45 protein-coding genes, 3 tRNA genes and 2 riboswitches are annotated in these 53,938 nt (G+C 29.1%); of the genes, 9 read left to right on the plus strand and 39 right to left on the minus strand.

Translation table 11 applies throughout. The annotated features are described in order from the left end of the window. The 18 genes from rplU to Q5O44_RS11255 all read right to left on the minus strand — a co-directional run. The coding region (rplU, locus tag Q5O44_RS11170; RefSeq protein WP_302637900.1) for a 50S ribosomal protein L21 at positions 1-145 on the minus strand (145 nt) is incomplete at its 3' end. A gap of 131 nt (positions 146-276) precedes the next feature. Continuing rightward, the gene (locus tag Q5O44_RS11175) at positions 277-1,719 is read right to left on the minus strand and encodes an Rne/Rng family ribonuclease (protein WP_022168509.1); all 1,443 of its coding nucleotides are present in this window, start codon (positions 1,717-1,719) and stop codon (positions 277-279) included. Between the two features lie 11 nt (positions 1,720-1,730). Beyond that, complete coding sequence (locus Q5O44_RS11180) at positions 1,731-2,432, minus strand: TIGR03936 family radical SAM-associated protein (protein WP_022168510.1); 702 nt, start codon at positions 2,430-2,432, stop codon at positions 1,731-1,733. Next, positions 2,416-4,269, minus strand: a complete 1,854-nt coding sequence (locus Q5O44_RS11185; RefSeq protein WP_022168511.1) for a TIGR03960 family B12-binding radical SAM protein — start codon at positions 4,267-4,269, stop codon at positions 2,416-2,418. The genes Q5O44_RS11180 and Q5O44_RS11185 overlap by 17 nt, the downstream gene beginning before the upstream one ends. Positions 4,270-4,622: 353 nt before the next feature. Further along, complete coding sequence (locus Q5O44_RS11190) at positions 4,623-5,546, minus strand: site-2 protease family protein (RefSeq protein WP_022168512.1); 924 nt, start codon at positions 5,544-5,546, stop codon at positions 4,623-4,625. A 1-nt stretch (position 5,547) separates the two neighbouring features. Next, positions 5,548-5,931, minus strand: a complete 384-nt coding sequence (locus Q5O44_RS11195; RefSeq protein ID WP_022168513.1) for a hypothetical protein — start codon at positions 5,929-5,931, stop codon at positions 5,548-5,550. A gap of 144 nt (positions 5,932-6,075) precedes the next feature. Then, positions 6,076-7,209 carry a rod shape-determining protein RodA gene (rodA, locus tag Q5O44_RS11200; protein WP_022168514.1) on the minus strand — a complete coding sequence of 378 codons (1,134 nt, stop codon included), beginning with the start codon at positions 7,207-7,209 and terminating at the stop codon, positions 6,076-6,078. 154 nt (positions 7,210-7,363) lie between these two features. Continuing rightward, positions 7,364-7,636 (minus strand): cell division topological specificity factor MinE, encoded by a 273-nt coding sequence (gene minE, locus Q5O44_RS11205; RefSeq protein WP_022168515.1) that lies wholly within the window; start codon positions 7,634-7,636, stop codon positions 7,364-7,366. A 12-nt stretch (positions 7,637-7,648) separates the two neighbouring features. Next, a complete protein-coding gene (gene minD / locus Q5O44_RS11210; protein ID WP_022168516.1) occupies positions 7,649-8,446 on the minus strand; it encodes a septum site-determining protein MinD in 798 nt (265 codons plus the stop codon). 16 nt (positions 8,447-8,462) lie between these two features. Next, complete coding sequence (minC, locus tag Q5O44_RS11215; protein ID WP_022168517.1) at positions 8,463-9,107, minus strand: septum site-determining protein MinC; 645 nt, start codon at positions 9,105-9,107, stop codon at positions 8,463-8,465. 200 nt (positions 9,108-9,307) lie between these two features. Continuing rightward, entirely contained in the window at positions 9,308-12,283 is a 2,976-nt protein-coding gene (locus Q5O44_RS11220) for a penicillin-binding transpeptidase domain-containing protein (protein ID WP_022168518.1), read from the minus strand. After that, positions 12,280-12,771, minus strand: a complete 492-nt coding sequence (gene mreD, locus Q5O44_RS11225) for a rod shape-determining protein MreD (RefSeq protein ID WP_022168519.1) — start codon at positions 12,769-12,771, stop codon at positions 12,280-12,282. The genes Q5O44_RS11220 and mreD overlap by 4 nt, the downstream gene beginning before the upstream one ends. A gap of 11 nt (positions 12,772-12,782) precedes the next feature. Next, positions 12,783-13,631, minus strand: coding sequence for a rod shape-determining protein MreC (gene mreC, locus Q5O44_RS11230; protein ID WP_022168520.1), 849 nt, complete (start codon positions 13,629-13,631; stop codon positions 12,783-12,785). Beyond that, positions 13,631-14,650: a rod shape-determining protein gene (locus Q5O44_RS11235; protein ID WP_291661488.1), complete on the minus strand. Its 1,020-nt coding sequence runs from the start codon at positions 14,648-14,650 to the stop codon at positions 13,631-13,633. Before Q5O44_RS11235 ends, mreC begins: the two co-directional genes overlap by 1 nt. A 27-nt stretch (positions 14,651-14,677) precedes the next feature. Next, positions 14,678-15,364 (minus strand): DNA repair protein RadC, encoded by a 687-nt coding sequence (radC, locus tag Q5O44_RS11240; protein WP_022168522.1) that lies wholly within the window; start codon positions 15,362-15,364, stop codon positions 14,678-14,680. Positions 15,365-15,432: 68 nt separating this feature from the next. Beyond that, positions 15,433-15,999 (minus strand): Maf-like protein, encoded by a 567-nt coding sequence (locus Q5O44_RS11245; RefSeq protein ID WP_022168523.1) that lies wholly within the window; start codon positions 15,997-15,999, stop codon positions 15,433-15,435. Between the two features lie 231 nt (positions 16,000-16,230). After that, a complete protein-coding gene (locus Q5O44_RS11250; protein WP_022168524.1) occupies positions 16,231-16,974 on the minus strand; it encodes an SPOR domain-containing protein in 744 nt (247 codons plus the stop codon). Between the two features lie 256 nt (positions 16,975-17,230). Further along, positions 17,231-18,679, minus strand: a complete 1,449-nt coding sequence (locus Q5O44_RS11255) for an aminoacyl-histidine dipeptidase (protein WP_022168525.1) — start codon at positions 18,677-18,679, stop codon at positions 17,231-17,233. A gap of 125 nt (positions 18,680-18,804) precedes the next feature. Between Q5O44_RS11255 and pyk the strand changes: the two genes are divergently transcribed. Continuing rightward, on the plus strand, positions 18,805-20,223 hold the full coding sequence (pyk, locus tag Q5O44_RS11260; protein WP_022168526.1) for a pyruvate kinase: 1,419 nt from the start codon (positions 18,805-18,807) through the stop codon (positions 20,221-20,223). 197 nt (positions 20,224-20,420) lie between these two features. Here pyk and rpsA read toward each other — a convergent pair whose 3' ends face one another. From rpsA to Q5O44_RS11280, 4 genes are all read right to left on the minus strand, one after another. Beyond that, positions 20,421-21,572 (minus strand): 30S ribosomal protein S1, encoded by a 1,152-nt coding sequence (gene rpsA, locus Q5O44_RS11265; RefSeq protein ID WP_022168527.1) that lies wholly within the window; start codon positions 21,570-21,572, stop codon positions 20,421-20,423. Positions 21,573-21,606: 34 nt separating this feature from the next. After that, positions 21,607-22,026, minus strand: a complete 420-nt coding sequence (locus Q5O44_RS11270; RefSeq protein WP_022168528.1) for a CBS domain-containing protein — start codon at positions 22,024-22,026, stop codon at positions 21,607-21,609. A 101-nt stretch (positions 22,027-22,127) separates the two neighbouring features. Beyond that, positions 22,128-23,036: a 3'-5' exonuclease gene (locus tag Q5O44_RS11275; RefSeq protein WP_022168529.1), complete on the minus strand. Its 909-nt coding sequence runs from the start codon at positions 23,034-23,036 to the stop codon at positions 22,128-22,130. A 68-nt stretch (positions 23,037-23,104) separates the two neighbouring features. Then, complete coding sequence (locus Q5O44_RS11280; RefSeq protein WP_022168530.1) at positions 23,105-24,904, minus strand: DNA mismatch repair protein MutS; 1,800 nt, start codon at positions 24,902-24,904, stop codon at positions 23,105-23,107. Between the two features lie 197 nt (positions 24,905-25,101). On the opposite strand from Q5O44_RS11280, the gene Q5O44_RS11285 reads away from it, so the two are divergent. Then, positions 25,102-26,235 carry a DNA repair exonuclease gene (locus tag Q5O44_RS11285; protein ID WP_022168531.1) on the plus strand — a complete coding sequence of 378 codons (1,134 nt, stop codon included), beginning with the start codon at positions 25,102-25,104 and terminating at the stop codon, positions 26,233-26,235. Beyond that, on the plus strand, positions 26,225-28,375 hold the full coding sequence (locus Q5O44_RS11290) for an ATP-binding protein (protein ID WP_022168532.1): 2,151 nt from the start codon (positions 26,225-26,227) through the stop codon (positions 28,373-28,375). Before Q5O44_RS11285 ends, Q5O44_RS11290 begins: the two co-directional genes overlap by 11 nt. Before the next feature lie 138 nt (positions 28,376-28,513). Here the strand turns inward: Q5O44_RS11290 and Q5O44_RS11295 are convergent, their stop codons facing one another. Further along, positions 28,514-28,699: an alpha/beta-type small acid-soluble spore protein gene (locus Q5O44_RS11295; RefSeq protein ID WP_022168533.1), complete on the minus strand. Its 186-nt coding sequence runs from the start codon at positions 28,697-28,699 to the stop codon at positions 28,514-28,516. Between the two features lie 203 nt (positions 28,700-28,902). Between Q5O44_RS11295 and Q5O44_RS11300 the strand changes: the two genes are divergently transcribed. After that, the gene (locus Q5O44_RS11300) at positions 28,903-29,739 is read left to right on the plus strand and encodes a dual specificity protein phosphatase (protein WP_022168534.1); all 837 of its coding nucleotides are present in this window, start codon (positions 28,903-28,905) and stop codon (positions 29,737-29,739) included. Positions 29,740-29,775: 36 nt separating this feature from the next. Here Q5O44_RS11300 and licT read toward each other — a convergent pair whose 3' ends face one another. From licT to Q5O44_RS11330, 6 genes are all read right to left on the minus strand, one after another. Beyond that, a complete protein-coding gene (gene licT / locus Q5O44_RS11305) occupies positions 29,776-30,624 on the minus strand; it encodes a BglG family transcription antiterminator LicT (RefSeq protein ID WP_022168535.1) in 849 nt (282 codons plus the stop codon). A gap of 125 nt (positions 30,625-30,749) precedes the next feature. Continuing rightward, complete coding sequence (locus Q5O44_RS11310) at positions 30,750-31,664, minus strand: sensor histidine kinase KdpD (protein ID WP_243166632.1); 915 nt, start codon at positions 31,662-31,664, stop codon at positions 30,750-30,752. A 138-nt stretch (positions 31,665-31,802) separates the two neighbouring features. After that, positions 31,803-31,877: transfer RNA gene (locus Q5O44_RS11315), tRNA-Trp, on the minus strand. Between the two features lie 232 nt (positions 31,878-32,109). Then, entirely contained in the window at positions 32,110-34,278 is a 2,169-nt protein-coding gene (gene recQ, locus Q5O44_RS11320; RefSeq protein WP_302637901.1) for a DNA helicase RecQ, read from the minus strand. Between the two features lie 191 nt (positions 34,279-34,469). Beyond that, the gene (locus Q5O44_RS11325) at positions 34,470-35,594 is read right to left on the minus strand and encodes a LysM peptidoglycan-binding domain-containing protein (protein ID WP_022168538.1); all 1,125 of its coding nucleotides are present in this window, start codon (positions 35,592-35,594) and stop codon (positions 34,470-34,472) included. 204 nt (positions 35,595-35,798) lie between these two features. Next, positions 35,799-35,873 (minus strand) — tRNA-Trp (locus tag Q5O44_RS11330). A gap of 162 nt (positions 35,874-36,035) precedes the next feature. Between Q5O44_RS11330 and tsaE the strand changes: the two genes are divergently transcribed. The 4 genes from tsaE (at position 36,036) to Q5O44_RS11350 (ending at position 38,197) form a co-directional block, all read left to right on the plus strand. Then, positions 36,036-36,497, plus strand: a complete 462-nt coding sequence (tsaE, locus tag Q5O44_RS11335) for a tRNA (adenosine(37)-N6)-threonylcarbamoyltransferase complex ATPase subunit type 1 TsaE (RefSeq protein ID WP_022168539.1) — start codon at positions 36,036-36,038, stop codon at positions 36,495-36,497. Further along, positions 36,494-37,210 carry a tRNA (adenosine(37)-N6)-threonylcarbamoyltransferase complex dimerization subunit type 1 TsaB gene (tsaB, locus tag Q5O44_RS11340; RefSeq protein ID WP_022168540.1) on the plus strand — a complete coding sequence of 239 codons (717 nt, stop codon included), beginning with the start codon at positions 36,494-36,496 and terminating at the stop codon, positions 37,208-37,210. The genes tsaE and tsaB overlap by 4 nt, the downstream gene beginning before the upstream one ends. Beyond that, positions 37,194-37,646 (plus strand): ribosomal protein S18-alanine N-acetyltransferase, encoded by a 453-nt coding sequence (gene rimI / locus Q5O44_RS11345; protein WP_022168541.1) that lies wholly within the window; start codon positions 37,194-37,196, stop codon positions 37,644-37,646. The genes tsaB and rimI overlap by 17 nt, the downstream gene beginning before the upstream one ends. Before the next feature lie 86 nt (positions 37,647-37,732). Further along, on the plus strand, positions 37,733-38,197 hold the full coding sequence (locus tag Q5O44_RS11350) for an LPXTG cell wall anchor domain-containing protein (RefSeq protein ID WP_022168542.1): 465 nt from the start codon (positions 37,733-37,735) through the stop codon (positions 38,195-38,197). A 98-nt stretch (positions 38,198-38,295) separates the two neighbouring features. Here Q5O44_RS11350 and Q5O44_RS11355 read toward each other — a convergent pair whose 3' ends face one another. Then, positions 38,296-38,868, minus strand: a complete 573-nt coding sequence (locus tag Q5O44_RS11355) for an ECF transporter S component (protein ID WP_022168543.1) — start codon at positions 38,866-38,868, stop codon at positions 38,296-38,298. A 185-nt stretch (positions 38,869-39,053) separates the two neighbouring features. Then, positions 39,054-39,171: riboswitch (FMN riboswitch) on the minus strand. 58 nt (positions 39,172-39,229) lie between these two features. Further along, positions 39,230-41,395, minus strand: a complete 2,166-nt coding sequence (locus Q5O44_RS11360; RefSeq protein ID WP_022168544.1) for a Tex family protein — start codon at positions 41,393-41,395, stop codon at positions 39,230-39,232. 539 nt (positions 41,396-41,934) lie between these two features. On the opposite strand from Q5O44_RS11360, the gene Q5O44_RS11365 reads away from it, so the two are divergent. After that, the gene (locus Q5O44_RS11365; protein WP_022168546.1) at positions 41,935-43,287 is read left to right on the plus strand and encodes a M28 family metallopeptidase; all 1,353 of its coding nucleotides are present in this window, start codon (positions 41,935-41,937) and stop codon (positions 43,285-43,287) included. 135 nt (positions 43,288-43,422) lie between these two features. Here Q5O44_RS11365 and prfB read toward each other — a convergent pair. The 8 genes from prfB to Q5O44_RS11405 form a co-directional block, all read right to left on the minus strand. Beyond that, a protein-coding gene (gene prfB, locus Q5O44_RS11370) for a peptide chain release factor 2 (protein ID WP_291661461.1) occupies positions 43,423-44,527 on the minus strand; the annotation gives its coding sequence in 2 pieces (ribosomal slippage) (positions 43,423-44,448 and positions 44,450-44,527; 1,104 coding nt in all). Positions 44,528-44,613: 86 nt separating this feature from the next. After that, complete coding sequence (gene secA / locus Q5O44_RS11375) at positions 44,614-47,124, minus strand: preprotein translocase subunit SecA (RefSeq protein WP_022168548.1); 2,511 nt, start codon at positions 47,122-47,124, stop codon at positions 44,614-44,616. Between the two features lie 176 nt (positions 47,125-47,300). Next, positions 47,301-47,834 carry a ribosome hibernation-promoting factor, HPF/YfiA family gene (hpf, locus tag Q5O44_RS11380; RefSeq protein ID WP_022168549.1) on the minus strand — a complete coding sequence of 178 codons (534 nt, stop codon included), beginning with the start codon at positions 47,832-47,834 and terminating at the stop codon, positions 47,301-47,303. Between the two features lie 447 nt (positions 47,835-48,281). Beyond that, positions 48,282-48,929: a ComF family protein gene (locus tag Q5O44_RS11385; RefSeq protein WP_022168550.1), complete on the minus strand. Its 648-nt coding sequence runs from the start codon at positions 48,927-48,929 to the stop codon at positions 48,282-48,284. Beyond that, positions 48,905-49,888 carry a hypothetical protein gene (locus Q5O44_RS11390; RefSeq protein WP_022168551.1) on the minus strand — a complete coding sequence of 328 codons (984 nt, stop codon included), beginning with the start codon at positions 49,886-49,888 and terminating at the stop codon, positions 48,905-48,907. The genes Q5O44_RS11385 and Q5O44_RS11390 overlap by 25 nt, the downstream gene beginning before the upstream one ends. A gap of 24 nt (positions 49,889-49,912) precedes the next feature. Beyond that, positions 49,913-52,147, minus strand: a complete 2,235-nt coding sequence (locus Q5O44_RS11395; protein WP_022168552.1) for an ATP-dependent RecD-like DNA helicase — start codon at positions 52,145-52,147, stop codon at positions 49,913-49,915. Between the two features lie 103 nt (positions 52,148-52,250). Beyond that, complete coding sequence (metK, locus tag Q5O44_RS11400) at positions 52,251-53,426, minus strand: methionine adenosyltransferase (protein ID WP_022168553.1); 1,176 nt, start codon at positions 53,424-53,426, stop codon at positions 52,251-52,253. 100 nt (positions 53,427-53,526) lie between these two features. Further along, positions 53,527-53,723: riboswitch (SAM riboswitch) on the minus strand. A gap of 122 nt (positions 53,724-53,845) precedes the next feature. Beyond that, positions 53,846-53,930: transfer RNA gene (locus tag Q5O44_RS11405), tRNA-Tyr, on the minus strand. Between the last annotated feature and the right edge of the window lie 8 nt (positions 53,931-53,938).

A 53,938-nucleotide genomic window follows, 5' to 3' on the forward strand; every position in this document is an offset into this window, starting at 1 on the left:
CTTTTAAAGTTTCTCCGTTAGAAACAGCTAAAACTTCTGTTAATTCAACTGTAGAATCTACTTCAGCGTTTAATTTTTCAACGAATATTACGTCTCCTTCTTGAACTCTGAATTGTTTTCCACCTGTTACTACTACTGCGTACATTAAAACACCTCCTCTAAATACGGTCTCGCCCTGCAGGTACAAAGATTAAACTTTGTTTCTTTTAAAACCTGTTGCGTGCGGTCTACAAGTGACATTCTATCACAAATTTATACATCTTGTAAAGAAATTTATCACACTTTTTCGATAGTTTTTATCTTGTAATGTTGGTAATTCTCTTTTTGATTGGAAAAGATAAGTGGCTCTATTTTATATCCTTCAATATCGTAAGCAAAATTTAAATAAATTTCCTTATCTAATCCTTCAATATTTTTTATGAAATTAAATAAATCCCCAGTAATATCTTGTTCATAATTTTTATCTATCTCAATATAAAAATCTTTTATTGAATTTTCTCTAGAACATTTAATAATTTCATTCCTAATAAGATTTTCAATATATGATCTTTTTAGTAAAAATCCATTACTTTTGCACACTTTGCATGGTTCTTCTAAATACTCATAAATTGATTTTCCTTTTCTTTTCCTTGAAACCTGTATAAGCCCAAGTTCCGTAAAAGGATATATCTTCACATTTCCTTTATCTTCTTTTAAAGACTTACGTAATTCTTCTATTATTTTAGGCTTTTGATACTCTTCTCTTAAATCTATAAAGTCAATTAAAATAATACCACTTAAATTTCTAAGTTTTATTTGCCTTCCACATTCCCTAGCTGCTTCTAAATTGGTTTGGAATATAGTCTTTGAAAAATCACGGCCCTTTATATTTTTTCCACTATTTACATCAATAACATACATAGCTTCCGTCTTATCAATGATTATATACCCACCACAAGGTAAATTAACTTTTTTATGTCGTAATTTTAATATTTCCTTTTCAATGCCATAAAAATCAAATAAGCTTCTTTTCTCATAATACAAAGACAACTGTATATTATCCTTATCTTTTAGTATTTCACTGATACTATTTAAATATTCTTCATTATCAAAGAACACCTTAGTTTTTTCATTTTCCATTTCCTCAAAAAACTTCTTTAAAGTTGTATTACTTTGAAGTTTTCCTAAGTTAGTTGAATATCTAAGTTTTCTTTCCATAGTATCTTTCTTTTCTAATAAGCTTGCAAGCTCTTTTAAAAGTTCTTCTTCTGTAGCCTTTACAGATTCTGTTCTTAATACTATGCCAACATCTTTAATAGGTTTAATAATTGTAGTAAGCCTTTGCCTCTCCATTACATCTTCAATTCTTTTAGATACGCTTACTCCTTCATCACCCATGATTAAAACTAGATTCTTTCCTGCTATAGATATCTTGTGGCTTACTTTAGCACCTTTATCTCCTAAAGGCTCCTTCAACACTTCTATTAAGATATCCTGACCTTTTTTTATATTCATTCTTTTAAGCTCATCACTATAATACATGTAAGCTTCCTTTTCCAGACCAATATCTATAAAAATAGAATTTATAGCAGGCACTATGTTTTTAATTCTTCCTTTATAAATCTCACCTATCTGTGGCTTTGATGTTTCCTCTTCAACTATGCATTGAACAAGTTCACCATTTTGTTTTACAGCAACCCTAATCTGCTTTTCTCTACTTTCAACAAAAACTTCTCTCATACACACACATCCTAAAGAGCTTTAAATAATGGTACATACTTATTATTTTTTAATACGTACATTTCTTCTCTTTTTATATTAACAAATGATTCTGTATTTACATTTTCTATTTTACTTGTTATAAATTTTGCTAAAAGGTCAGCTGATAGGTTTTCTCTACTTCCTGTAGCAATTAATGCATTGATAACTAATTCGCCATCTTTAACCCAATACTTTAATTCTTTAACTAATGGCTTAATATCTGCCATTTTCTCACCTTTTTTGCTTTTCTTTAAAGTTTCCCAAGCATTTTCATTTAAAAGTGAAGCCATTTTTTCTTCAACATTTTCTTCATTAACTAACTTTAATTTAATTATGTATCTACCTGCATCTAAAAGTGCCATAGCTTGTGGCACTCTTTTAACATTTTCTACAATTTCAATTGGTGTAGCTTCAAAGAATCTTATTGTTGGTGGAGCAGCTTCATTTAATCTTGCTAAAAGATCAGCTACCTTCATTTCTTCAGTTAATACTATATCCATATATTCTCCATCAGAATAAACACCTACTGAAAGAGGTTGTGCTAAAGATAGTGCCATATGAGGATTAAACCCTTTAGAATATTCTATTGGAACTCCTGATCTTCTTATTATTCTTTGAATAGTTCTCATTAAGTCCAAGTGAGAAATAAACTTTATTCCTTCACCTTTAGAAAATTTAATTAAGTATCGCACCTTCGAAACACTTCCCTTCCTTAAAGTTTACATTGATTCCACATCCTGTACAGCCTTCTCTACAGTTTCTTGTAGTTGCAGCAACCTTTGCCTTTTCATTTTCTCTTTCAAGATACTTTCTATTTACTCCGATATCTATGAAGTCCCATGGTAATATTTCATCATAACTTCTTTCTCTATATACATAGAACTCTGGGTCTATATTACATTCTGCCATTGCTTCGTTCCAAATATCCATGTTGAAGTATTCTGACCATCCATCAAACTTAGCTCCCTTTTCAAAAGCTTTAATTAAAGCAGCACAAGTTCTTCTATCACCTCTAGCAAATACAGCTTCCATAAGAGATGTATCTTGGTGATGATATTTATAGCTTACAGCCTTGCTCTTAATAGCATATTTTATAGCTTTTATTCTTTCAGTTACAACTTCTGGTCTTTCCATAGGTGCCCATTGGAATGGTGTAAATGGCTTTGGTACTAATATTGATGAACTTGCTGTTATCTTTAATCCCTTAGCTCTTTGATCTTTTGGTATGCTATAATACACTTCTGCCATCTTATCTGAAAGCTCAGCAATACCTACCGCATCTTCTAATGTTTCATATGGAAGTCCTATTATAAAGTATAACTTAATTGTGCTCCAACCTGATTCAAAAGCACTCTTAGCAGCTTCTAGGATTCTTTCCTCTGTTAACCCCTTGTTAATTACATCTCTCATTCTTTGAGAACCAGCTTCTGGAGCAAATGTAAGGCCACTCTTTCTAACCTTTTGAATTTCTTTTATTAAGTCAACTGAGAAAGCATCAACTCTTATTGATGGAAGAGCTATACCAACTTTATTTCCTTCATGTTCAGCCACTAATTCTGTGATAAGCTTTTGTATATCAGAATAATCACATGTACTTAATGAAGATAATGAAATTTCTTGATATCCAGTAGCCTTTATAGCATCTCTTGCTTGTTTTATAAGCGTATCTCTTTTCTTTTCTCTTACTGGTCTATAAATCATACCAGCTTGACAGAATCTACATCCATTTGTACATCCTCTAAATGTTTCAAGAACTACTCTATCATGAACTATTTCAGTGTAAGGTACAATCATATCAACTGGAAAATCTACCTTATCATAGTCATTTACTATTCTCTTTTGTACCTTAGCTGGTACATCTTCATACTTAGGTTTGAATTCTTTTATAGTTCCATCTTCATTATAAGAAACGTCATATAATGAAGGTACATATATACCTCTTATCTTAGATATTTCTCTTAAGAATTCTTTCTTCTTACCTTTACCTTTGTACTTTTTATAAACATCAAGTACATCATTCATCATTTCTTCACCTTCACCAATTTCGAAGAAATCTACTATGTCACATAATGGTTCTGGATTATATGCACAAGGTCCTCCGGCCATGATTATTGGATCATCTTCTCCTCTTTCAGAAGCTCTAAATGGTATTCCAGACATATCAAGCATATTTAATATGTTTGTATAACTCATTTCATATTGAAGAGTAAATCCTAATATATCGAATTTATCTAATGAGTCTTTAGTTTCTAAAGTATATAATGGAATATTATTTTTTCTCATTAATTCTTCCATGTCTGGCCATGGTGCAAAAGTTCTTTCACAATATGTATCTTCTCTTAAATTAATTGTATGATAAAGTATTCTAGTTCCTAAGTGAGACATTCCAACTTCATATACATCTGGGAAACAAAATGCAAATCTTATATCAACATCTTTTGGATCTTTAATTACTTGATTTAACTCCCCACCAACATATCTTGATGGCTTCTCAACTTTACATAAAATATCGTCACTAATTTTATTCATAAGTTCCTCCTTATTTTTTAGCAATAATGTTTATATATAATATTCATTATTTACTATCCCATTCACTAAAATTACAAAAGCAATTTAATTATGAATTATGAATGATGAATTTTGGAATAAACTCAAAGAGTTTAGAAATTATAATATTTTAGAAACTCTTCGAGTTTCATCATTAATTCATCATTCATCACTCATCATTCATCATTAAGTTTTTATATGTATCAGTGGAAATAAAATTATTTCTCTTTCCTGTGTCTGCTATTGATAATTTTAAATTTAAACAAAAGTAAAAAGAAGTATCAACGCTACTTCTTTTTATTTTTCATTTTAGCACATTATTAAATTAAATGAAACTAATTACTAAACTTCTCTTTCTTGCCATAGTATTCCTCTAAGGTAATATTTCCATAAATCTTTAATGCTTCTATAAGTTCATCTTCTGCAATAATAAATTTTACTTTTAAATCATCATCTAGAACATAAAAAATATTGAACCTATTTTTATCCACTATTTTCATTAAATCCACAAGTCCCAATTTATAATACACAGAAATAACTCTATTTTCTAAATAGTTGTTTCTAATGAGCTTTCGTACTTTTTTATAAATATTTCCCATTAAAATATACATAACCGCCTTTTTTTCAGTTCTAGTTATATAAATGATAATAATAGCAACTAGCAACATAGTTATATTAATAGATCTATATTTATATACTCCATAAAGATAAATTACAATGAATGCTCCTCCAATAAAATAGCTTATCCATGCTATTCTAAGCTGCGCTTCTTTATATAACATCTTTCTAGATAAGATAATCTCTAAAATTCTTGCACCATCTAAAGGATATGCTGGAAGCAAATTAAATATTGCTAATCCTATATTAATAGTAACAATACTTTCATATAGCTCAAAGCTTACATAATAATTTATTAGCATAAATATAAACACAATACATATATTGGCTAATGGCCCAGCTATGTATATAAGTAGCTTTTCTTTATAATTAAGCTCATCAACATCAAGCAAATCAACTCTTGCACCGTATATATGCATTTGAAAATTATTAAATTTACTGCCTTTCATCATTGCCAATATTATATGGCTAAATTCATGTATAAGTATTGAGATAAAAGATATTACTAATCTTTGCCTTTGTTCTAGATGAAGTATGATGAACATCAATATTATTTCTGCAAAAACCAGTACATTCCACCTATATAACAAATTACATTTTGCCTTTATGAAGCCTTTTAAAAATATTTTATTTATTTTCATATCATTTCTCTATTTGTGCTTCACTAACATTCTCTCTTATCCATTTTAAACATTTTGCTGCTCCACTTTTTATGTCACTAATCTTTACATGTTTTATATCATCTATAATTTCAGAATAACTACTTCTTTCACTTATATTTTCTTTAAATCCATTAAAAGCTTCTACACTTTTAGTATCCTTTGAATACTTCATTGCAAGTACAGTTACCAATACTATAAATGTTACTATGCATTGGAATATGCAATATTCACTACACTGCCTAAAAATATTCCTCTTCTTTTTTTTCTTATAACCATTATTAATATTTCCATATGGCCCTTGGACTTTTGATTTATTACTTATAGAATTATAGTATTTACTATATTCTGAATCATACCTTCCCATATACAACCTCACAATAACACTTCAATACTAATTATATTTTTCTTATCAATAAATTATTCTCTTAATGCTTATAAGAATATCTGCTACTTAAAATATTTGCATAAAAAATAGCCATGAATATTTTCCATAGCTATTTTTCTTTATTTAGAAATATATTTTCTTTTTACTCATTCCTATATTTAAAACAATCCCTAAGGAAAGAATTGTTGTTAACAGCGAACTTCCTCCATAACTTACAAGCGGAAGAGTTATTCCTGTTATTGGCATAAGACCTATGGTCATTCCAATATTTTGTGTTATGGCAAATAAGAAATATGCCACCATTCCAACGGAGACACACCTACCAAATATATCCTTAGAATTCTTTGCGATATTTATCATTCTGGATATAAGAAGACCATAAAGACTTAATAGTATTATGGCACCGACAGTTCCCCATTGCTCTCCTATTTGAGCAAAGATGAAGTCAGTTTCAACTTCAGGAACATACTCTGAAGCAAATCCACCAGTTCCATCATTACTATAGCTATTGTGAGCTCCAAAAAAGCCTCCTGAACCTATCCCAATAAGAGATTGTCTTAAGTGATATCCTGAATCTGAAGTATCTGTATCAGGATTCATAAATGATGTTATTCTAGTTTTTTGATAATCTTGAATAAGGCCTGAATTCCATAGTAAAACTACAGCTAAAAGCATTCCTCCAAGGCCATAAAGTATTACCCTTTTATCAAGTCCTCCTATAAAATAAACACCTAACACCATGAAAAACAGTACCATGGTCATCCCCATATCTGGTTGAATAACAATAAGTGCTGCTGGAATTATGGCATATATGGCTAAGATGAAGAAATTCTTCACAGTATTTATGTTACCTTCCATTTCCTCAAGTTTTCGTCCCATCATCATAATTGTTGCAACCTTAGCAAGTTCTGCTGGCTGTAATGATATTACCCCCAAATCTATCCATCCTTGAGCACCATTTACCGTTTTTCCTATAACTAAAACTAATACTAATAATACTATTGATCCTCCATAAAATAAATTTGTAAATCCTTTAATAGTATTATAGTCTGATGCTAAGACAAAATATAAAGCAACTAAGGCAACTATAAAAAATATCAATTGTCTTTTAGGATAAAATATACCATAGTTTCCCTTAGTCGCTAAATATATATTAAGAATACCAAATGAAACTATACATATAATAGAAAAAAGCATCCATTTATCTAATTCTTTAAACTTTTTAAAATCAATTTTGAAACTTGGTATTAACTTCATTTTTTCACCTCCATAATGTATCACCTTATTATATAATAATTGCCCATTTTTCTCTATGAAATTTATGTAAACATAAAAGTTCTTTAAGTTTTCTTCAAAGAATCAAACTTAAAGAACTTTATTTTTGTCTTAAATAATTACTATACTATGAAAATTATCGTCCACGCTTACTTTTTATAGGAATATTAGCTACAAGTGCTGGACCATTTCCTTCTTCATTACTGCCTGCTCTATTTAATGCTATTTCAACATCATCAGCTTCAATTTCAATATACTTTGATAGTACTTGTAATATTTCCATTCTTATTTTATCAATAGTTTCTGGGTCTATATCTCCTCTATCGTGAATAAGTATTAATTTAAGCCTATCTTTTGCCACATCCTTAGGAGTCGTTGTCTTGTTAGAAAAAACTTTTAACAAATCCATAAATTCTACCTCCTAATTCTTTTTAAATATTTTCATTAATTTTGCAAATATACCATTAGATTCTCCATTTATTTCTAATAAAGGTACATTTTCATCCACAATTCTCTCTGCAATATTTCTAAATGCTTTTCCTGAAATAGATTTTTCATCTAAAACTATTGGTTCTCCCTTATTTGTTGAAACAGTGATATTTTTATCATCTGGTACAACACCTAAAAGTTTCACTGATAAAGTTTCTATAATATCAGATACGTCAAGCATATCTCCTCTTTTAGTCATTTCATAATTTAATCTATTAACAATTACTTCATGTTGTTCTAATCCCTTAGCATCTAGCTTTCCGATTACTCTATCAGCATCTCTCACTGATGTAATTTCAGGATTAACCACTACTATAGCTCTATCAGCTCCAATAACAGCATTTTCAAAACCTTGCTCTATTCCTGCTGGTGAATCAATAATAACATAATCAAATTCTTCCTTTAATTCATTTACTATAGATAACATATCTTCTGATTTTATATCATCCTTATCTTTAGTTTGAGCAGTTGGAAGTAAGAATAAACTTGGATATCTTTTATCCTTAATAAGTGCCTGCTTCAATCTACATCTATTCTCAATAACATCCATTATTGTATAAACTATTCTGTTTTCTAATCCCATTAAAACATCAAGATTTCTTAAACCAGTATCTCCATCAACAACAACTACTTTTTTACCTATAGCAGCAAGTGCTGTTCCTATGTTAGCTGTTGTTGTAGTTTTTCCTACGCCACCTTTTCCAGATGTGATTACTATAGAAACTCCCATTTATATCCCTCCGAAATTAATAAATATACTTATTTGGTAAATATGGCTCAACAATTATCATTTCATCCTTCACCCTAGCCACTTCAGGATAAGAAGGCTTAATTCCATCATCAGGAGCTATTGTAATTAAATCAGCAATTTGTAATAACTCTGGCTGCAATATAAAAGCAGCTATTATTGCATTTCTATTGCCTCCAACACCTGCCCTGACATGTCCTCTTATACTTCCAAGTACTATAATATTTCCACCAGCGGATACTTCTGCACCACTATTAATATCGCCAATAATAACTATATTACCTTTACTATTAATACACTGGCCTCCTCTTATGGTTCTTTTTATAAATTTGGTTCTCCCCTCATATATTCCTGTGAAAAGTGTATTTTCTTCAATTTTTCTTTTGTTTGTATCATCAAATATACAATCCCTTATATGTATTTCTTCAAATAGCTTATCTTTTAACTTAGCTATTTCACTATCTGATACATTCTTTAGGTTTGCTATAATCTTTATTATGGAATTTTTATAAAACCCTTTCCCTATAGATAATACGTTTATAATTTCTGATATAACTTCATCAAAATTTATAAACTTATCTATATCAACTATAACACTTATTCCTTCTTTATCACCTTTTATTTCAATTCTATTTTCCTTCATTGGTTACCCTCCACCAATTTCATACACTTTTTATTATAATTATACCATATATCAACACTTAATAACATAATAACCTATATATTTATAATTAGCCCTAACTTTAACATAGTTTTTTACTTTATCTTTACTCTATTTCTTATTATCGACTATTTTTTCAAAAAAATAATAGAGTTATCAAAAATTTGATAACTCTATATAAATTATTGTTCATTTTCAGTTGCATTGCTTTCCTCAGGATTGTTGTTTTCTCCTGCTGATTGAGTATTGCTACTTTCTTCTGCATTTTCCTTATTATCATCTAGCCCATTGGCTACATATTTTTGATAGCTTCCTGAACTTTTAGTATAAGCTGAATAATTAGTTTCTAATAATTCCTTAAAGAATGCTTCATATATGGCTAAATGAATACTTGCCCCTTCACTACCTTTATTACCATCATATAAAGTTGAGAAAATGGCAATTTGCGGATTATCCATTGGTGCAAAACTAATATAGTTACCATATGGTCTTCTTCCTATGACTGTATAGTTTTCTTCACTACCAAAATCCGCTGTACCTGTCTTACCACATACGGCAATTGGGAATGAATTAAAACTATTATATGCTGTACCATTACCGCTATAAGTATTAACCATCCTCATACCTTCTTTTACAGCTTGTAAATATCCACTAGGTATATCTAATGTATCAACTACTTCTGGTTCAAATTCTTCAATTACTTCTCCATTTGGTGAAGTAATTTTATCCACAAGCATTACCTTATATCTTGTTCCACCACTTGCTAAAGTAGCAACATAATTTGCTAATTGTAATGGCGTAAAGGCATTCATACTTTGACCTATAGCATCTTTAACTATTTCTGCATAAGTATCTATTTGAGTACTCATATCACTTATAGTGTATTGTGCTATAGCATTTGCTATTATATCTGCTTGTTCATCAATACTAGTTTTGCTACTTCTACTACTATTATAACTTTCTAAAGATGCTTTATATTCATCTGAAAGTTCCATTATAGATTTTATATAACTTATTAATTGGCTAGCAAATTCATCAGCACTTGTAAGTTGTGCATCTGTCCCCACTAGTTCTAAAGCCTTATTGATTTGTTCTTTTAAATTTGATTTTGCAGTAGCTAAAGCTTCACTATCAGTATCATTTTTTGAAATATTTAATGGTGCATAATAGAACATTCCATTATAGTTTCCAGCTTTAAGGCTATCTACTAATGTATACATAGGTGTATCAAGTATTCTATTTTTCCATGATTTAAAATTATATGTCTGACCGAAGTTTTCTTCTATTTCTATTCCTGTAGATGCATTTCCACCCTCAGTAACTCCAAGTCCAAATTTATACGCATAATGAGCAATACTATCTAATGCTGCTACTCTAGTTTCTTCATCAGAAGAATTTCCTCCATTTTTAAGATATAATTCATACCCCACATTATGGAAGAAGAAGTTTGATGAATGCATTAAGGCTTCTCTTACTGAAATAATACCATTACCTGTCTTCTGGAAGTTGTATTGAGTAAGGTTTCCAACTTGCCATACTCCTGTATCATTTACCGTTGAACTAGTAGTTATTACTCCCTCCATTAACCCAGCAATAGCTGTTAAAGGCTTGAATACAGATCCTGGAGGAAGAAGGGCTTGTGTTGAGTAATTAAACATTGCCTTTGGATATAAGTCATATGTGTCTTCCCTTGTTCCATCTTCATTTAAAGGGAATAGTTCATCAATTGTTGATGTTGCTCCAGTTTTCGCTATATGCTGTGCAGCAAATGCTTCGTAATCTGGTGAAAAATATTGTGCATATAATTCATCACTTAATTGTCCTGTTGCAAAATCATTGGGATCGTATGTTGGATAGCTTGCCATAGCAAGTACTCTTCCTGTGCCAACTTCAATGGCCACCACTGAACCTCTAGTAGCATTAGACCTACCATTACCATAATCTTTATTAGTTACAGTGGCATCAACACGAGCTAAGGTATCTTTCAGTGCCTGTTCAGCAGCATATTGTACATCCTTATCAATGGTAAGCTGAATATTGTTTCCTGCATAAGATTCAAGCTTAAATAGTTCTTCTGTAGTTCTACCTTCTGAATTAACTTTTACAGTAGTTCCTCCATCTTTTCCTTTAAGCTGTTCTTCAAAAGCAGCTTCAATTCCAGCTGCTCCCACTAAATCTGTGGATACATCATATCCCTTAAGTTCATATATTTCTTCTTCAGTACTTGTTATTGAAGAAACATATCCAAGTATTGATGAAGCTAATGATCCATATGGATAATATCTAACTGGTTCTAAGTCAACATCTATTCCTGGAAGCTCATTTAACATTTGATAGAATATAAAAGCAGTATCCTTGGTAATATCATTTGCTATTGTAACTGATTTATATCCTTGATAACTTTGAATATTTATGGCATCTTTAACTACCATATATTTTCTTATATCTTCTAATGAATATTTCTCTAATAAATCTTTTGTGATGGTCTTTCCATCAACATCTTTATATTTAGCCACAATGGCATCATATTCTTCTTTGGTGTAATCTTCTGGCAGAAGCATCTTATACATTCCGTATAACTCTACTAAATAATAAAAAGTATCTTCTGGTGTTATTTCTAATAATTTTGCATTTATATTGGCAAGTTGTTCATCAGTAAAGTCACCATCATGGTCCTTATACAATTCCTCTATTACTTCATCTTTTAAACCTCTATCACTTTTAAACAGAAGTTCTGTAGCTTCTTTTACATCACTATCATCACTTTTGAAGGCAAAATAAAATTGCCCATCTGAATTAACCTTTAAAAGAAGGTTATCTTCAAAATTTTCTCCATTTTCACTAAGCACTTTAAAAACTTTATTTAAGGTACTAAATATTGCATTAGCAGATTCAGTAGTTTGCATATAAGTAAGTACATAAGTCTGCTCACTAGTGGCTAAAACATTTCCTTCACTATCGTATATTAGCCCTCTTGGAGCACTTTCTGATATAAACTTTGTGGAACTTGTATCTGCCTTCTCTTTGTATTCATCGTATTTATATACTTGAAGATATAAAAGCTTACAGAATATTGTTCCAAATATCACTGCCATAATTATATATAACACTGCATATCTTGATATGGTCTTTTTCTTTTTTGGTTTATTAACTATCATTTAAACCTCCATCTATCATTATCCATATATTTATCACAAGTAGCTAAAACTATATTATAAACAATTATCATAATAATAGAGTTATAAAATGCTGCTAAAATAGCGGCACTATAATTTACACTTTGATCAAATAACCTTAACATTATAGCTACAAAAACACCCTTTATTATGGATAATATGAATGTAGATAAAACTGGAACTATCTTGTTTTCTTTTAAAATGTTCTCTCCTATTTTTGCCGCTAAAAAGCATAATAATAGATTACTTAAAGAATTAATGCCAAATCCTTTGACAAAATATATATCCTGAAGTATTCCACTAATTACCCCCATAAAAATCGCTTCATTTTTTCCATATATTATTGAATAAGCTATTGCAAAAATAAACAAAAGGCTTGGATAGCTACCCATTATTGGATAGTTAGGTAATAATGAATTATCTAAGACTAAAAGGAAAATTGAAATAAGTATTACAACTATCTTCTTCATATATTTTCCTCCTAATCATATTCAATTTCATCAATATTGCTATTAGGAATTACTACAAATAATTCTTCTAATTTATTAAAATTAACAAAAGGTTCAACTACTGCACTTTTCATAACTTTAACATTATCTTCTTGCACTGATACTACAGTACCTACTGGTATCTCCTTTGGATAAATCTTACCAAGCCCTGATGTTATAATAATATCGCCCTCTTTAACATCTGAGTCTATTGGAAGGTTATACACTACAGTCATATTAGTGTCTTTCTTATCACTTAATCCTTGAAGCACTCCAGTAGCGTCTCTTGTCTGCTGATCCATTACAGCAACAGCAATATTTTCATTTAGGATACTTTGAACTACAGCAAAGTTACTAGATACTTTTGTTACTTTTCCTACTAAGCCTTTATAACTTACCACTACCATATTTTTAGCTATTCCATCATTACTGCCTTTATCTATTATGTATCCATCTGATAAAGAACTTCCGCTATATCCAATTATATTTACCCCTACATAATTATAATTGCTCCTAGATTCAGTAAAATTTAAAGCTTCTCTTAAACGTTCCACTTCATCTTTTAATGATTCATATTCAATTAATTCATTTGCAAGCTCTGCATTCTTTTGTTTTAACTGTTCATTTTCTAATTTAACCTCAGAGAAATTTAAAAAGAAATCTACTGTTTCTTTTACTCTGCTATTTATATTATAAACTATTTTCTGTAAGGGACTAACTACTGTACTAACACTACTAGATATACCATTTGCATCACTTTGCAGGCTATATATAATCATGCCACAAAAGGCAACTGACAGTAAAACTATAGTTACTGCCAGTTTATTTTTAAAAGGTTTCATTATTGACCTCTTTGAGTTTTGCTTAATTGATCAAAATTTTCTAGTGCCTTACCAGCTCCTAAAACAACACAATCAAGTGGTGATTCAGCTATGTGTACTGGCATGTTAGTTTCAGCGTTAATTAATTGATCTAATCCCTTTAATAAAGCTCCACCGCCTGCTAGCATTATTCCTTTTTCAATTATATCTGCTGCAAGTTCTGGTGGTGTCTTTTCTAATGTAGTTTTAATTGATTCTATGATTGCATATACTGGCTCTTTTAAAGCTTCTCTTACTTGTTCTTCAGTAATAGTAACTACCTTTGGAAGTCCAGTAATCATATCACGACCTTTAATTTCTAATGATTCATTTTCATCATCTATCTTATATGCTGAACCTAATTGCATTTTAATATCTTCAGCAGTTCTTTCACCTATCATTAAGTTAAATTCCTTCTTAACATAAGCAATGATTGATTGATCTAATTCATCACCAGCAACTCTTAATGATTTGCTTGTTACTATTCCACCTAAAGAAATAATTGCAACTTCTGTAGTACCTCCACCGATGTCTACTATCATGCTTCCTGTTGGTTCACCTACTGGTAATCCTGCACCTATAGCTGCAGCCATTGGTTCCTCCATTAATACAACTTCTCTTGCTCCAGCATTTCTAGTTGCTTCTTCGATAGCTCTTCTTTCAACTTCAGTTACACCTGATGGGTAACAAACTATTATTCTTGGGCTAGTGAATGCACTTTTGCTTGCAACTTTATCAATAAGCTTCTTTATCATTGTTTGAGCAACATCAAAATCAGCTATAACTCCATCTTTTAAAGGTCTTATTGCTACGATATTTCCTGGTGTTCTACCTATCATAAGCTTAGCTTCTGTACCAACTGCTAATGGTCTTTTAGTGTTACTGTTAATAGCTACAACTGAAGGTTCGCTTAATACTATCCCCTTACCTTTTACAAATACTAAAGTATTTGCTGTTCCTAAATCTATTCCCATATCTCTATTACTACTGAAAAATCCCATTTGAATTCCCCTTTCAATCTTCAATATTTAAATAATTCCTTTTTCTTTTAAACTAGTATAATTATTTCTACCAATAATAATATGATCTAAAAGATTAATTCCCATAATTTCGCCGCACTCTTTTATCCTAACACTAACATTAATATCTTCTTTGCTAGGCTCTGGATTACCAGATGGATGATTATGAGAAATAATTATGTTTGCACTACCAAATTTAACAGCTTCTCTAAAAATTTCTCTTGGATGAATCAAAGATGAATTTAAAGTTCCTGTAAAAACATCCTTAGTTCTTATAATATTATTTTTTGTATCCAATAATATTAACTTTAGTGTTTCCTGCTTTAAAACATTCATTTCATTCATAAGTAATTCTGCTATTTCACTTGGTCTTGTGACTTTAAATAAATCATTTTGAGCTCTTAAAGTCTTAAACCTTCTAAATAGTTCACTCAATGCCATCACTTGACATGCTTTAACATTCTTAATACCTTTGATTTTTTTTATTTCTTCATAGCTTGCATCCAATATTTTATCCAGTCCGCCTAAATTTGATATCAATCTAGTACTTAACTCAATAACATTTTCGCCTTTAGTTCCAGTTCGCAATAATATAGCTAAAAGCTCCTCGTTACCTAAGCTATCAGCGCCATATTTAAGTAACTTTTCCATAGGTCGCTGGCTTAATGGCAAGTCACTTATTTTTATATTACCCATAAAACCTCTCCTTAATTAGTTAAGTATTTATTTTATAGATAATTTCCCCCATCGCCATTATACAAACACTATTTAATTTCTTCTAAAATATTATTTAATAAATTTAATGGAAGTCCCACAACATTGTAATAACAACCATTAATTCTTTCAACAAAAACTCCACCAAATCCTTGGATTCCATATGCTCCCGCCTTATCAAGCGGTTCTTTTGTAGATATGTACTTCAATATTTCTTCATTAGTCAAATCCTTAAACTTGACTTCAGTAAAAATAGATTCCTTTTTTACTTTATTTGTTTTACTATTAATAACAACAAGTGCTGAATAAACTCTATGCACCTTTCCACTTAATTCATTAAGCATATTATATGCATCTTCTTCATCTTTTGGTTTTCCTAATATTTTATCGCCATTTACAACTATGGTATCAGCTGCAATGATGATACACTCTTCACTTACTCTTGATAATACGTCTAAAGCTTTTCCTTCAGCTATTTTAATTACGTATTCTTCTACATTGCCATTAAATTTAATTGCGTCTTCATCAAAGTTGCTTATTATAATGTCAAAATCGTCTACTATTCTCTTTAATAGTTCCTGTCTTCTTTCAGAAGCGGATGCCAAAATATATTTCATAACTTCACATCCTATATTTATTGATTATTTTTCCATATTTAAACTTATTTTAATCACTAAAGTAAAAATAAGTTTTTTTGCAAAATAAAAAAGAGTCCAACGCTTGTTATTACCCCTTAAATTTTCTTTTATATTTTATCACTTTATATGTGTTCAAACAAGCATTTTCCTCTTTATATAGAAATTTTTATAATATTGTAAGATTTATTTTTTTATAGCTTAAATTTAATTTTATATATCCTTAAAATTCAATAATATTGTATAAATATATTCCATTTCTGCAGGTACATTTTCCTTACTTATTTCTGCTGCTAAATTTGAAATATGTTCTTTCAAATTATTTAATATATCTACTTTTTCTCCTGCAGATATCTTTTCTAATTCATTAGTCCAACCTTTAAAATCATCTGTATTAATTGATTTTACATCATCACTAAAAGCTGTATCTAAAAGTCGTATATATCCATCACATATACTTGAAATTTGATATTCTACTTTATCATCATTATTAAAGGAAAATTTAATCTTAGCACATTCAATATTACTGTTCTTTAATTCACTTACTATTTGATCCACCTTATCGCTTTCATATACTCCTGATAATACTCTGAACTTATCTTGATCCTTATATATAAATGCACTATACTTTCCATTTATTGAACTTAATATTTGATTAGCATTATTCTCGTTGGAAAAATATCCACATTGAACAGTATAAAAAACAGAAGTATTACTAACAGCCCCATTACTCCCTTCTTCTGAATTAACAACTTCATTATTATTCGCTTCTATGGATGTTTTATTACCTATATTTGCTGCTGGCAAAGCATTATTTTTAGTTAATACGCTAATTGCCACATAAGCTAACGCAATACCACAAAGCCCTGCCCCTACAACAGTTCCTACTAATTTTAATATAAACATAATCAAGTTATTATTCTTATTTTTCTTATAGTTATATCTTGTATATCTCATTTTCTCATCCACCACCCTTTATATTTTCATACTTATATATATTCCTTTTTCCAGGTGGATATACTAACATCTTTTAAATTATGTCACACTTAGATAATTATGAGTGATAAATTATGAATGATGAATTGAGGATGAAACTCCTTAGGGAATTTCTTAAACATATATTTAAAAAAATTTCGTAGAAATTCTATCCTTAATTCATCATTCATCATTCATAATTCATCATTAAAAAAATAGACCTTTCGGCCTATTTTTTTTACTTTACTGCTTTTAATATATTTAATAAGTATTCATAGCAGTTTTTAACTGATGAAATACTCATATGTTCTTCTGGTGTATGAACATCATATAGGTTTGGTCCAAAGCTTATCATATCAAGGTTACCTAATTTTTCATTAAATAATCCACATTCAACACCAGCATGGATAGCTACAATTTCAGCTTCCTTTCCATACATTTCTTTGTGTACAGATTGGCATATTTCTCTTATCTTTGAATCAGGATTATATTCCCATGCTGGATATCCTGAAGTACATTCTAATTCTCCACCTAAAAGATTAACTATAGTTTTACTTCTTAAAACTATTTCTTCTTTTAATGAAGGTACTGAACTTCTTACTGCTGAATCATACTCTACAAAACCTTCAGTAGTTGTTAAAACACCTAAATTAGTTGAACTTTCCACCAATCCTTCTATTTCTGTACTCTTACTATTTATTCCTGATGGATAAAGATATAATAAATTAACAGCTTTTTCTGTGCTTTCCTTTGTAAATACTTTAGATACTGCTGCAACTTCTTGTACTTCTATATTTAATCCTGCATCTTGAGCTTTTAATTCATTTTTAACTAACTTAGCAAATTCTAAAACTAATTCCTTAGCTTTTACTAAATCACCATCAGCTACCATAATAACTGCTTCTGCTTCTCTTGGAATAGCATTATTCTTTGATCCACCATTCATTTCACATAAAGAGTATTCAACATTATTTAAAAGATGCTTTAGGATTCTTCCTAAAATTTTATTTGAATTTCCTCTTTCTTTAATGATATCCATTCCTGAGTGTCCACCCTTAAGTCCAGATATCTTTATCTGCATTGCTTTACCATTTGTTCTTTCTTCTCTTGTCACCGGAAGCTTTCCTTTAGTTCTTATTCCACCTGCACAGCTCACTAAAAGATATCCTTCTTCTTCATTGTCTAAATTTATTAATATCTTTCCATCGATATGTTCTGGTGAAACAGCCATAGCTCCTGACATTCCCGTTTCTTCATCAGTAGTTATTAAAACTTCTAATGCTGGATGCATAACATCATCTGAAGCAAGTATTGCCATTGCATAAGCAACTGCTATACCATTATCTGCTCCTAGTGTTGTATCAGTAGCATATATGTAATCATCTACTATTCTTAATTTTAAAGGATCTTTCTCAAAATCATGATCTGTTCCTTTATTTTTTTCACATACCATGTCCATATGTCCTTGTAATATTACTGTTGGAGCATTTTCATATCCCTTAGTAGCTGGTTTCTTTATTATTATATTTAAAGCTTCATCTTGAATACTTTCTAACCCTAAACTCTTCCCAAAATTTAAAAGATAATCACTTACACCTTTTTCATTTCCTGACCCTCTTGGAATTTGTGATATTTCTTCAAAATATTTAAAAACTAATTTAGGTTGTAAATTGTCTAACACTGCCATAATTTTTCTTCCCTTCTGCTAAATTATACTAGAATTAAAATATATATCTAAGTATATCATATTATTAATGATACTTAAATTTATTATACCTAATTTAGTGTTCTATTATTTTTGGAGGTGTTGTAATGCAAAAAACAAAAATGATTTTTACCATTGGTCCATCTAGCGAAAAAGAATCTACCTTGCGAGAGTTAATAAAAATAGGAATGAATGTTGCACGACTTAACTTTTCACATGGAAATCAAGAAACACACTTGAAAAAAATTCAGCTTATCAAAAAACTTAGAGCTGAAATGTATACACCTACTGCCATTATGATTGATATAAAAGGCCCTAAAATTAGAACTCATAGATTTATTAATGATGAAACTCCATTAAAAGAAGGACAAACCTTTTCCTTTAACTGTGGAAAAGAAATTTTCGGCAATAACTCTGAATGTTCCATCTCTTATGCTACCCTCTATGAAGATGTTCGCCCTGGTGGATTAATACTTGTAGATGATGGTCTCATAAGATTTAGAATTAATAAAATTGTAGGCAAAAAAATTGTTTGTACTGTTCTAAATGACGGTGTCATTAAAAACTATAAAGGCGTGAATGTTCCAAATATAAAGATTAACCTTCCCTCTATCACTGAAAAAGATAAAAGTGATTTAGCTTTTGCTTGCAAAATGGATGTAGATTTTGTAGCTGCATCATTTATCAGAAAAGCTTCTGATATTTTAGAAGTACGGCAGATTTTAAAAGAACATGGTGGTAATAAAATTCAAGTAATAGCTAAAATTGAAAATCAAGAAGGCGTAGATAATATTGATTCAATCATTGAAGTTTCCGATGGAATAATGATTGCTCGTGGAGATATGGGCGTAGAAATTCCCATAGAGCATGTACCAATAATTCAAAAGATGATTATTAAGAAATGTAATAAAGCTGGTAAAATAGTAATAACAGCTACTCAAATGCTTGATTCAATGATAAGAAATTCAATTCCAACTAGAGCTGAAGCCAGTGATATCTGCAATGCAATCTTCGATGGCACTGATGCTATAATGCTCAGCGGTGAAAGTGCCAGTGGTTTATATCCTTTAGAAGCTGCTAGCACTATGTCTACTATTGCTCAAGAAGCTGAAGCAAATATTGATTATATGTATTTAAATCAACAACTAAAAGAACCTGCCATGAATGATTTTGCTGAAGCTATAAGTTACTCTGCCTGTAGGACATCTAATGTTCTTAATGCCAATGCCATAGTGGCTGCTACAACAACAGGTGCTACTGCAAAGCTCATATCAAAATACAAACCAAAATGTCCAATCATAGCCATAACTCCTTTTGATTATGTACAAAGGCGATTATCCTTAAATTCCGGAGTAATACCTTTACTTTGTAGAGAATTCTCAACTACTGATGAAATAATTAAAGAAGCTATTAAAGTTGCCAAGAAATATTCCTGTGCCAAGGAAGGAGACAATATTATTGTTGCTGCTGGTCTTCCAACCTCAATCACCGGAGGAACCAATATGATGAAAATAGAGAAAATTTAAAAATTTTCTCATTTTCATAATGATGAATTATGAATTACGAATTATGAATTAAGGATGAAATTCGTAGAATTTCTGAAAATATATATTTTTTGAACTTCTTAGAAGTTCATTCAGCAATTCATCACTCATCACTCATCATTCATCATTTCGATAAATAATAAAAATACCTATAGGCTTAATGCCCATAGGTATTTTTATTATTTATCGAAAAGTCCTTTAAATAGATCTCCTAAAGTTTCACCTTCATCACTATCGTTATATGCTAAGTATTCTTGGCTTCTTTCTTCTGCATCTTTTATACTTAATGATAGTTTTTTATTTTCAATATCTGCATTTAAAATTTTAACCTTTACTGTTTGACCTATTTCTAAAACTTCGCTTGGTTTTGCTATATTTTCATCAGTAATTTCATTTATATGAACTAATCCTTCAACTCCAGGGAATACTTCTACAAATGCCCCAAAGTTTAATAGCTTAGCTACTTTTCCTTCCAATACATTTCCTTCTTTTAAGCTTTCTCTATGCAGGTTCCAAGGCTCATTATTTACATCTTTTAAGATTAATGATACTTTTTCATTTTCTGCATCTACATTACCTACAAACACAACTACCTTATCACCTAGAGAAACTACATCTTCAACTCTCTTTACTTTTTCCCATGCTAAATCGCTTATATGAATAAGACCTGTTATTCCTCCGATATCAACAATTGCACCAACTTTTAATATCTTTGTAACAACACCTTCTCTTTTTTCTCCAGATTTAACGTTTTTCCAAAGTTCTTTTTTATGAGCATTGTAGATTTCTTCTTCAATAACTCTTCTTGAAGCAACTACCTTTCTATTTCTTAAATCTAGCTCTATAAGCTTCACTTCTAATTCCTTACCTAAAAGATTCTTTAACTCTATTCTTTCTCTTGAAGCTTGTGATGCTGGTATAAATACTCTAATTGATCCATAGTAAGCTGCTAATCCCCCCTTTATTTCTTCTTTAACAACTACTTTGATTGTTTTATTATTTTTATATGCTTCTTCTAATTCTTCTCTTTCTGTTATTTGAAGCGCTCTTACTCTTGAAAGTTGTACATATCCTTCACCATCATTTGGAGATAATACATATACATCTATTTCATCTCCTGGCTTAACTACTTCAAGTGGAGAATCATCTGTATTTGTAAGTTCTTCTCTTGAAATTACACCATCAAAAGCATAGTTTATATTAACTCTTACTTCTTTTTCATCAGCATCAATTACAATACCTTTTAATATATCTCCACTTTTGATTCTTTTCACATCAAAATCCTTTAATAATTCACCCATTGTGCTTTCTTCTCTTTTTTCTAAATTCATTAAACTCACTCCCTTATAAACTTTTGTATTTTATCTAATTTAATTTTGAACTTTTTCTAATTAAGTTATAGCAATAATTAATAATATCACTTCTTTTTATTATCCCTATAAAAATTCCTTCATCATCTACCACTGGCACAAAATTTTGAGTAGTTGCTAAATTTATGATACTTTCTACATCTGCATTTATTGAAACAGATTTATGTTTTATTTTTCTTGGTATATCACTTACTTTTACACATTCAGTATTTCTGAATGTTAATTCAGGAGTATTTTTAAGTTTCCATAATAAATCTCCTTCTGTTAATGTACCTACGTACTTTCCACTCTTATCAATAAGCGGAATAGCTGTATATCCGTGATGCTCCATCTTCTCAATTACTTGCCTCATAGTCACATCTAGATATTCATAAATTACCTCATTCTTTGGTGTCAAAAGAAATGCAATATTCATATTTCTTACCTTTCCCTAAAATATTCAATTAATACCTTAAGACATTATTTTTCTATACATAGCAATTATATAATTTTATTGCAAAACTTTCAAATGTAAATCTATACATTAGAATTTTTCTTAATAATTCTATTTTCATATTTTAGAAATTCAATTTCGTCTATAATACTATATACTTCTCTGTAGATCATTTCTCCACTTAAGCTCTTTTTTACAATAACCTCTTCTAAAATCCTACTATTACATTTTGGGCATGTCCCAATAGCAACAAATCTCCAGCCTAAATTAGTAAAATTATAATCTAACTCAATATTTCTTTTACATTTAGGACATATTGGATTAATCTTAGAATAATCTAATTTGAAATTTTGCAAAGATTTTATCTCCAGTGCTGGCATATCAAATATATCACTAACAATAAATTGTTTAACTGCTCTGGCATTATATATATTCTTAAAGACGCTTAATGTATATCTAGAATCATTCAAAGCATCATGAAGCTTACTTTCATCAACCTTTATCTTTAATTGTTGAAGGGCATTTTTTAAACTAAGAATATTCTTTTTACCTAATATCTTTGTTGTATACTCCTGAATATCAAGATATCTTTCTATCCAACTTAAATCACTGTATCCATGATGATTTGCATTTCTAATTATTTCTGCAATATCATCCTTTGCCCATGAACATATGATATCACCTTTATCAACCATATTTTTAAGCATATCAAGCCCTTCATTAAAACTAACACCATTTTCTAGTTCTTCATGTTTTATATTGGTAATACTTAGTATTTTAGGATTGACTACAGGTATTACTGAGGGCTTAATATATACTTTCAACTCTTCTAAAGGCTTCATATACATATCAACCTTAATTGCTCCAATTTCAATTATTTCATTAATTAAATCTAATTCTTTTAAATTTGGTATATCTTTATATATATTTGGATAATATTTATGTATTTCACTTAAATTATTAAACTCCAAATCAATTATAATAAAAGCCACTGTATTTCTCCCCCCATATTAACCCTTTATATCGCTTCCTTAATTATACTCCAAATTTTACTTTTTTTCTAATTTTCTACAATTTCTATTCCTGCAAGTTTCATCAAATACTTGGCATTTTGAGTTTTACTTCTGCCATCTCTTAATTTATAATCAAATTTAATCTTATCATCTACATAATATTCTTGGAAGTTAAAATTAACAAGCCAATTGTGTATATTTTCTAAATCACATAATTCAAAGTCATGAGTTGAAACAAGTCCAATACCACCACTTTTAACTAATTGTTCAATCAATATTTTAGCTCCATCATGTCTATCCTTTGAATTTGTTCCCTTAAATATTTCATCTAAAAGGAAAAATACCTTTTCTCCACTTCTGGCAGCTTCTATCACCAGTTTAATCCTCAATATTTCTGCATAAAAAGAAGATATGCTCTCTTCTAGATTATCTTGTGTTCTCATGCATGTATATATATTAAAAATTCCACTATTTAAGCTTTCAGCTCTCACTGGACTACCTATATATCCCAACACCATATTGAAACCTATAGTTCTTAAGAAAGTACTTTTACCAGACATATTTGACCCTGTTATAAGAGCTGCTTTTTTACCATCATGCAAAGCAAAATCATTACTTTCAGCCTTTTCTCCTAATAAAGGATGGGCTATACCCTTACATTCAATTTTTCTTTCTTCAGTAAACTTTGGATATGACCATTTTGGATTATCAAATGCTATATTAGAAATACTAATTAATGCTTCAAATTCAGCTATTGTTTCAATCCATAACCTAATCTTAAAACCATTTTTCCTTCTCCACTTTTCAAGATTATAAAGAACAAAGATATCACTTAGCATAAATACATTTAGAAGCAGATAATATGCATTAGCATTACTATCACCTATCCAATTAACGATATTTTTAAGTTTATTAATTTCTACCATGCAATTTTCTCTACTATTTATAAGCTTTTCTTTTAAATTAACAAGATTCTTTCTGGTAAATTCTTCACTGCTTAATATTCTTAATGTTTTTTCATATTGATTTATAGCTTTTTTATTTTCCAAGATAATATTTATACTATCACTTAAATTCTTAGTTAACAGCTTTACCACAAGATAATTAATAAATAAATCTAAAATTAAATAGTTCACCGGTATTCTACCAGCAACTGTAAGATATAAAAATAGTAATGTAATTGTAATAAATAAATATGGTATATATCTTACTGTAAAACTTACTTTCTCATCCTTTTCCATCCATTGTAAAAATTTATCCACTGAATGCTTATCTTTTTTCCCTTTATTAAATGATATATATATTTTTTCACAAAAGCCTCTCTTTTCGCTTAGCTCCTTAATGGCTTCTTGTCTACCCTTTATGATTTGCTTATCAGGCAGTGATTTAAGAGCTAATACTTTAGCGAGCTTTTTTCTACCAAGAGGACTTTTGGTAGTGTTTATCCATTGAAATAAAGAATTCTTACCAAAAATATCTAAATCACTACTAAAATTATGGCTACTATTTAAAAACTCTTCTCCTTTATCCTCAAATTCCTTCCACTCTCCATTTATTCTTTTTAATCCCTTTTCATTATATTCTAGCTTCAATAAATACTGTTCTTTTTCATTTATCTTATTATTATGAAATATAGCTGTAACTATAAAAGTTATCAATGCCACCATAAATGAAGCACATAAATAAATAAATTTATCGGCTTTATATAGATAATACATTGTGGCTATAGCCACAACTACTATGAGTAATCTTCCCACTGCAAAAGCGGATATTGTTCTCTCCAGTTCTTTTAAATTTTTATTAATATTATTAATATTGCTTTTATAATACTCTTTTGGATCTTCCATATCTCCACCTCATTTTCTTTTTAAGTTTACTATAAATCAATTTTCTAATATTATAATCAATTGTATCATAAGATTTTACCTGTTAATATAGCGTCAAAATAATATAAAAATAGGATGAATTTTATAGCCGCCTCTTTTGTAAAAAAAAGTAAATAATGCTAAAGTTATATATATAATATTTTTATAGGTGGTAAATCATGAAAAAGGTTAAAATTTTACATTGTGCTGATATACACTTGGATAGCCCATTTAAAGAATTAAATAAAACTATCAGCTTAAAAAGTAAAGAAGAACTATTAGAAACTTTTAAGAAAGTAATAGATTTAGTACTATTGGAAAAAATTGAAATCTTACTTATTGCAGGAGATTTTTTTGATAATATGTCTCTAAGTAAAACAACAATAAATTTTATTATGAATGAGTTTTCCAGAATAAAAGATACTTTTATATTTATATCACCTGGAAATCATGATCCATATAACAGAAAATCATTTTATAAAATATTAACTTGGCCTGATAATGTATATATTTTTAAAGGTCCTATGGAAAGTGTGATAATTGAAAAATTAAACGTTATAGTATGGGGATGTGGTTTTAATGAAAAATATCATAAGAAAACTTTACTTAAAAACATAAAAGTCAATAAGCAATATATAAATATAGTAGTAATGCACGGACAAGTTTCTAGCGGTAATATTGCAAATGAGTATAATCCCATTTATCTAGAAGATATGAAAAATTCAGGAGCAAATTATATAGCATTAGGTCATGAACATGATTTTTCAGACATTTTAAAAGTTGGAGAAACTCACTATTGCTATTGTGGATGCCTTTCAGGAAGAGGATTTGATGAAAAAGGCCCAAAAGGTGTTGTTCTTGGTAATGTATATGAAAATAGCGTTGATTTAAAATTTGTACCATTATCCAAAAGAAAATATATAGTAAAAGAAATTTTTTTAAAAAATATTTCTACTTATGAAGATATAAAAAAACAAATATTATCTTCAATAAAGGAAAATGAACGAAAACAAAATATATATAAAATAATACTGAAGGGATATGTAGCTGAATATTTTATCATAAATGATTCCATACTTTATGAAAAATTAGAAAATGAATTTTATTATATTAAGCTTGAAAATAAAACTAATGTAGAAATAAATTTATCTGAAGGTTCCAAGGATTACTCATTAAAAGGCAAATATATCTTAGCTGTACTTGAAAAATTAAATCAATGTACAGATGATTATGAAAAAGAAATAGTAAGTTTAGCTTTAAAATTAGGGATACAATGCTTTACTGATGAAGAGGTGACTGTAGATGATAATTAAAAGTATCCATATAAATGCTTTTGGAGGCATAAAAAATTATCACCTGAAATTTATCAAAGGCATGAATCTTATTTATGGAGAAAATGAAGCAGGAAAAAGTACTATACAAAATTTTGTAAAAATATGGCTTTATGGTTTTTCAAATTATCATGGAAAAAATATCATATATAATGAACGTTTAAAATATACTCCTTTAAATGGTGAAAAAATAAATGGAGCTTTAACTTTTGAAATTGATAAAAGAGAATATACAATAATCAGAAGTTTTGGTAAAACAAAAAAAGATGATGAAATCAAAGTCATAGATTCTTTGACTGGAGAAGATTTAAGTGATATCTATGGTGATGAACCTGGTGAAAAAATACTTGCTGTCAATAGGTCAACCTTCATCAAAACCTTGTTTATTGGTCAATTGGCTGTAGAAATCAAAAGAGATAACGATGAAAAAATTTTTGACAAAATAATAAATTTTACAGCTAGCAATGATGATGAAGTAACGGTACAAAAGTCATTTGAAAAGATAAATCAATATATAAAATCCATAACAAATATAAGAAAAAACGGTAGTCTTGATGTGGCTAGGGAAAAAAGGGGATTATTAGAAATAGAAAAAATAGAATACTATAAAACACATGAAAATAATATGACCAAAGAAGAAAAACTCCTACTACTAAAAAAACATCAAAGTGTATTAAATAAAAAAGCTTCTAATCTATTGATGTATAAAAAATATCTCCAGATTGAAGAACTTAAAAATAAGTACGGCATATTTAAAAATAAAGAAATTCAATTTTATTCATATAAGGATAAAATCAATAAATTACAAAAGGAAATAAATAATTTGGAATATAAAAAACAACAGTTACAAAAAAATATAGATAACTCAATTATCATTGAAAATATGGATGATAATTTAAAAAATATTTTTGTAACCTATGAACATAAGCTTAATGAACTAAAAAATATTTATGCTGATACACAAGTTTTAAATTATAGAAAAAAATATATAGGCATTTTTCTCTTATTACTTAATGTTCTTATAATAATAAATTTCAAATACAAAATAATTATTATATCATTAGATTTCTGCATAGCTTTAGCTTATATTTACAATAAGTTTTTCAATGAAAAAAGCTTAAACTATAAGTTTTATAGACTTTCCAAAGAAATAAAAACCATAGAGAACAACCTAGATAATATGCAACAACTTTTTGGTGCAGAAGATTATGAAGATTTATTTAAAAAAATAAATATATACTACAAAAATAAAAATTATAAGAAAATTATTGAAGAAAAAATCAATGAAAAAAAAGAAGAAATCAAGTTATTACAAATGAAGCTTCAATTGGTAGGTAATATTGAAAGCCCTGAAGAAAAGATGTATTTAGAAAAGAAAATTAATGAAATAAAATCATCCCATAGCAACCTATGGGATGAACAAGTAATTAATAACTTTAAGAAAACAATAAATATGAATTCTGACTTTAATAAGCTTACCATTTTAGAAAAAAAAGAAAAAATAGAAAAAGAAATAGATACTAATAATATGAACCTCTTAAATTGTGAAAAGGAAATAATAACTTTAGAAAACAATATAAAAAGTTCTTTTTATGGTAAAAGATCATTAGCTGAAATAGAAGAAGATATCATAAATATTGATTACCAAATAGATGATTTTAAGAAAAAACTAAAAGCGGGTGAACTAGCTAGAGAAATGATGAAAAAATCCTATTTAGAAATAAGAGATGATTTTGGCCCTGAATTAAATGAAAAATTGTTAAAAAAATATAATGCAATTTGTAATAAAGAATATAATAATATTCTTGTTTCTGATGAATATGAAATGAATTTGATAAAAGATTCTTCTCTACTGGACTATAAACTTTTAAGCAATGGAGCAAAGGACCAACTTTTCTTAGCACTTAGATTATCATTTATTGAAATGATTTTTAATAAGAAGGATATTACTATATTTTTAGATGATGCATTTATTCAATATGATGATAACAAGCTAAAAAATGTATTAAACCTTTTATTAAAGGAAGACTATGGACAGCAGATAATTTTCACCTGTCAACATAGAGAAAAAAAAGTATTTGAAGATCTTACTGTAGACTTTAATTATATTGTATTAGATTAAATTTATTTATAAAAGAAGAAGATGCATTGCTGCATCTTCCCTTTTGTAATGATAAATCAATTTTTTGGTGGTTCATCCATTTCAGTTTCCATCCTTTCAAGGCATTGACCTTTTCTTGTGATTTCATACCGTTGTGGCTTATCTTAACCCACTTTCATATTGTTCTACCATTCTCTTAACCATTTCGCCACCAACGGAACCACATTGTCTTGAAGTTAAATCTCCATTATATTCTTTAAATGGCACTCCTAACTCCATTGCTACTTCGTTCTTGAATGCGTTTAAACCTTGTTTTGCTTCTGGAACTAATGCTTTATTTGACATTACAGATTCCTCCTTTGGCTACCGGTCTATATAAACAAGAGTATAAATAAAATCCTTCTTTGCGAATTTTATTTTTATCTCCTGTTTACACTATTATATTGCCCAGGCATCTTTATATTATGCATATAAAAATTTATAAAGAATAATATTTTTTTCCTAACAAAAAATAATACTGTTTATAAATATAATTTAGGAGGTTTAATATGAAAATTAAAACTATAAAATTCTGCAGTCTTTTTCTATACGTTTTACTAATTTTTCAATTAGTATCAGCCTTTCCAATATCCTTTAGCAATAAAAATGAAACTTTAATTGTGAAAGATAGTGATGCAATCACTGGACTTCCAAATCGTTTTAGAGATTTAACTAATTTAAATATTTCAGGTAGTGCACAATTTACACCTTCTCAAATAGAAAATATAAAAAACTCCATAAATAAACCTGATATATGCATAGTTGATTTAAGACAAGAATCTCATGGATTTATAAATGATTTAGCTATCAGCTTCTACAGCATTGGTAAAGATTTAAATAATGGATTTACCACAGAAGAAACCATTTCTACTGAAGATAAATTATTAAATTCCATTAAGCAAAATTCACAAATAAATATATATGATAAACTTGGTAAAGTTTTAACTAATATTACTGTTGATTCTGTTTCCACTGAAAATAATGCAATTAATAAAAATGGGTTAAAATATCAGCGTTTTGCTGTTAAGGATGGTGGAATTCCATCTACTACTGTAATAGATGATTTTGTAGATTTTATTAAAAATAAACCTGAAGGACAACATCTTCATTTCCATTGTGATGCAGGTGAGGGGCGAACTACTACTTTTATGGTATTATATCAAATTATGACTGATAACGGTAATTTATCTTTAGATCAAATTTTATGTTATCAATATAATATGGGTGGAATTACCTTGACTGATGATATAGATAGAGCTTATTTCCTAAATGCCTTTTATAATTATGTTGAAGAAAATAAAACTGACAACTATAGTATTAAATTTTCTCAATGGATTAAACAATGAAAATACGGAGCTGAAAAAATTCAGCTCCGTATTTTTTTAATTTTCTCTTGCAGCTAAAACAACTCTATGAATATGCATTGTTAAATATATTATCTCATCTTCATTAACTTCATAATTATAAGTATTTTCTATATATTCTTTTATCTTCAGTGCACATTTATAAGCTTCAGGATAGCTATTTTCAATAATCTTTGCAAAGATTTCATCACTAGTACTCTCATCTTTGCTATTAGTAATAATTCTCTTAGTGAAATATTTTAAATGAGTAAGCAATCTATCATAATTCAAATCATCCTCATTAAATTCTAATTGATAGTTTAATCTGATAATTTGTAAGATTTCCTTTATTATCTTAGTAGAAGTAATTGATTCAGTGGTATTTCTATTATATGCTGCATTAACAAAATGAAGTGCTATAAAGCCTGCTTCATCTTCTGGAAGATCTATTCCTAATCGTTCATTTAAATATTCAACAGCCCATAATGCCACTTTAAATTCTTTTTTATGTATTCTTCTAATTTCATTAAGTAAATCATTTTTTAAACTTATATTATTTTTAAACCTTTTTATAGCAAATGCTATATGATCTGATAATGAAATATATATTTGCTTGTCTAATTCTGTGTCTAATTCTTTAGATGCATAAGAAATTATTTCATCAGCAAGTTCAAAGACACCTTCAGGTATTTGATTGATAAGTTTTTTTATCTTATCACCTAGGGTCTTGTCTTCTACCATAAATCTTTTTTCAATTTTACTTTCGTCAATTTCTTGCCCTATTTTTTTACCAAAGGCTATTCCTTGCCCCATTAGAATTATTTCTTTCCTTGTCTTTGGTTCTATAGATACAACAACATTATTATTTAATACCTTTTCTACTATCATTGATTACCTCATATTCTACATAAAATATAAAAACCTAAACTAAGCTCATCTTAATTTAGGCATCTATATTATTTTATTATATACTATCATTACATAAAAACGTTGTCAACGTATAAGTAAACCTTTTATTTCAATTGTTTTACAGGTAATAAAATAGAAAATTCACTTCCTTTTCCCAGTTCGCTTTTTACTACTAGGTCTCCTTTATGTAATTCAATTATCTGTTTAGTTAGCATTAAGCCAATTCCGCTTCCACCAAATTCTTCACTTTTCTTATTATAAGCTTGTTCAAATCTATTAAAAATTTCATTTATATCTTTTTCAGATATGCCAATGCCAGAATCTATAATGGATATTTTAACCTTATCGTTTAAATCTGATATCCTAATAATTATCTTTCCCCCTTCCGGAGTAAACTTCATAGCATTTCCAATTAAGTTTATCAAGCATTTTTCAATATCATTTATATCACATTCTATAATTTTTTCTTCAATTTCCGGATCTATAATTAATTCTATTCCTTTAGCTTCAATATATTCCTTCATAGAAAGAGCTAAATCTTCTACAAAGAATACAATTTCATGCTCCATAATATCAATATTATACATCTCTTCTTGGATTTTAGATAGATCAATTATATCATTAATAAGTTTAAGTAGCCTTTTAGAATTTCCTCTTAAGATATCCATATAGTTATTTAATTTATCTTTATCTATATTTTCATTTCTTGAATTTAAATTAGTTATAAGTTGTTCTGTAGATAATATTATATTTAATGGAGTTCTAAGTTCATGAGATAAATTCATAAAGTAATTATTTTTATCGATTTCTTTTGAATCTCTTTGTTCTTTTAAATTATTATTTTTATAACTTAATATAATTATTATACAAGTTATAAGCATTAGCAATGATATAATTGAAATTATATTTGATGTTAACGTGCTTTCTTCTATGATAAAACTATACAAGTTAGTACTTAAAATAATAACCATTAATATACTAAGAATAATCAATAAAAATTGCTCTTTATTTTTCTTCATAATTATCATATACCCCTTTTTTATAAATTATATCAATTTATCTATTATTTTACAACATATACCTTAATTCTACCTTACTAACTAAAACTTTTATATAAATTTACAAAAAAAAAGTTAGTATAAATACTAACTTTTTTGTGGCAGGGGCAGTAGGATTTGAACCCACAACCAATGGTTTTGGAGACCACTACTCTACCGTTGAGCCATACCCCTTCGACAAAAGTTATTTTATCATAGTCCACAATAATATGTCAACAAGTTTTTTCATACAATAACAAAGTTTTTATTAATGATGAACTTAAATAATGATGAATGATGAATTGTGGAATAAACTCCTTTAAGGGAGTTTAGAAATATATATTTTTTAGAAACTCTATGAGTTTCAACCTTAATTCATCATTCGTAATTCATCATTCATCATTAAATAAATTTCCCTGAAATTTATTTAAGAGGCTGATTCTTCAATTATCTTTTTAAGAATGATTCCTTTTATAGCATCATAGCTTATATTGCTTGGAACCTCTTCCTTTATTGCCTTAAGTTTATTAAATCCAACATTATTAATGGCTTCCTTTACTACTATCTCATCTTCTTCATTAAATATTTCACTGAAGTCTATATTAAAATCTATGCTATTTCCTTCACTGATATATTTTTCAACATGAGAAATTATTGTGGAAAGAGTCAAGGCTCTTTCTCCTGCAACCTTTCTTAAACTACCACATCTCCTTAAGATATCCACTGTATTTATATATGATTTTTCTTTAATACTTTTTGTTCCATCTATATTATTTTTCTCTATCGATATATCTCCTTTTACTTTTGAAATCCATGTATGATTTATATTATTACAATTTATATAGCTTATTATTTTTTCAATAAATCTGTCTCCATACTTATCAAATTTTCTTTCACCAACACCACTAACCTCTAACATTTGTTCTTTATTTACAGGCATTCTTGAACTTAATTCTTTTAATGTACTATCTCCAAATACCATATATGGTGGCACATTTTCATCAACTGCAATTTCATGTCTTAACTTTCTTAATATTTCAAACAACTCATTATCAACTGTAAAGCTAGCTTTATTAATCTTATGTTCTCTAATCCACACAGTCCTTTGTCCTTTTACTATCTCTATGGAATTATTATTTAAGCTAACTACAGGATATTCTCCCCCATAATTTAAATATCCTAAAGCAATTAAGATATTAATAAACTCTGTAAGCTCATCCTTTGAATATTCCTTCATTATGCCATAAGTACTAACTTCATTTAATTTTAAATCTAATAGTTTTTTATTTTTTGAGCCACGTAAAACATCTACAAGCATTCCAACACCATATCCTCTTTTCACCCTATATACGCAAGATATAACCTTTTGAGCATCTATAGTCTTATCTTCCTTACGTTGCTCTGTATCGCAATTACTGCATTTATTACAGTTCTCTTCATAATTTTCTCCAAAATAATTAAGAATATATTTTCTATAACATTCTTGTGTATATATTAGGTTTACCATAGTCTGAAGCTTTGCATATTCGTTTTCTTTTCTAACGCCATTAGAAGTACCAATATCTATAATATATCTTTGTGTCTGTACATCAGAAGGTGAGAAAAGCATTATACATTCACTTTCCTCGCCATCCCTACCAGCTCTTCCTATTTCCTGATAATATCCTTCCAAACTTTTTGGCATATTATAATGTATTACATATCTAATATCAGGTTTATCTATTCCCATTCCAAAAGCATTAGTAGCTACCATCACATCAGCCTTATCATAAATAAATCTTTCCTGTGCCTCTTTACGCTCTTCATCATTTAATCCAGCATGATATCTTTCAGCTTTTATATTATTTGCTATAAGCATTTCATATACCATATCTACATCTTTTCTTGTGGCGCAATAAACTATTCCACTTGCACCATCGCTACTACTTATGTAATTTAAAATATACTGTTTCTTTATTACAGCTTTTTCTATGGTTATTTTTAAGTTCTTTCTATCAAACCCTGTAATAAAAACTTTCGGTTCATTAAGCTTTAATAAGTTTATGATATCTCTTCTAACTTCTTCAGTTGCAGTAGCTGTAAAAGCTGTTATTATTGGTCTATCCACTAATAAATCAATAAATCTACTTATTCTCCTATAGCTACTTCTAAAATCATGTCCCCATTGTGATATACAATGTGCTTCATCTATGGCAATTTGTGCTACTTTTACTCTTGTTATAAAATTTAAGAACTCAGTTAATTCCAATCTTTCTGGTGCAACATAAAGAATTTTTACCTCATCTTCAATTACATCATTTAATATACTATTAATTTCACTATCACTTAAAGTTGAATTTATATACGCACTTTTAATGCCCATATTCTTAATATTATCAACTTGATCTTTCATCAATGATATTAAGGGAGAGATTATAATAGTGAGTCCCTCTAATATAAGTGCAGGAATCTGATAACATATAGACTTTCCTCCACCTGTTGGCATAATTGTTACCACATCTTTACCCTCTAAAATATATGTGATGATTTCTTCTTGCTTTTCTCTAAATGAATCATATCCATAATACTCTTTAAGGACTTGTCGTGCTCTATTTATCATCTAATCACTCCTCACTTTTCTTTTTTATTTAAAAGTATTAACATTCTTTATCATTCTATTCAAACATTTGTTCTTTTATTACTTTTCTAAGCATTAACATGAATAATACTTGCTAAAACAATAATATTATCATGTTAATGCAGACTTAATATAAAATATCAAGTATTTTTATTTTCTTATATAATCAATTATACATATAAAACTTGCCCTACATATATTAAATTTGGATCACTTATATTATTTAAAGTAACCAAATTTGCTACTGTTGTACCAAATTTTGCTGCTATATAGCTTAAAGTATCGCCTGCCTGAACTGTATAAGTCCTACTGCTGTTTCCTGATGATGGTATCTTTAAAACTTGCCCTACATATATTAAATTTGGATCACTTATATTATTTAATGATACTAAATTAGCTACTGTTGTACCAAATCTTGCTGCTATGCCGCTTAAAGTATCTCCAGCTTGCACTACATAAGTTATTCCTGAACCTGAGCCTGAAGAAGACTTATCTGAAAAATATAATATTTGCCCTACTGTTATTAAGTTAGGATTAGAAATGTTATTCCATCTTACAAGCTGATCTACTGTAACGCCAAAATCATTGGCAATGGCACTTAAAGTATCCCCACTCTTCACTGTATAAGTTCCATCTGCATTCTTTGTTCTTCCTACTGGTGCTGGACTTACTCCGCCTGTACTTCCTCCACCTGTATTTCCTCCGCTGCTTGGAGTTCCAATAAACATTCCATCATAAAAATTATTTAAATCTACATATCCATTTATACCAGGAATTATTCCTTGATCTGAATATTGATGTCCTACAAATCCAGTCCAAATTCCTCTTAATGTTGGAGTTGATACATAATAATATGCAACCCAAAGTCCATAATTTAAAAGATTTATATCTGTAAGGTTATCTCCTGCAAAATATGCTCCTGAATATATTACACAATCTAAACCTAAAACTTGCTTTACTCTATTAATAAATAATAAAACCTGATTATTTATATCTGCTACTGGTACTTCAACATCAATTACAGGTTTTATGGTCATTCTATCTTTATATCTATTTATTACACTACAAAAATAATCTGCTTCTGCTATTCCCTGTCCTCTGAAAAAATGATAAAATCCAACTTTTAGACCTGCATTTAGTGCTCCAGAAGCTTGACTATCAAAATACATATTTGTATACATAGTACTTTCAGTAGCTTTCACAATACATATTTCAATTCCACTATTTCTTACAGCTGAAAAATCAATATTGTACCCTTGATAGCTAGAAATATCAATCCCTTTATAACTACTCACGTTTTCATCCTCCTTGCTTTTTATATAAGAATACTTCTTTCCTCTTATATAATATTTACATAAAGGTTGAAATGTTAAAAAATAGTAATTATTTTTATATAAATATATATTTTTATACATAAAAAAAACTAGCAAGTAATACTTGCTAGTTTTACTGGCAGGGGATTTACAAAAAAAAAGTTAGTATAAATACTAACTTTTTTGTGGCAGGGGCAGTAGGATTTGAACCCACAACCAATGGTTTTGGAGACCACTACTCTACCGTTGAGCCATACCCCTAAGTACAGTGTATATTATATAATAAAATATTACAAAAAGCAATATTTTTATTCTAATTTATTATAATTCTTTTCTTTTTTATATATTTTGGATAGAATATAAATTAGAGAAATATTAGCTTAATTAATATAATTACGCTTTATTGTTGAAAGGAGAGGAAAGATGATTTTTTCTGTTAGTAATATAGAAGAAACTACTTCCATAGGTTATGAACTTGGAAAATTACTTAATGCTGGAGATATTATCTGTCTAACTGGTGATTTAGGTACTGGTAAAACTCATATAACAAAAGGAATTGCTAAAGGCCTTGGCATTGATGAATACATAACAAGTCCAACATTTACAATTGTTAACGAATACGATTCTGGAAGATTAAAATTAAATCACTTTGATGTTTACAGAGTTTCAGACCCTGATGAAATATATGCTATTGGTTTTGATGATTATATATTTTCAGATGCAGTTTCAATAATTGAATGGGCCAACTATATAGAAGATATTCTACCAAAGGAATATTTACATATTCATATTGAAAAAAATCTTGATAATGGAGAAAATTTCAGAACCATTACATTAACACCATATGGTGAAAGATACAATTACATAAAGGAGTTAAAAATATGATAGTTTTAAGCATGGACTCTTCATCTTTAGTTACTACAGTTGCACTACTTAAAGATGAACATTTATTAGGTGAATTCACCTTAAACTTTAAAAGAGAGCATTCTGTAATCCTTATGGAAAAGATAGAAATGCTGCTTAAGGACTGTAATATAGATATTAGCGAAGTGGACGGCTTTGTTGTTTCTAAAGGACCTGGTTCATTTACAGGCCTTAGAATTGGAATGGCTACAGTAAAAGGATTAAGCATGGGCTCAAACAAACCATATCTAAGCATTTCTAGTTTAGATGCACTGGCTTATTCGTTAGTTAATTTTGATGGTATAATATGTCCTATAATGGACGCATTAAGAGATAGCGTATTTACATGCATGTATAAATCTTCTAATGGAGAACTTTCAAAAATAATAGACTATAGTGCTCTTTCTTTAGATGAACTAGTAGAAGTATTACAACAAAAAGATGAACCTGTAATCTTTACTGGTGATGGAGTATATAAGTATAAAGAATATTTATTAGAAAAGCTTCCTAACGCCAAGTTTGCACCTAACCATTTAAGTGTTGTAAGAGCTTCAGCTCTAGGCGAACTAGGAATGGAACTTTTAAGAAAAGGCCAATATGATGATATGAATTCTTCACCTTTATATCTTAAGAAGCCTCAAGCCGAAAGAGAATTAGAACAAAGGATGAAAATGCAAAATGGCCATATTGTATAAGCCAATGGATTCATCCCATGTAGAAGGAGTTTTTGAATTAAGCAAAAACTCCTTTCATATTCCTTGGAGCTTAGAATCTATACAGCAAGAGCTTACTAATAACCTTGCTAGATACATTGTTGCTATGGATTCAGATAGCAATAAAGTTATAGGTTTTGCTGGAATGTGGATTATTGCTGGTGAAGGCAATATTACAAACATAGCAGTTGATGCTGATTTTAAACGTGTTGGCATTGGCTATAATCTATTATCAGCCTTATTTGATATCTGTAAAAAAGAAAATTGTCCTGATATCACTCTTGAAGTAAGAGTATCTAATATTGCTGCTCAAAAGCTTTATGAGAAAGCAGGATTTATTAATGAAGGCATACGAAAAAAATATTATGAAGATAATGGCGAAGATGCTATGATTATGTGGAAAAGAAACATTATATAATTTAAATTATTATTCATTTTTAATTCATATTACCTCCTTTAAACGTATATTATAGTTAATAAAGTATATTAAGTGGAGGTATTTATATGGAAAGTAATGCTGGATCTACTCTTTTGCCTATTATTAAAATTATAAATAATACTAGAACAGAACTTGCTAATATAGTATTATCATACGAAGGCCTTGATGACTCTTCAATAAAAATTAACACTTTAAATAGTAATTCAGAAATTATAACAACTATAAGTACAGCATTTGTTAAAGATAATGTGAACCTTATACTAAGCTATGATCATGAAAATATTCATGAAGAAAAAATAGTTTATCATAATTTCATTGCCGATTCATTAATTAAACTGACTTTGGAAATCAACGATGTAAATGGTGAACATAATATAGTAACTATAATAGAAAAAGATCCTGTTGATAATCCAATAGAATTGATAAAAGTAAAAAAAACAACTACTCATAAATTTATTATAATTGCAGGTATAGCCACTTTAAGCGCTCTTGGCTTATATACTATTAAAAAAAAGAGAAATACTAAATGAAAATCTTTAATGGTAGCCATGATATAAGTTCACTATGTAAAACAACTTCTTCAGTACAATAATTTCTATATTATTGTATAGAAGAAGTTGTTTTTTTATTATGCTATATTTCTTTTATTTGTTAATCCTGAATCAACCTTAAATATAGGTATTGATAATCTTTTATATAATATAAATGTGCCAATACACACTATAAACGCCTTTATACCGTTAAATGGTACAAGTCCAACAAAAACATATTTTGTTAAATCAACTTCTATTCCATAGGCTGGAAGTAGAAAATATATATTAGCGATAATTCCCATAAGTTGCATCACTAATGCACCAACTACCATCCCTGTAATAGCAGATTTCTTGCTTTTATTTCTATTATATAGCCATGCAGCAGGCATTACTAAAGCAACCCCTACTAAGATATTAGCAATTTCACCTACACCAAAAGTTGCACTTCCTTTAAGTAAAAATCTCAAAATAACTTTTAATACTACAATGATTCCACCAACAATTGGCCCATAAGCAAAGCCGCCTATTAATGCTGGAACTTCACTAAAATCAATCTTTAACCACGGAAATATCGGTACAATTGGAAAATCAAAATACATAAGTACTACTGCAATTGCCACTAATAAGGATATTTTAATGCTTTTGTTTAAATCTTTTCTTTTATTCATTTTTACTCCCTCTTTATCTCTCAGTGGAGGTATAAGTTTTGTTTCATTTATATTTTTCTTTGCTTACAGCTTTTTATACTTAAAATTAATTCTTAGGTGCAAAATATATTGCTGTAATAAAAAGTCCTGATGCTATAAAACATCAGGACGTAACTCACTTATTTTAAATATAAATAAAACTTACTTATTTCCTTCTTTCATCCAGACTATACTGTCGGCTTCGGAATCACACCGAATCATGCTATTTCTAGCTCGTGGGCTATAACCACCGGTGGGGAATTTCACCCCGCCCTGAAGATATTTTTATTATACTTATATTATAAATATATTATTAATTTAATTCAATATATAAATTGTATTTTTATTCATTTATATCTTTCATGGTAAGAGAAATTCTTTTTCTCTTTTCATCAACTTCCATTATTGCTACCTTAACAACATCTCCAACTTTAACAATATCTAATGGATGTTTTACAAATTTATTTGCCATTTGACTTTTATGAACTAATCCATCTTGATGTACTCCAATATCAACAAAAGCTCCAAAGTCAGATACATTTCTTACAGTACCCATTAATACCATTCCTGGAGTTAAGTCTTTTAAATCTATAACGCCTGTTTTTAATATAGGCTTTGGCATATCTTCTCTCGGATCTCTTCCAGGCTTTTGAAGTTCCTTTATAATATCCTTAAGAGTAAGCTCCCCTACTTCTAATTCTTGAGCTAAATTATTTAATCCTTTAACAGTAACTCTTTCTTCAATATCATTTAATTTTCTATTCGATAAATCTTCTGTAGAATACCCTAATACCTCCATAAGCTTTTTAGCTATACTATAAGATTCAGGATGAACAGAAGTATTATCAAGAAGCTCCTTACTTTCCATTACTCTTAAGAAACCAGCACATTGCTCATATGCTTTTTGACCTAATCTCTTAACTTTTAATAGTTCTTTTCTGCTGCTAAATCCACCTACTTCATCTCGATAAGCTACTATATTATTAGCAATGGATATATTTATCCCTGCAACATAAGTTAGCAATGAAGGTGTTGCTGTATTTAAATCTACCCCCACTTTATTTACTGAATCTTCAACTACTCCACTTAATGATTCATCTAATTTTTTAGGAGTTACATCATGTTGATATTGACCTACTCCAATAGCCTTTGGTTCTATCTTTACTAGTTCTGCCATAGGGTCTTGTAATCTTCTTCCTATAGAAATGGCTCCTCTTATAGTAACATCTAAATCTGGATATTCTTTTGCAGCTAATTCTGAAGCAGAATATACTGAAGCTCCTGCTTCTGATACTATTACATAAGCTAGCTCCTTACCTGTTTCATTTTTTATTTCGCTTATTATTTCAGCTATCACTTCTTCTGATTCTCTTGAAGCAGTGCCATTTCCTAAAGAAATTACATCTACGTTATATTTATTTATCATTTCCTTTAGGGTTTTCTTAGTTCCTTCTACATCCTTTTTAGGAACTGTAGGATATACTGTTGCTTTATCTAAAAATCTTCCTGTGGCATCTAATACTGCAACTTTACATCCTGTTCTGAATCCTGGGTCGTATCCCATAACTACTTTACCTTTAATTGGTGGTTGCATAAGAAGTGCTTTTAAATTTTCCTTAAATATTAATATTGCTCCTTCTTCTCCTTTATCAGTAAGCTCACTTCTAACTTCTCTTTCAATTGATGGGAATATCAATCTCTTATATGAATCCTTAATTGCTATCTTTAAATATTCATTTGTTATAGAATTCTGTTTAAGTATCTTGCTTTCTATATAGCTTATTATCTTGTCATCATTAACAGAAATCTTTACAGATAATATCTTTTCCTTTTCTCCTCTATTGATTGCTAGTATTCTATGGGCAGGTATCTTAAATACTTCCTCACTATAATCATAATACATTTCATATGGAGTGCTTTCTTCACTTGATCCTTTAGTTTCAATCTTTCCTTCCCTGAATACTATATTTCTAATATACTTTCTAAGAGCTGCATCATCAGATATTCCTTCAGCTATTATGTCTAGTGCTCCATTTATTGCATCTTCAATACTATTTACAGACTTTTCTTCATTAATAAATGCTTCTGCTTGTTTTTCTACTGTGCCCTTAAAATTCCCCTCCAAAATAATATCAGCCAGAGGCTTTAATCCTTTTTCTAATGCAATAGTTGCTCTTGTTCTCTTTTTAGGCTTGAAAGGTCTATATATGTCTTCAACTTCAGTAAGAGATTCAGCTTTTTCTAATGATTTTACTATTTCCTCAGTAAGTTTTCCTTGTTCATCAATTAATCTTAATACATCTTCTTTTCTGTCCTTTAGATTTCTTAAGTATGTTAGTCTTTCAAAAAACTTTCTTAATATGTCATCACTTAAAGCTCCAGTTTGCTCTTTTCTATATCTAGCTATAAAAGGTACTGTATTTCCTTCATCTAATAATTTAATTACATTTTGTACCTGCACTAATTTTATTCCTAATTCTTTTACTAATCTCTCTTCAATATTTACCATTGTTCTCTCCTGTAAAAATATTTTTCTCAATACCTCTATTATAATATTTTTATTTTATTTTTACACTATTGATATTATGTTGTATTGGCTTTATAATTAAATTGTAAATTTTTACCAATAAGAGGTGGTTCTTTGCGTTCCATATTTAATAAATTCATTAATGTAATGCTTATTCTTTTACTTCTTATTTTAATTTTAAACAGATACTATGTTATTGAATTCAACGTTACTTTAAGAAATATATTTATATACCTTTCCTTAATAATAATATTGTTAACTTCAATTAAAGAAGCCTTGGAAGGATCAGGATTTAATAAATTTCTTGGCATAACAATTATACTTTGTGCTATTGTTGGCGGTATTCTTACTGTTATGAACGGTAAGCTAAACCTTTTTGTTTTTCTCTGCCTTTTATTTTCTTTAGTTCATAGTTTTCTTGAACTGGTATATTCAAAATAATAAATATTTATTATGGTATTCATATTACTCTGCCTCAATTAATAATATTAAGTATATATTATTAGCTGAGGTATTTTTTTATGAAAAAAAAGATCTTTTATTTTTCAACCTTATTTATTACTATTCTTTGCTTGTTTATATGTATTGCCTTAAATGATCACATATATAATTTCAATGCTGAAAATGTTGTAAAAAACATAAAATATTTATCTTCCTCATCCTTTGAAGGAAGACGCTCTGGTAGTGAGGAAAATATTTTAACTAGTGAAATAATAAAGAATAAATTTAAAGATTTAAAATTAAGTCCCTATAAAAATAGTTATACTGAAGAATTTATTACTACTTGTCCTGTAAAAACTGATGAAACAGTTTATTTTAAGATTTTTAATGATAATGAAAGTGAATATTTAAAATATGGAGAAGATTATAAAGAAGACATGATTAATTTCAAATCTAACTCCTTTACTTTTTCTAATAAAGATAAAATAAATATCTTTTCTACCTCTATTGAAGTATCTAATGATGAAGGAACATTATTGTTCTATTTGGCTCAAAATGATGATTTATCCTTTAGAAGCTCTTTTATGTGTGAACTACGCTTTGATTTAGTAATTGCTCTATCTTCTAATGGCTATAATAAAATAATTGATGCTTTAAAAGCTGGAAAGACCTTAAATGTTTATATTCCTTTTAAAAATGAAGCTAAAAAATTAGTTAATATCCAAGGAATTATTGAAGGATCTGACCCATCACTAGCTCCATTACTTCTTACAGCACACTTTGATCATTTAGGAAGTGATTCACAAAATAACATTTATTACGGTGCTTTAGACAATGCTTCCGGTACTTCATTTTTATTGGAACTTGCTAATACTTTATCCACCTTAGGCAAACCTAAACGTTCCATAATCTTTGTTGCTTTAAACGCCGAAGAGCTTGGACTTAAAGGTTCCAGCTTTTTTGCTGAGAACAATTACTTTGATATTAAAAATTCAAAAGTAATTAATTTTGATATGATAGGTGTTGAAAATTGTCCTATTACTTTTATTCAAGGCGTAGGATTCAAAGATAATTCTTCTAATATATTAAATTCCCTTTCTAATATCTGCTTAAATGATTCTGTAGACTATCTAGTGGAATATGAAAATTCTAGTGATCATGCAAGCTTCAATGAATTAGGAATTGATGCATTAACAATATGCCATAGTGATAAATCACATATCCATACACCAACTGATACTGTAGACTATATTGATTCTAATGCTATAAACACAGTATATAAAGTAGTTAATAAAGAAATTAAAAAAGATTGCTACAGCACTGTAACAACCTTTATATATAGTAGAAAATCTATTAATTTATTTTTAATTATACTTTTAACACTTATTATTATTGGCATACTAAATACAAAACCTTTTAAAAAAGCTAAATAGCTTTTTTAAATTATGAATTATGAGTGATGAATTATGAATTATGGTATAAACTCCTATAGGGAGTTTAAAAAATTTAAATATAGAAACTCTTTGAGTTTCATCCTTTATTCATCATTCATAATTCATCATCCATAATTACTTTTTAGCTTCTTGTTTTAAGTAGCTTACGATAAATTGATCTATTTCTCCATTCATCACAGCATTTAAATTGGATGTTTCTTCATTTGTTCTGTGATCTTTCACCATATTATATGGATGGAATACATATGACCTTATCTGACTTCCCCATCCCATATCTTTAAGCTCACCTGTTAAATCTTCGATTTTTTCTTTATGAGCTCTTTCTTTTAATTCAATAAGCTTTGATTTAAGCATTGCCATTGCAGTGTCTTTATTTGCAAATTGACTTCTCTCATTTTGACATTGTACCACTATACCTGTTGGTAAGTGGGTTATTCTAATGGCAGATTCCGTCTTATTAACGTGCTGACCACCTGCTCCGCTGGCTCTATAGGTATCTATCTTTAAATCCTCTGGTCTTATATCAATATCTTGATCCTTAGTTAGTTCTGGAAGAACTTCTACTGAAGCAAAAGAAGTCTGCCTTTTTCCATTTGCATTAAACGGCGAAATTCTTACCAATCTATGGACTCCCTTTTCAGCTTTTAAATAACCATAAGCAAATTCACCTTTCACTTTTAAAGTTACACTTTTAATACCAGCTTCATCACCTTCTAAAAGGTCTAAAGTTTCAACTTTATATCCCTTCTTATCACACCATCTTGTATACATTCTAAGAAGCATTTCAGTCCAATCATTAGCATCTGACCCTCCAACACCTGCATGTAAGTTTAAGATGGCATTATTTCTATCATATTCACCAGATAAAAGAAGCTCTACACGATAACTTTCAACCTCTTTTTCAATTGATCTTATTTCTTGTATAACTTCATTTACAGTATCTTCATCCTCTTGTGCTAATTCAGCCAATACTTCTACATCATCAATTCTACTTACTAAGTTTTCATATCTTTCTATTTTATCTTTTATTATCTTACATTCTTTAGTAACTTCTTCTGCTCTTTTAACATCATCCCAAAATCCATTTTCTTGCATTTGAAGCTCTAATTCCTGAAATCTTTTTTCTAAGCCTCCCTTGTCAAAGTGAAGCCCCCATTTCCTTTAATGTATCTTTTAAACCTGTTAGTTTAGAAACTTCTTGTTCTAACTTTAATAGCATTGTATCACTTCCTTATCTTAAATAAGCAAGGTGGAAAATGCCTAATTAAAATAAGACACTTTCCACCAATAGTTTTATATTTCTAATTATGCTTCTCTACCGCAGCAGTTTTTATATTTCTTTCCGCTTCCGCATGGACACATATCATTTCTGCCAACCCTATTTTCATTTTTTACTGGCGCATTTTTTACCGATTCATCATTTCCATGACTTGCACCAGTTTCTTCTGCAACCTTTTCTCTTTCAACTGGTCTTTCTGCTCTTACATGATATAATAATTTAACAGTTTCTGTCTTAATTCCTTGTATCATTTCATCAAACATTGCACTACCTTCCATTTGGTATGCTTGAATTGGATCTTGTTGCTTGTATGCTCTTAATCCCATTCCTTGTTTTAAATGATCCATATTATCTATATGTGCCATCCATTTTTGATCAACAACTCTTAAAAGAATTACTCTTTCAATTTCTCTCATCTGCTCTTGGCCAAACTCTTCTTCTCTTTGACTATAGATGCTTCTTGCTTTATCTAATAATATCTTTATAATTTCTTCATTAGATAAGTCAGCTAATTCATCCACAGTAAATGTTCCATGTGGGAAGCAGATATCTTCAAGATATTTTAATAATTCTTTTAAATCTTCCTCAATATCTATATGCTCACCAATTAAATGACTATTAACTGAAGATGTTATTACTTCCTCTATCATTCCCTCAATTTGCTCTTTTAAGTTCTTTCCATCAAGAACTTCAGCTCTTTGCTTGTAAATAACTTCTCTTTGTAAATTCATTACATCATCATAACCTAATAAGTTCTTTCTTATATCAAAGTTATTTCCTTCAACTTTCTTTTGAGCATTTTCAATAGCCTTAGTAACCATTTTACTTTCTATAGCTTCATCTTCCTGTAAACCTAATTTATCTATAACGCCTTGAATTTTTTCTGATCCAAATATTCTCATTAAATCATCTTCTAATGAAATATAGAATACTGATTCACCAACATCTCCTTGACGTCCTGATCTACCTCTTAACTGATTATCAATTCTTCTTGATTCATGTCTTTCAGTACCAATTACTTTTAATCCGCCTACTTCTAGTACACCTTCTCCAAGCTTAATATCAGTACCTCTACCTGCCATATTCGTTGCTATAGTAACCATTCCTAATTCACCGGCATGTGAAATAATTTCCGCTTCTTTTTCATGATACTTAGCATTAAGTACTTGATGTCTAATTCCCTTTTTCTTTAATAATGATGAAATGTATTCAGATTTTTCCACACTAGCTGTACCTACTAGAACTGGCTGACCTTTACTATGTGCTTCCATAACTTCTTCAACTATTGCATCATATTTTCCTTTTGCATTTTTGTATATCATATCATGTCTATCTACTCTTGCTACAGGTTTATTTGTTGGAATTACTATAACATCTAAACCATAAATTTCTCTAAATTCATTTTCTTCTGTTAAAGCCGTTCCTGTCATACCTGATAGCTTATTATACATTCTGAAGTAATTTTGGAATGTAATTGTTGCAAGAGTTTTTGATTCTCTTTGAATCTTAACTCCTTCTTTAGCTTCAATTGCTTGATGAAGCCCATCTGAATATCTTCTACCTTCCATAAGTCTTCCAGTAAATTCATCTATAATAACTACTTGATTATCTTTAACAATATAATCTTTGTCTAATCTCATTGTATAATTTGCCTTTAATGCTTGAGTTACATAATGTTGAAGTTCTAAGTGTTCTGCTTCTGCATAATTTTCAATACCAAAATATTTTTCTGCTTTTTCCATACCACTATCTGTTAATAAAACAGCACTTGCTTTTTCATCAATATTGAAATCTTGATCTGCTATTAAACTTTTAACAAAATTGTCTGCTACATTATAAAACTTGGTAGACTTATCTCCCATTCCTGATATTATAAGAGGAGTTCTTGATTCATCTATTAAAATTGAGTCAACCTCATCTACTATTGCAAAATTAAGTTCTCTTTGAACTCTTTCTTCTTTATATATAACCATATTATCTCTTAGATAATCAAATCCAAATTCATTATTTGTTCCGTATGTTATATCACAGTTATAAGCTTCTCTTCTTTGAGCTGGTGTAAGTCCATGAATTATACATCCTGTTGTTAAACCTAAAAATCCATATAGTTTTCCAACTAATTCTGATTGAGTTTTTGCTAAATAATCATTTACTGTGATTACATGAACACCTTTTCCTGCTAAAGCATTTAAATATGCTGGAAGAGATGCAACAAAAGTTTTACCTTCCCCTGTTCTCATTTCAGCTATTCTTCCTTGATGAACTACCATTCCTCCGATAAGCTGCACTCTAAAATGCTTTATTCCTAAAACTCTCCATGAAGCTTCTCTACAAACTGCAAATGCTTCTGGTAATATATCATCTAAAGTTTCGCCTTTTGATAACCTATCTTTAAATTCTGCAGTTTTATTTCTTAATTCGTCATCACTTAACTTCTGCATTGACTTATCTAGTGATTCTATCTTATCTACTACAGATCCAAGTCTTTTAACTTCTCTCTCACTATAAGTACCAAATAGTTTTTCTATAAATCCCATAAGTATTTCCTTTCGTCATCTATATAAAATGATTTTCTTCTTTAATATTCTTTCTATAAATTATACCATTTAGCATATTTATAATTCAACTATAAAACTATCATCTTTAAATCACATATACTTCCACCTAATGTAAAAGCCACCTACTTTTTAAAATAGGTGGCTTTTTTATAATATTATTTATAATCTGGTTCTAAAAGTCCATAATTTCCATCTTTTCTCTTATAAATTACATTTACATTATTTGAATCAGCATCTCTGTATACAAAAAAGTTATGTTCAATTAACTCCATTTGTAGCATTGCTTCTTCTGGACTCATTGGTTTTATATTAAATCTCTTTACTTTAACTATTTCACCATCTTTTTCTTCATTTTCATCTACTGTTAGAGGCTCAAAATTAGCAAATCTTAAGGAATCATTACTTCTTCTTTGTAATTTAGTCCTTTGCTTTCTTATTTGTCTTTCTAATTTTGCTTCTACTAAATCTATTGATTTATACATATCTTCACTAGATTCTTCACATCTTAGGATAACTCCATTAAAAGGTATAGTAACCTCAAAAATCTGGTTATTTCTTTGTACTGTTAATGTTGCCCTTGCTTCAACATCTGGACTAAAATATCTATCTAATTTAGATATCTTCTTTTCAACCATCTCTTTTAATGCTGGTGTTACATTAATGTTTTTACCTATTACTGTTACTTTCATAAAGTCAACCCCTCTCGTTTTTACTCAAAATATTAATATTTATTTTATATTAATATACCCTTCCATGATTATATTTTACCACTGTTGCTTTTATGTTACAATGTAGTATACATTAAATTTTCAGAAAATTAAAACTCTTTTTTCAACATCTTTTACATTAAGCTTCAAAATATTATCTTTTTTATTTTTAATGAAAAATAAAAAAACACTAATTTAAATTAGTGTTTTTTTATAAAGCTAGCTGACCTGGCTTTTGCCCCCACACTCGCCTACTGGAGCTTTCGCTACCCGGACTTAACCTCTCACTACTAACACTCTCAACATCTCTGTTGGTAGGACTAACATCTATACCGCACCATGCTCATTAGCTCTTTGTCTAACTTACGTGGATCGTTTCGCCTGCGACTGGCATCGACTTTCATCCACAGACCTAGCTTTACATTATTATTATATATTGCTTTTAGCAATTGTCAATAGATAAATTTTATTTATATTGCATTTTTCGATATTTTTCTTACATTCATTTATAGTAGCACCAGTGGTATAAACATCATCAATCAATAAAATATTTTTTTTAAAAAGCTTTTCTTTATTTTTTATTTCAAAAGCATCTAAGATATTTTTCATTCTTTCTTCCTTACCTAGAAGTTTTTGTTCTTTTGTTTCTTTTACCTTCACTAAACAATCAATAACAGGTATATCTAAAATGCTACTGATATTTTTTGCTAGCACACTACATTGATTAAACCCTCTCTTTTTTAATGAATCCTTACTTATAGGTACATAACATATACAATCTATACTCAACTTTTTTTCTATAATTATTTGGCACAGTAAATCAGCTAAAACCTTACCTGCAATAAAACTCTTATGATATTTTAAATTTAAAATAAGCTTCTTAAGTACTCCCCCATAATACCCATAAGCCATTATTTCTTCTTGCTGATGAACTCTCTTTATCTCACTTTTACACTTACTACATATTCCTAAAAATCCTTCAACTCCACAAATGATGCATTTATTGTCATAGGGATAAATAATGTCTAAAAGTGCTTCTAGAGCAATTTTTATTATCTTAATAATTTCTTTTCCCATAACCTCTTATTAAATTCTCTTATTATTTCCCTTGACTTATCCATATCCATAGATGTATCTCTTGAAACCAAAAGAACTTCTGGCAATATATCACTTTTTACATCTATACATCCACATAAATATACTATTCGTTTATAAGTATAGCTTGCATCATCACCAAATAATACTAATATATTTACATCTTCAATTCTATTTATATAATCACCCATGCTGTTTGTTACTATAAAAACAGGTTCACTTTTAATAATATCTTCTATATTATTAAAATCATCACCTTTCTCATACTTAATAACTCTGGTATTATTCTCTTTTAAATTATCCTTATAGGTATAATATACCTTATTTAATTTTTCTTTATCTGGAACCATAATGATTACATTTTTATTATTGTAGCTAAACCATTTTACATATTCATATACTGCCAACGGAATATTATCCTCTAATTTTATTCTGGTATTTAAAAACCGTGGTTCAATCATAGGAACAGGATTTAATAAATAAACCAAATCCATTTTTTCACCAATTGGAAATACCCTTTCACAGCTATAGATTATTATTTTATTAACCTTCCAATATACCTTTTCAACAGCATCTCTCATATCTTTTATTGTAGATTTAGAAAACATAGTTATATCATCAAATATAATAAGACTATATTCATCTCCTATATCCTCTATTTCATCTATAGAAATAAATGTTATCCCCTCTTCTATATTACCAGGCATAATCTTTTGAATACTCTTCATATATAGCTGACTATGATTCTTACCATTTATCTCGTTAGAATCCACACTAAAAACATATAATACCTTTTTATTATCGTTTATTAACCTGCTTATTAAATCAAAAAAAACAAATCCTGTATTATATGGTCTGCTTTTTATATTTAATACCTTAGTCTTTTTTTTGTACCAGGACATTATCTTTTTAAAAGCATAACTCAACTCTTTGTAATTCACTTATCAAATACCTCTTTTTCTAACCTATTCAATCATATTCTTATCTATCGTTATATCCATTATTCTTTCTTTCAATGAAGAATATCGTTCCATATTATTGGTATTATTGACCATATACTGAAGTGATCTTTGATTTCCAACAACAACTACTAACTCTTTTGCTCTTGTTATGCCAGTATACAATATATTCCTATTCATTAAAAATGCTGATCCCATAAAAGTTGGCATAACTACAACTTTAAATTCACTTCCTTGACTCTTATGTATAGTAATTGCATATGCTAATTCCAATTCATCTAAAAACATAAATTCATAAATAACTCTTCTTTCATCATCAAATACTACACTTAAAACTTTTCTTTCTTCATCTATGGTTTCAATATATCCCATATCTCCATTGAAGACACCTACACCTTTATTTTCGCCATCTCCACCAATTCTATGCCACTCAAGAGAATAATTGTTCTTTATCTGCATAACCTTATCGCCTTCTCTGAAGACTATATCTCTTACCTGCTTTTCTTTTTTATCCTTACTGCTCGGATTTAATATTGCCTGTATTTCATTATTTAAATTATCTACACCTAGCAATCCTTTTCTTGTAGGCGATAAAACTTGTATATCCCATATCTTACTCCACTTTGAATTAAATGATGGAAGTCTTCTATTTACCAAATCAAGAATAGTGCTTAGAATATTTTCAACTTCATCTCTAGCATCAAAGAAAAAGTCTCCACCTTTTTTATTTAAATATGGCATTTCTCCATTATTAATCTTATGGGCATTAACTATTATCATACTTTCTTTGCCTTGTCTAAATATTTCTTTTAATCTTACAACATTAATAAACTTGCTATTAATTAAATCTCTAAGGACATTTCCTGGTCCTACAGATGGCAACTGATCAACATCACCTACAATTATTACCCTTGTTCCTAACTTTATGGCTTTTAAAAGGCTATTCATCAGCATTATATCTATCATTGATGCTTCATCTATAATAATTACATCTGCTTCTAAAGGCTCACCTTCACCTTTACCAAAGAAGGAATTTTCATCATCACTTACTCCCATTTCTAAAAGCCTATGAATTGTTTTTGCCTCTCTACCAGTAGACTCGCTCATTCTTTTAGCAGCCCTTCCTGTAGGTGCTGCTAAAAGAACCTTCATACCACTATTTTCATATATCTCAATTATACATTTTATTATGGTGGTTTTCCCTGTTCCTGGACCTCCTGTAATAATTTCTATACCATTTTCAAAAGCCCCTAATATTGCCTCCTTTTGTGATGGTGCAAATTTAATATTATTTTTCTTTTCAAATGTGCTAACTTCAAATTCTACATCAGTATTTATGGTCTGAAAATTTTCTATACATAAAGTTATTATTTTATTTGTTACTCCCAGTTCACAATAATAATATGGTAAAGAATATACAGCTTCTATGTCTTTTATTTTTTCAATCTTCAACTTTTCCTCAAGAACGCAGTTATATATGTTTTCTTCAACAATATCTCGACTTACAGCCAGCACCTTCTGACATTCTTGAATTAGCTTATCCTTTGGCATATATGTATTTCCCATAGCAGAAAAGTTATTTAAAACATATCTTATACCACTTTGTATCCTAAAGGAAGATGTATCCTCAACACCAAACTCTTTAGCAATCTTATCAGCTGTCAAAAATCCAATACCTGATATTTCTTCATTTAATATATATGGATTGGTTGATACTTTATTTATTGAATCTGCGCCAAATTTTTTATATATCTTTAAACACTGATTTACTGTCATGCCATGCTTTTGAAAAAATATCATAATATCTTTTAAATCCTTGGTTTCAATATAAGATTCATATATTATGTTAAATTTCTTTTCACCAATTCCCTCAACTTCTTTTAGTCTCTCAATATGATTATCAAGAATGTCTAAAGTATCTTTACCAAAGGCCTTCACTATCTTTTTAGCTGTTACTGGACCTATTCCACGTATAATACCTGTACTTAAATATTTCTCTATTTCTTTTGATGATGAAGGTAACTTTTCTTTATATTCTTCTACACTAAATTGCCTTCCAAACTGCTTATGCTGAATAAATTTTCCTTTGACTTCAATTTGCTGTCCTTCTTGCAGTAGTGGCATTACACCTACAATTGTTATTAGTTCTTTATTAGCTGTAATCTTAGCAACAGTATATCCTGTATCTTCACTTTTAAATATAATAGCTTCCACTAAACCTTCTAACACTAGTGATTCCATCTATATTTCCAACCCTTCTAAAGTTCTCTCTTGTAATTATTTTATTATAGCATAATAACAAGAAAAGGTGGATTATGAAAAACTTAATCCACCTTTTTACTAATTAAAGAAATTTTTTAATTTCTTCAACTTTATTTAATTGTTCCCATGGAAGATTTAAATCATGTCTTCCAAAATGTCCATAAGCAGCTGTTTGCTTATATATAGGTCTTCTTAACCCTAAATCTCTGATAATTGCACCAGGTCTTAAATCAAATACCTTTTCTACTATTGATACAATTTCTTCATCATTTATTTTACCTGTTTCAAAAGTTTCTACTGATATTGATACTGGTTTAGCTACACCTATTGCATAAGCTAATTGTATTTCTATTTTATCTGCAACTCCTGCTGCTACTAAGTTCTTTGCAACCCATCTTGCAGCATATGCAGCTGATCTATCTACTTTAGTTGGATCTTTTCCTGAGAAAGCACCACCACCGTGTCTTCCACTTCCTCCATAAGTATCAACTATAATTTTTCTACCTGTTAATCCACTATCACCTTGTGGTCCACCAACAACGAATCTTCCTGTTGGATTTATGAAATATTTTGTTTCTTCATCTAATAATTCTGTTGGAATAACAGCCTTTATTACATGTTCCATTAAATCTCTTCTTATTTGTTCTTGTGATACTTTTTCATCATGTTGTGTTGAAATTACTACTGTATCTATTCTTACAACATTATTTCCATCATACTCAACAGTTACTTGTGTTTTTCCATCAGGTCTTAAGTAACTTAATGTACCATTTTTTCTTACCTCAGTAAGTCTTCTAGCTAACTTATGGGCAGTTATTATTGGTAATGGCATAAATTCTTCTGTTTCGTTAGTTGCATAACCAAACATCATTCCTTGATCCCCAGCACCAACTGCTTCAACATCATCTTTATTTCCTTGTTTTGATTCAAGAGCTTCATCAACTCCCATAGCTATATCACTTGATTGTTCATCTATTGATGATAATACTGAACAAGTATCGCAATCAAATCCATATTTTGCTCTGTCGTATCCAATTTCTCTTATAGTATCTCTAACTACTTTAGGAATATCAACATAACACTTAGTTGAAATTTCCCCCATAACTAATACCATTCCTGTAGTCACTGTTGTTTCACAAGCAACTCTAGCATTTGGATCCTTTGCTAAAATGTTGTCTAATATTGCATCTGAAATTTGATCGCAAATCTTATCTGGATGCCCTTCTGTAACTGATTCTGATGTAAATAATTTTCTCATTATGCTTAGCTCCTCTCTTATCGTCATGATATTAATTCTAAGCAATTAAAAGCAATAAAAAAAACTCTTCAATAAGAAGAGCCTATATTCATAAGGTCTTTTCTTATCTCGCAAACTTTCTTGCAGGAATTGGCACCACGCTTAGTTAGTTATGAATGATGAATTACGAATGATGAATTATAGAAATTCCAAAGGAATTTTAATCTTAACTCATAATTCTTAATTCATAATCCTACATTTACTAAGTAGGTTGCCGGGTTTCACAGGGCCCTTTCCCTCCACCTCTCTTGATAAGAATTAATATCATGTTCAATTTTCAACTAATTGTAACATTATCCAAAAATTATGTCAATATATATTTTTTTGAAAAATAAAAAATAAAATATAACAAAAAAGTATAATCAAAAGATTATACCTTATGGTGGAGGAGGACGGATTCGAACCATCGAAACGAAACGTAACAGATTTACAGTCTGCCCCCTTTGGCCTCTCGGGAACTCCTCCATTTGTGG

Origin of the sequence: Clostridium sp. CAG:221 (assembly GCA_000435835.1) — a bacterium.
Taxonomy (GTDB): domain Bacteria; phylum Bacillota; class Clostridia; order Clostridiales; family Clostridiaceae; genus Clostridium.

Excerpts from the sequence above, each read along its gene's own strand:
- Q5O44_RS11175 (WP_022168509.1), bottom strand. The coding sequence starts at position 1,719 with ATGAGAGAAGTTTTTGTTGAAAGTAGAGAAAAGCAGATTAGGGTTGCT.
- Q5O44_RS11185 (WP_022168511.1), bottom strand. The coding sequence starts at position 4,269 with ATGAATAAAATTAGTGACGATATTTTATGTAAAGTTGAGAAGCCATCA.
- Q5O44_RS11190 (WP_022168512.1), bottom strand. The coding sequence starts at position 5,546 with ATGAAAATAAATAAAATATTTTTAAAAGGCTTCATAAAGGCAAAATGT.
- Q5O44_RS11195 (WP_022168513.1), bottom strand. The coding sequence starts at position 5,931 with ATGGGAAGGTATGATTCAGAATATAGTAAATACTATAATTCTATAAGT.
- rodA (WP_022168514.1), bottom strand. The coding sequence starts at position 7,209 with ATGAAGTTAATACCAAGTTTCAAAATTGATTTTAAAAAGTTTAAAGAA.
- minE (WP_022168515.1), bottom strand. The coding sequence starts at position 7,636 with ATGGATTTGTTAAAAGTTTTTTCTAACAAGACAACGACTCCTAAGGAT.
- minD (WP_022168516.1), bottom strand. The coding sequence starts at position 8,446 with ATGGGAGTTTCTATAGTAATCACATCTGGAAAAGGTGGCGTAGGAAAA.
- minC (WP_022168517.1), bottom strand. The coding sequence starts at position 9,107 with ATGAAGGAAAATAGAATTGAAATAAAAGGTGATAAAGAAGGAATAAGT.
- Q5O44_RS11220 (WP_022168518.1), bottom strand. The coding sequence starts at position 12,283 with ATGATAGTTAATAAACCAAAAAAGAAAAAGACCATATCAAGATATGCA.
- mreD (WP_022168519.1), bottom strand. The coding sequence starts at position 12,771 with ATGAAGAAGATAGTTGTAATACTTATTTCAATTTTCCTTTTAGTCTTA.
- mreC (WP_022168520.1), bottom strand. The coding sequence starts at position 13,631 with ATGAAACCTTTTAAAAATAAACTGGCAGTAACTATAGTTTTACTGTCA.
- Q5O44_RS11235 (WP_291661488.1), bottom strand. The coding sequence starts at position 14,650 with ATGGGATTTTTCAGTAGTAATAGAGATATGGGAATAGATTTAGGAACA.
- radC (WP_022168522.1), bottom strand. The coding sequence starts at position 15,364 with ATGGGTAATATAAAAATAAGTGACTTGCCATTAAGCCAGCGACCTATG.
- Q5O44_RS11245 (WP_022168523.1), bottom strand. The coding sequence starts at position 15,999 with ATGAAATATATTTTGGCATCCGCTTCTGAAAGAAGACAGGAACTATTA.
- Q5O44_RS11250 (WP_022168524.1), bottom strand. The coding sequence starts at position 16,974 with ATGAGATATACAAGATATAACTATAAGAAAAATAAGAATAATAACTTG.
- Q5O44_RS11255 (WP_022168525.1), bottom strand. The coding sequence starts at position 18,679 with ATGGCAGTGTTAGACAATTTACAACCTAAATTAGTTTTTAAATATTTT.
- pyk (WP_022168526.1), top strand. The coding sequence starts at position 18,805 with ATGCAAAAAACAAAAATGATTTTTACCATTGGTCCATCTAGCGAAAAA.
- rpsA (WP_022168527.1), bottom strand. The coding sequence starts at position 21,572 with ATGAATTTAGAAAAAAGAGAAGAAAGCACAATGGGTGAATTATTAAAG.
- Q5O44_RS11270 (WP_022168528.1), bottom strand. The coding sequence starts at position 22,026 with ATGAATATTGCATTTCTTTTGACACCAAAGAATGAGGTAATTTATGAA.
- Q5O44_RS11280 (WP_022168530.1), bottom strand. The coding sequence starts at position 24,904 with ATGGAAGATCCAAAAGAGTATTATAAAAGCAATATTAATAATATTAAT.
- Q5O44_RS11285 (WP_022168531.1), top strand. The coding sequence starts at position 25,102 with ATGAAAAAGGTTAAAATTTTACATTGTGCTGATATACACTTGGATAGC.
- Q5O44_RS11290 (WP_022168532.1), top strand. The coding sequence starts at position 26,225 with ATGATAATTAAAAGTATCCATATAAATGCTTTTGGAGGCATAAAAAAT.
- Q5O44_RS11295 (WP_022168533.1), bottom strand. The coding sequence starts at position 28,699 with ATGTCAAATAAAGCATTAGTTCCAGAAGCAAAACAAGGTTTAAACGCA.
- Q5O44_RS11300 (WP_022168534.1), top strand. The coding sequence starts at position 28,903 with ATGAAAATTAAAACTATAAAATTCTGCAGTCTTTTTCTATACGTTTTA.
- licT (WP_022168535.1), bottom strand. The coding sequence starts at position 30,624 with ATGATAGTAGAAAAGGTATTAAATAATAATGTTGTTGTATCTATAGAA.
- Q5O44_RS11310 (WP_243166632.1), bottom strand. The coding sequence starts at position 31,664 with ATGAAGAAAAATAAAGAGCAATTTTTATTGATTATTCTTAGTATATTA.
- tsaE (WP_022168539.1), top strand. The coding sequence starts at position 36,036 with ATGATTTTTTCTGTTAGTAATATAGAAGAAACTACTTCCATAGGTTAT.
- tsaB (WP_022168540.1), top strand. The coding sequence starts at position 36,494 with ATGATAGTTTTAAGCATGGACTCTTCATCTTTAGTTACTACAGTTGCA.
- rimI (WP_022168541.1), top strand. The coding sequence starts at position 37,194 with ATGGCCATATTGTATAAGCCAATGGATTCATCCCATGTAGAAGGAGTT.
- Q5O44_RS11350 (WP_022168542.1), top strand. The coding sequence starts at position 37,733 with ATGGAAAGTAATGCTGGATCTACTCTTTTGCCTATTATTAAAATTATA.
- Q5O44_RS11355 (WP_022168543.1), bottom strand. The coding sequence starts at position 38,868 with ATGAATAAAAGAAAAGATTTAAACAAAAGCATTAAAATATCCTTATTA.
- Q5O44_RS11360 (WP_022168544.1), bottom strand. The coding sequence starts at position 41,395 with ATGGTAAATATTGAAGAGAGATTAGTAAAAGAATTAGGAATAAAATTA.
- Q5O44_RS11365 (WP_022168546.1), top strand. The coding sequence starts at position 41,935 with ATGAAAAAAAAGATCTTTTATTTTTCAACCTTATTTATTACTATTCTT.
- secA (WP_022168548.1), bottom strand. The coding sequence starts at position 47,124 with ATGGGATTTATAGAAAAACTATTTGGTACTTATAGTGAGAGAGAAGTT.
- hpf (WP_022168549.1), bottom strand. The coding sequence starts at position 47,834 with ATGAAAGTAACAGTAATAGGTAAAAACATTAATGTAACACCAGCATTA.
- Q5O44_RS11385 (WP_022168550.1), bottom strand. The coding sequence starts at position 48,929 with ATGGGAAAAGAAATTATTAAGATAATAAAAATTGCTCTAGAAGCACTT.
- Q5O44_RS11395 (WP_022168552.1), bottom strand. The coding sequence starts at position 52,147 with ATGGAATCACTAGTGTTAGAAGGTTTAGTGGAAGCTATTATATTTAAA.
- metK (WP_022168553.1), bottom strand. The coding sequence starts at position 53,426 with ATGAGAAAATTATTTACATCAGAATCAGTTACAGAAGGGCATCCAGAT.